54 protein-coding genes (2 of these 54 running past the window's edge) are annotated in these 57309 nt (G+C 58.2%); 29 read left to right on the top strand and 25 right to left on the bottom strand.

The window, feature by feature from the left end; genetic code table 11:
- Together RLO149_RS19055 and RLO149_RS19050 are read left to right on the top strand one after the other, a co-directional pair.
- Window positions 1-519, top strand: the 3' portion of a protein-coding gene (locus RLO149_RS19055; RefSeq protein ID WP_013963712.1) for an LON peptidase substrate-binding domain-containing protein. The gene continues 126 nt to the left of window position 1, outside the view; only the last 519 of its 645 coding nucleotides appear in the window; its start codon lies beyond the left edge, outside the window; its stop codon occupies window positions 517-519.
- On the top strand, window positions 516-701 hold the full coding sequence (locus RLO149_RS19050) for a Trm112 family protein (RefSeq protein WP_013963711.1): 186 nt from the start codon (window positions 516-518) through the stop codon (window positions 699-701). Before RLO149_RS19055 ends, RLO149_RS19050 begins: the two co-directional genes overlap by 4 nt.
- A gap of 99 nt (window positions 702-800) precedes the next feature.
- On the opposite strand, the gene RLO149_RS19045 is transcribed toward RLO149_RS19050, so the two are convergent.
- Window positions 801-2063: an FAD-dependent monooxygenase gene (locus RLO149_RS19045; protein WP_013963710.1), complete on the bottom strand. Its 1263-nt coding sequence runs from the start codon at window positions 2061-2063 to the stop codon at window positions 801-803.
- Window positions 2064-2115: 52 nt separating this feature from the next.
- Between RLO149_RS19045 and RLO149_RS19040 the strand changes: the two genes are divergently transcribed.
- The 4 genes from RLO149_RS19040 to RLO149_RS19025 all read left to right on the top strand — a co-directional run bounded on the left by RLO149_RS19040 (window position 2116) and on the right by RLO149_RS19025 (window position 8245).
- A complete protein-coding gene (locus RLO149_RS19040; protein WP_044025755.1) occupies window positions 2116-3444 on the top strand; it encodes an amidase in 1329 nt (442 codons plus the stop codon).
- Window positions 3445-3552: 108 nt separating this feature from the next.
- The gene (locus RLO149_RS19035) at window positions 3553-4731 is read left to right on the top strand and encodes an aminotransferase class I/II-fold pyridoxal phosphate-dependent enzyme (RefSeq protein ID WP_044025754.1); all 1179 of its coding nucleotides are present in this window, start codon (window positions 3553-3555) and stop codon (window positions 4729-4731) included.
- A gap of 23 nt (window positions 4732-4754) precedes the next feature.
- On the top strand, window positions 4755-7547 hold the full coding sequence (locus tag RLO149_RS19030) for a DNA translocase FtsK (protein ID WP_013963707.1): 2793 nt from the start codon (window positions 4755-4757) through the stop codon (window positions 7545-7547).
- A 104-nt stretch (window positions 7548-7651) separates the two neighbouring features.
- A complete protein-coding gene (locus tag RLO149_RS19025; RefSeq protein ID WP_044025753.1) occupies window positions 7652-8245 on the top strand; it encodes a LolA family protein in 594 nt (197 codons plus the stop codon).
- A gap of 2 nt (window positions 8246-8247) precedes the next feature.
- Here RLO149_RS19025 and RLO149_RS19020 read toward each other — a convergent pair whose 3' ends face one another.
- Together RLO149_RS19020 and RLO149_RS19015 are read right to left on the bottom strand one after the other, a co-directional pair.
- The gene (locus RLO149_RS19020) at window positions 8248-8835 is read right to left on the bottom strand and encodes a transglycosylase SLT domain-containing protein (protein WP_013963705.1); all 588 of its coding nucleotides are present in this window, start codon (window positions 8833-8835) and stop codon (window positions 8248-8250) included.
- Window positions 8836-8906: 71 nt separating this feature from the next.
- Complete coding sequence (locus tag RLO149_RS19015) at window positions 8907-9788, bottom strand: AEC family transporter (RefSeq protein WP_013963704.1); 882 nt, start codon at window positions 9786-9788, stop codon at window positions 8907-8909.
- A gap of 84 nt (window positions 9789-9872) precedes the next feature.
- On the opposite strand from RLO149_RS19015, the gene hspQ reads away from it, so the two are divergent.
- Entirely contained in the window at window positions 9873-10199 is a 327-nt protein-coding gene (hspQ, locus tag RLO149_RS19010; protein ID WP_013963703.1) for a heat shock protein HspQ, read from the top strand.
- Between the two features lie 8 nt (window positions 10200-10207).
- Here hspQ and ggt read toward each other — a convergent pair whose 3' ends face one another.
- The 3 genes from ggt to RLO149_RS18995 all read right to left on the bottom strand — a co-directional run bounded on the left by ggt (window position 10208) and on the right by RLO149_RS18995 (window position 12860).
- On the bottom strand, window positions 10208-11785 hold the full coding sequence (ggt, locus tag RLO149_RS19005) for a gamma-glutamyltransferase (protein ID WP_013963702.1): 1578 nt from the start codon (window positions 11783-11785) through the stop codon (window positions 10208-10210).
- A 263-nt stretch (window positions 11786-12048) separates the two neighbouring features.
- Entirely contained in the window at window positions 12049-12495 is a 447-nt protein-coding gene (locus RLO149_RS19000) for an ATP-binding protein (RefSeq protein ID WP_013963701.1), read from the bottom strand.
- A gap of 23 nt (window positions 12496-12518) precedes the next feature.
- Complete coding sequence (locus tag RLO149_RS18995; protein WP_013963700.1) at window positions 12519-12860, bottom strand: STAS domain-containing protein; 342 nt, start codon at window positions 12858-12860, stop codon at window positions 12519-12521.
- 81 nt (window positions 12861-12941) lie between these two features.
- Here RLO149_RS18995 and RLO149_RS18990 point away from each other — a divergent pair, with 81 nt between their 5' ends.
- From RLO149_RS18990 to RLO149_RS18955, 8 genes are all read left to right on the top strand, one after another.
- Window positions 12942-14114, top strand: a complete 1173-nt coding sequence (locus RLO149_RS18990) for a thiolase family protein (RefSeq protein ID WP_044025443.1) — start codon at window positions 12942-12944, stop codon at window positions 14112-14114.
- A 49-nt stretch (window positions 14115-14163) separates the two neighbouring features.
- Complete coding sequence (locus RLO149_RS18985; RefSeq protein WP_013963698.1) at window positions 14164-14619, top strand: GAF domain-containing protein; 456 nt, start codon at window positions 14164-14166, stop codon at window positions 14617-14619.
- A gap of 119 nt (window positions 14620-14738) precedes the next feature.
- Complete coding sequence (locus RLO149_RS18980) at window positions 14739-15311, top strand: helix-turn-helix domain-containing protein (RefSeq protein WP_013963697.1); 573 nt, start codon at window positions 14739-14741, stop codon at window positions 15309-15311.
- Window positions 15311-15931: a LysE family translocator gene (locus tag RLO149_RS18975; RefSeq protein WP_013963696.1), complete on the top strand. Its 621-nt coding sequence runs from the start codon at window positions 15311-15313 to the stop codon at window positions 15929-15931. Before RLO149_RS18980 ends, RLO149_RS18975 begins: the two co-directional genes overlap by 1 nt.
- A 134-nt stretch (window positions 15932-16065) precedes the next feature.
- Window positions 16066-18516 (top strand): GcvT family protein, encoded by a 2451-nt coding sequence (locus tag RLO149_RS18970; protein ID WP_013963695.1) that lies wholly within the window; start codon window positions 16066-16068, stop codon window positions 18514-18516.
- Window positions 18513-19403, top strand: a complete 891-nt coding sequence (locus RLO149_RS18965; RefSeq protein ID WP_013963694.1) for a homocysteine S-methyltransferase family protein — start codon at window positions 18513-18515, stop codon at window positions 19401-19403. Before RLO149_RS18970 ends, RLO149_RS18965 begins: the two co-directional genes overlap by 4 nt.
- 29 nt (window positions 19404-19432) lie before the next feature.
- Window positions 19433-21880, top strand: coding sequence for a GcvT family protein (locus RLO149_RS18960; protein WP_013963693.1), 2448 nt, complete (start codon window positions 19433-19435; stop codon window positions 21878-21880).
- 30 nt (window positions 21881-21910) lie between these two features.
- Window positions 21911-22558, top strand: coding sequence for an RluA family pseudouridine synthase (locus tag RLO149_RS18955; RefSeq protein ID WP_013963692.1), 648 nt, complete (start codon window positions 21911-21913; stop codon window positions 22556-22558).
- 104 nt (window positions 22559-22662) lie between these two features.
- Here the strand turns inward: RLO149_RS18955 and RLO149_RS18950 are convergent, their stop codons facing one another.
- Complete coding sequence (locus tag RLO149_RS18950; RefSeq protein WP_013963691.1) at window positions 22663-24090, bottom strand: aldehyde dehydrogenase family protein; 1428 nt, start codon at window positions 24088-24090, stop codon at window positions 22663-22665.
- 154 nt (window positions 24091-24244) lie between these two features.
- Here RLO149_RS18950 and RLO149_RS18945 point away from each other — a divergent pair, with 154 nt between their 5' ends.
- On the top strand, window positions 24245-24898 hold the full coding sequence (locus tag RLO149_RS18945) for a peroxiredoxin (protein WP_013963690.1): 654 nt from the start codon (window positions 24245-24247) through the stop codon (window positions 24896-24898).
- Between the two features lie 43 nt (window positions 24899-24941).
- Here RLO149_RS18945 and RLO149_RS18940 read toward each other — a convergent pair whose 3' ends face one another.
- Complete coding sequence (locus RLO149_RS18940) at window positions 24942-25919, bottom strand: glycosyltransferase family 2 protein (RefSeq protein WP_013963689.1); 978 nt, start codon at window positions 25917-25919, stop codon at window positions 24942-24944.
- Between the two features lie 74 nt (window positions 25920-25993).
- Here RLO149_RS18940 and RLO149_RS22975 point away from each other — a divergent pair, with 74 nt between their 5' ends.
- Together RLO149_RS22975 and RLO149_RS22970 are read left to right on the top strand one after the other, a co-directional pair.
- A complete protein-coding gene (locus tag RLO149_RS22975; protein ID WP_052304818.1) occupies window positions 25994-26266 on the top strand; it encodes a glycosyltransferase family 2 protein in 273 nt (90 codons plus the stop codon).
- A gap of 60 nt (window positions 26267-26326) precedes the next feature.
- Window positions 26327-26878, top strand: coding sequence for a glycosyltransferase family 2 protein (locus tag RLO149_RS22970; RefSeq protein ID WP_052304817.1), 552 nt, complete (start codon window positions 26327-26329; stop codon window positions 26876-26878).
- 57 nt (window positions 26879-26935) lie between these two features.
- Here RLO149_RS22970 and pnp read toward each other — a convergent pair whose 3' ends face one another.
- The 11 genes from pnp to rbfA form a co-directional block, all read right to left on the bottom strand.
- Entirely contained in the window at window positions 26936-29071 is a 2136-nt protein-coding gene (pnp, locus tag RLO149_RS18930; RefSeq protein WP_013963688.1) for a polyribonucleotide nucleotidyltransferase, read from the bottom strand.
- Between the two features lie 201 nt (window positions 29072-29272).
- Window positions 29273-29941: an HD domain-containing protein gene (locus RLO149_RS18920; RefSeq protein ID WP_013963687.1), complete on the bottom strand. Its 669-nt coding sequence runs from the start codon at window positions 29939-29941 to the stop codon at window positions 29273-29275.
- A gap of 170 nt (window positions 29942-30111) precedes the next feature.
- Window positions 30112-31665, bottom strand: a complete 1554-nt coding sequence (locus RLO149_RS18915) for an alanine/glycine:cation symporter family protein (protein WP_013963686.1) — start codon at window positions 31663-31665, stop codon at window positions 30112-30114.
- Between the two features lie 10 nt (window positions 31666-31675).
- On the bottom strand, window positions 31676-32113 hold the full coding sequence (locus RLO149_RS18910; protein WP_013963685.1) for a universal stress protein: 438 nt from the start codon (window positions 32111-32113) through the stop codon (window positions 31676-31678).
- 274 nt (window positions 32114-32387) lie between these two features.
- A complete protein-coding gene (locus tag RLO149_RS18905) occupies window positions 32388-32978 on the bottom strand; it encodes a LysE family translocator (RefSeq protein ID WP_013963684.1) in 591 nt (196 codons plus the stop codon).
- A 200-nt stretch (window positions 32979-33178) separates the two neighbouring features.
- Window positions 33179-33448 carry a 30S ribosomal protein S15 gene (gene rpsO, locus RLO149_RS18895; protein ID WP_013963682.1) on the bottom strand — a complete coding sequence of 90 codons (270 nt, stop codon included), beginning with the start codon at window positions 33446-33448 and terminating at the stop codon, window positions 33179-33181.
- A gap of 689 nt (window positions 33449-34137) precedes the next feature.
- Window positions 34138-34719, bottom strand: coding sequence for a DUF1643 domain-containing protein (locus RLO149_RS18890; protein ID WP_052304816.1), 582 nt, complete (start codon window positions 34717-34719; stop codon window positions 34138-34140).
- Between the two features lie 176 nt (window positions 34720-34895).
- The gene (locus RLO149_RS18885) at window positions 34896-35375 is read right to left on the bottom strand and encodes a hypothetical protein (RefSeq protein WP_013963679.1); all 480 of its coding nucleotides are present in this window, start codon (window positions 35373-35375) and stop codon (window positions 34896-34898) included.
- Between the two features lie 186 nt (window positions 35376-35561).
- The gene (truB, locus tag RLO149_RS18880; RefSeq protein WP_013963678.1) at window positions 35562-36473 is read right to left on the bottom strand and encodes a tRNA pseudouridine(55) synthase TruB; all 912 of its coding nucleotides are present in this window, start codon (window positions 36471-36473) and stop codon (window positions 35562-35564) included.
- Window positions 36474-36578: 105 nt separating this feature from the next.
- Window positions 36579-37319 carry a phosphodiester glycosidase family protein gene (locus tag RLO149_RS18875; protein WP_013963677.1) on the bottom strand — a complete coding sequence of 247 codons (741 nt, stop codon included), beginning with the start codon at window positions 37317-37319 and terminating at the stop codon, window positions 36579-36581.
- Window positions 37316-37738 (bottom strand): 30S ribosome-binding factor RbfA, encoded by a 423-nt coding sequence (gene rbfA / locus RLO149_RS18870; protein WP_044025440.1) that lies wholly within the window; start codon window positions 37736-37738, stop codon window positions 37316-37318. The genes RLO149_RS18875 and rbfA overlap by 4 nt, the downstream gene beginning before the upstream one ends.
- 88 nt (window positions 37739-37826) lie before the next feature.
- On the opposite strand from rbfA, the gene dapB reads away from it, so the two are divergent.
- A complete protein-coding gene (gene dapB, locus RLO149_RS18865) occupies window positions 37827-38645 on the top strand; it encodes a 4-hydroxy-tetrahydrodipicolinate reductase (RefSeq protein WP_013963675.1) in 819 nt (272 codons plus the stop codon).
- Between the two features lie 89 nt (window positions 38646-38734).
- Window positions 38735-39091: a hypothetical protein gene (locus tag RLO149_RS18860; protein ID WP_013963674.1), complete on the top strand. Its 357-nt coding sequence runs from the start codon at window positions 38735-38737 to the stop codon at window positions 39089-39091.
- 65 nt (window positions 39092-39156) lie between these two features.
- On the opposite strand, the gene RLO149_RS18855 is transcribed toward RLO149_RS18860, so the two are convergent.
- A complete protein-coding gene (locus tag RLO149_RS18855; RefSeq protein ID WP_013963673.1) occupies window positions 39157-39351 on the bottom strand; it encodes a DUF1674 domain-containing protein in 195 nt (64 codons plus the stop codon).
- 85 nt (window positions 39352-39436) lie between these two features.
- Between RLO149_RS18855 and RLO149_RS18850 the strand changes: the two genes are divergently transcribed.
- The 7 genes from RLO149_RS18850 (at window position 39437) to RLO149_RS18820 (ending at window position 48001) form a co-directional block, all read left to right on the top strand.
- Window positions 39437-40708 (top strand): RsmB/NOP family class I SAM-dependent RNA methyltransferase, encoded by a 1272-nt coding sequence (locus RLO149_RS18850; protein ID WP_013963672.1) that lies wholly within the window; start codon window positions 39437-39439, stop codon window positions 40706-40708.
- A gap of 107 nt (window positions 40709-40815) precedes the next feature.
- The gene (locus tag RLO149_RS18845; RefSeq protein ID WP_013963671.1) at window positions 40816-42561 is read left to right on the top strand and encodes a heparinase II/III family protein; all 1746 of its coding nucleotides are present in this window, start codon (window positions 40816-40818) and stop codon (window positions 42559-42561) included.
- A gap of 19 nt (window positions 42562-42580) precedes the next feature.
- The gene (gene purH, locus RLO149_RS18840) at window positions 42581-44167 is read left to right on the top strand and encodes a bifunctional phosphoribosylaminoimidazolecarboxamide formyltransferase/IMP cyclohydrolase (RefSeq protein WP_013963670.1); all 1587 of its coding nucleotides are present in this window, start codon (window positions 42581-42583) and stop codon (window positions 44165-44167) included.
- A 14-nt stretch (window positions 44168-44181) separates the two neighbouring features.
- Entirely contained in the window at window positions 44182-44667 is a 486-nt protein-coding gene (gene lspA, locus RLO149_RS18835; RefSeq protein ID WP_013963669.1) for a signal peptidase II, read from the top strand.
- Between the two features lie 65 nt (window positions 44668-44732).
- Window positions 44733-45233, top strand: a complete 501-nt coding sequence (locus RLO149_RS18830; protein ID WP_013963668.1) for a DUF3035 domain-containing protein — start codon at window positions 44733-44735, stop codon at window positions 45231-45233.
- Between the two features lie 117 nt (window positions 45234-45350).
- A complete protein-coding gene (locus tag RLO149_RS18825; RefSeq protein ID WP_013963667.1) occupies window positions 45351-46685 on the top strand; it encodes a M16 family metallopeptidase in 1335 nt (444 codons plus the stop codon).
- A complete protein-coding gene (locus RLO149_RS18820) occupies window positions 46685-48001 on the top strand; it encodes a M16 family metallopeptidase (RefSeq protein ID WP_044025751.1) in 1317 nt (438 codons plus the stop codon). Before RLO149_RS18825 ends, RLO149_RS18820 begins: the two co-directional genes overlap by 1 nt.
- Window positions 48002-48043: 42 nt before the next feature.
- Here RLO149_RS18820 and RLO149_RS18815 read toward each other — a convergent pair whose 3' ends face one another.
- Complete coding sequence (locus RLO149_RS18815; protein WP_013963665.1) at window positions 48044-50386, bottom strand: aldehyde dehydrogenase family protein; 2343 nt, start codon at window positions 50384-50386, stop codon at window positions 48044-48046.
- Between the two features lie 27 nt (window positions 50387-50413).
- Complete coding sequence (deoC, locus tag RLO149_RS18810) at window positions 50414-51418, bottom strand: deoxyribose-phosphate aldolase (RefSeq protein WP_013963664.1); 1005 nt, start codon at window positions 51416-51418, stop codon at window positions 50414-50416.
- A 131-nt stretch (window positions 51419-51549) separates the two neighbouring features.
- On the opposite strand from deoC, the gene mutL reads away from it, so the two are divergent.
- Together mutL and RLO149_RS18800 are read left to right on the top strand one after the other, a co-directional pair.
- Window positions 51550-53382 carry a DNA mismatch repair endonuclease MutL gene (gene mutL / locus RLO149_RS18805; RefSeq protein ID WP_013963663.1) on the top strand — a complete coding sequence of 611 codons (1833 nt, stop codon included), beginning with the start codon at window positions 51550-51552 and terminating at the stop codon, window positions 53380-53382.
- Window positions 53379-54614, top strand: coding sequence for a DNA recombination protein RmuC (locus RLO149_RS18800; protein WP_013963662.1), 1236 nt, complete (start codon window positions 53379-53381; stop codon window positions 54612-54614). Before mutL ends, RLO149_RS18800 begins: the two co-directional genes overlap by 4 nt.
- A 90-nt stretch (window positions 54615-54704) precedes the next feature.
- Here RLO149_RS18800 and uxuA read toward each other — a convergent pair whose 3' ends face one another.
- The 3 genes in view from uxuA to RLO149_RS18785 are tightly spaced (at most 1 nt apart) and all read right to left on the bottom strand, a layout consistent with a single transcriptional unit that may run on beyond the window.
- Window positions 54705-55892: a mannonate dehydratase gene (uxuA, locus tag RLO149_RS18795; RefSeq protein WP_013963661.1), complete on the bottom strand. Its 1188-nt coding sequence runs from the start codon at window positions 55890-55892 to the stop codon at window positions 54705-54707.
- Window positions 55889-56941: a Gfo/Idh/MocA family protein gene (locus RLO149_RS18790; RefSeq protein WP_013963660.1), complete on the bottom strand. Its 1053-nt coding sequence runs from the start codon at window positions 56939-56941 to the stop codon at window positions 55889-55891. The genes uxuA and RLO149_RS18790 overlap by 4 nt, the downstream gene beginning before the upstream one ends.
- Window position 56942: 1 nt before the next feature.
- Window positions 56943-57309 carry the 3' end of a Gfo/Idh/MocA family protein gene (locus RLO149_RS18785; protein ID WP_013963659.1) on the bottom strand. 635 nt of this gene lie beyond the right edge of the window, so 367 of the gene's 1002 nt are visible here — the last part of the coding sequence; its start codon lies off the right edge, out of view; it ends in the stop codon at window positions 56943-56945.

Raw genomic sequence — 57309 nt, 5'->3', positions numbered from 1 at the left:
GCGCTGAAAACGCGTGAACGGTTGATCGGAATGATACAGCCCAATGAGGTGCCGGGCCGTGCCGGAACCGGGTTGCACACCATCGGATGTGCCGGGCGGATCATGCAGTTTTCCGAGACCGAAGATGGCCGCTATCTGATCACACTTGGTGGTGTTTCCCGGTTCCGCGTCGTCAAAGAGATTGAAGGGTTCACGCCCTACCGACGCTGCGATGTCGTCTGGGACGGGTTTGACCGGGACCTTGGCCCGGATGAAACCGATACAGCGTTCCAGCGCAAAGGCTTTTTAAAGCTGCTGGAGCGGTATTTTGATGCGCGTGAGCTGTCGGCGGACTGGGAAACCCTGAAAGAAGCGGATGACGAATTGCTGGTCAATTCACTGTCGATGATGCTTGATTTTGATCCCGAGGACAAACAAGCGCTGCTTGAAGCCCCATCTTTGACCACCCGCCGCGAGACGCTGGTCACGCTGATGGAGTACCAATTGCGCGGTGGGCAAGAGAGCGAGATGATGCAGTGAGCGAGACCGAAGTGGTGTTTGACCGCCGCATGCTCGAAGCCCTGATCTGCCCGCGCAGCCACGCGACGCTGAAATATGATCAGGAGCGCCAGGAATTGATTTCGGAAGCTGCGAATCTCGCCTACCCTATTCGCAACGGCATTCCGGTGATGCTCACGGATGAGGCGCGGGTGCTGGACTAAAGCGTCATGCGAAAAACCTGAACCACGTAACGCTGCCTGAAATCAAAGATTTCAACCCGTTACGTGATGCTTGATGTTCCAGATATTTCGTCAGACGCTCTAGAGCCTTTGGCCTTTCAGCAGCTTGGGTAACTCTCCGGTCAGACCGGCGGCTTCGCGGATGAAACTCCGACGCAATGCGGGCATATTGCCGACAATCCCCATGCCAATGTCACGGACGGCTCGTAACACAGGGTTGTCGTTTGAAAACAGCCGGTTGAATGTGTCCGTGGCCAGCGCCAAAGTGGTATTATCAAACCGACGCCATTCCTGATAGCGCGACAGCACGCCCTCGGTGCCGATGTCTTCGCCGCGCCGTTTTGCGTCCGTCAGAACCTCGGCCAGTGCGGCGATATCGCGAACCCCGGCGTTCAGTCCCTGACCTGCAATCGGGTGGACGCCATGGGCTGCGTCGCCGAGCAGAACGACCCGGCGCGCGATCAGCGTGTTCGCCAGCGACAGCGACAAAGGGTACGTGTAGCGCGCGCCGACGCGTGAAATATCGCCCAGAAAACTGCCGAACCTTGGTTTGAGGACGTCGATATAGGCATCGTCGGGCATCTCATTGATCCGCGCGGCGTTCTCGGCAGTTTCGCTCCAGACGATGGATGAACGGTTGCCCGTCAGGGGCAGGATCGCCAGCGGCCCCGGCGGCATAAAGAATTGATGTGCGACGCCATGATGCGGCAATGCGTGTTCAACCGCGCAGACCAAGGCCGTCTGGCCGTAGTCCCAGCCCGTGCGTTTGATCCCGGCGCGCGTGGCTGTGCCGGACCCGCGCCCATCACAACCCACAAGCAGCCTGCCCGTCAGGACGCGCCCGCTTGCCAGTGCCACCGATATGCCTGTTGCCTCTGCCGATTGCGAAACCACTGTTTCACCGTGCAGCGTCTGAATGTTTTCATGCGCGTCCGAAGCGCTCAGCAAGGCGGGCCTGAGGTGTCTGTCCTCGACCATATAGCCCATGGGACCTTCTTCGATCTCGGCGTGGTCGAAATGCATGAAAAACGGTGAAGGCCCTTCGCCAGCACGGCCATCGGTCACTTTAATGTCCAGCATCGCCTGCGCGTGAGGTTCCAGCGCATCCCATACGCCAATTGCCTGCAACAGCCGTGTCGAGGTCAGCGCCATCGCATAAGAGCGGCCATCAAAACCGGGGGTCTTGCGGCTGATCAGGGGTACCGAATCGATCATCGTCACGCTGTGTCCGGCCTGAGCCAACGCCAAAGCCAGAGCCGGCCCATTGAGCCCGCCCCCTACGATCAAAATGTCACTGTCAAAGGTCATAGGTCTGAATATGGTCGGGGCGGGGGGATTGTCCATGCGCGGTTGCGTCGCTACCGTCGCACAAATCGAAAGCTTCGGGGGGAATGGCATGCAGGCTTGGCTCAAAATGACGGCGGCTGATCTGGGCAGGGGGATCGCCACGGGGGAAATCGACCCGGTCGATCTCACACAAACCTATCTGGATGCGATCAGCGCACATCCGTTACGGGATAGAATTTACGCCCGTGTGACAGCAGAGCGTGCCTTGAACGAAGCGGCAGCCGCCCGGGATCGCGCGCGCAGTGGTCAGCGTCGTTCGCTGCTGGATGGTGTGCCGATCAGTTGGAAGGATCTGTTCGATACGGCGGGTGTTGCAACTGAGTCGGGATCGCTGCTTTTGAAGGATCGCGTGCCTGATCAGGATGCACAGGTGCTGCAAAACGCCACCGCCGCCGGGCTTGTTTGTCTCGGCAAGACACATATGAGCGAATTGGCGTTTTCTGGTCTGGGCTATAACCCCAGCACGGCGACGCCGCCTTGCGTCAATGATGAGGGCGCGGTGCCGGGCGGGTCTTCTTCCGGTGCGGCGGCCTCTGTGGCGTTCGATCTGGCGGCTGTTGGTGTTGGCTCTGATACCGGCGGTTCGGTGCGTATTCCGGCGGCTTGGAACGACCTTGTGGGTCTCAAGACGACGTCGGGGCGGCTGAGCCTTGAAGGGGTCGTGCCTCTCGCTGCGCGCTTTGATACGGTCGGCCAGCTGTGCCGTTCTGTCGAGGATGCAGCGCTGATGCTGGCGGTGCTGCAAGGGGGCAGGGCGGCGGATCTATCCGGGGCATCCCTTGTCGGCAGGCGTTTGGCGGTGCTGAACACCATCGCGATGGAAGATGTACGCAGCGGTCCCGCAGAAGCGTTTTCCACCGCTGTTTCCAAGCTGGAACAGGCGGGGGCGCAGATAGAGGAGATCCATATCGACGCGGTAAACGATGCGATGGCCCTGACCACATGCCTATATACCGCCGAGGCCTATGGGCTGTGGCGCGACGTGATCGAGGCGAACCCGGACGCGATGTATCAGGAAATTCTCAAGCGCTTTCGTCTTGGCCAGAACCATTCCGGGCCGGATTATGTCGCTGCTTGGGCAGCACTTGAGGCGGCCCGCGTTTCTTACCATCAAGCGACGGCCGGGTTTGATGCGGTCATTTTGCCGACGGCACCCATTTTGCCGCCGAATCTGAACAGGTTGAACACGGATCACGACTATTACGTCACAGAAAACCTGATGTCGCTGCGCAATACGCGCATTGGCAATCTGATGGGGCTTTGCGCGTTGAGCCTGCCAACGGATACGCCCAGTTGCGGGCTTATGCTGATGGCACCGCCGCACCGTGAGGAATCCCTTTTGCGTCTGGGAACGGCGGCGGAACGGGCTTTGGCCTAAAAGACACAAACTGCGATAAAGCTGCGCGTTTTTGTGGACGCAAGGCGTCAGCTTGGCTACCTTAGGGACAACGGGACGATAACGATCCCGACTGAGGCAGTTTTGATGATGTATCCAGAGCGGTTTTCGAACCTTCCGGCACATGCTTGGCCGCGCCTGCGCGCTCTTTTAGACGTGCATGAGGGCGGCGGCGTGCCTGTTCACATGACCATTGGTGAGCCGAAACATGTTTTTCCTCAATGGGTTATGGAAGTCATCAACGAACATTCAGCCGGGTTCAACAGCTATCCGCCCAATGATGGCGCGCCTGAACTGCGTCAGGCCATCGCGAGCTTTGTGCATCGTCGCTACGGCGTGCCCGTCGATGCGGACACGCAGGTCATGGCCCTCAACGGCACGCGGGAAGGGTTGTATAACGCGGTTATGGCCCTGTGTCCGGAGACGAAAAACGGACAACGCCCCGCAATTTTGATGCCAAACCCGTTCTATCAGGTCTATATGATCGCCGCCCTGTCTGTCGGCGCGGACCCTGTGATGGTGCCTGCGACGGTCGAAAACGGTCATCTGCCTGATTTTTCGTCCCTGTCTGAGGAAACCCTAAACCGTACGACAGCGGCCTACATCTGCTCACCGGCCAACCCACAAGGGGCGGTCGCGAGTGCGGAATATTGGCGTGATCTGATCGTACTGGCCGAAAAATACGACTTCAAAGTCTTTGCAGACGAATGTTATTCTGAGATTTATCGCGGCGCGCCGCCCATCGGGGCGTTGCAGATCGCACAAGACATCGGCGCAGACCCGGACCGCGTTGTGATTTTCCACTCCTTGTCCAAACGCTCCAACCTGCCGGGGCTTCGCTCCGGGTTTGTTGCAAGTGGCGCAAAAAACATCACGGAAATCAAGCAGCTGCGAAACTATGCGGGGGCGCCTTTGCCCTTGCCTTTGCAGATGGCTGCCGCCGCGGTTTGGAATGACGAGGTGCATGTGAGCGAAAACCGCGCGCTTTACGTCGAAAAATACGAAATTGCAGACCGGATTTTGGGAAATGTGCCGGGCTATGCAAGCCCGGATGCCGGATTTTTCCTGTGGTTACCGGTCGAAAACGATGAACAGGCGGCGGTGAAGCTTTGGCGCGAAACCGGTGTGCGGGTTTTGCCGGGTGGCTATCTGGCGCAGGACTGGGAGGGGGTAAACCCCGGCCAGGGATATATTCGGGCTGCGATGGTGGCTCCAAAAGCGGAAACTGAGCGGGGCATCCAGATGATCCGCGATTGTTTGTATCCGTGAAAAATATGAAGGGTAAAAAGGGTATGGCATTTCAGACACGCGGGCGGGATCCACTTTTCGACAGCAACATGGCGGAGGCGATGGAAAAGCGCGGGAAAGAGCTTTTCGGTCTGGCGCTGATGATCCTCGGTGCGATGGCCTGCGCGATGATTGCATCCTACACGCCGGATGATCCCAATTGGATGGTATCAACCGACGCGACGGTCCAGAACTGGATGGGGCGGATCGGGGCCTCGATTGCGGCACCGTTGTTCATGATCGTGGGCTGGGGTGCCTGGGGCATCGGGATTGTGCTTTTGGCCTGGGGCGCGCGTTTTGCACTGCACACCGGGGCGGAGCGCGCCTTGGGTCGCCTGATTTTCGCCCCGATTGCGATTGCACTGGGGTCGATTTATGCGGCGACGCTGACACCGGATGGCAATTGGCTCGATACTCATAGCTTTGGGTTGGGCGGCCTGTTTGGTGATACGGTAATGGGCGCAATTCTGACGCTGCTGCCTGTTGGTTCGACCGTCACGGTGAAGCTGATGTCCTTGCTGATGGCCGTTGGTATCATTGTGTTTGGCGGCTTCGTTTTGGGCTTTACGCGCGCAGAGGTTGCGCGGATCGGGCGCTTTCTGCTGATGGGTCTTGTGATGCTTTACGCTGGATTGATGACCTTGCTGGGCCGTAGTGCGCAGGGCGCCGTCTCTACCGCGCAAGAAATTGCGGCGCGGCGCGCCGAACGCAGGGCGCAGGCGGAGGAAATGGCAGCGCTTACGCAAACCGAAGTTGCGCCGATGCCTGAGAACATGATGTTCGAGACACCTGAGCCTGAGCAGAAAAGCGGCTTGTTTGCCCGCATGCCCAGCCTTGTGCGTCGACCAGACGCAATGCCCGAACCGGAGTTGGTCACACAGCCCGACGCACCCGATGTCGAAGAAGGTCCGGGCGAGGACAGAATAAAGGCGCGCATCGCGGATGTGATCAAATCCCGCGTGCGCTCAAGCACCGCAGTGCATGTCCCGACGACGGCCCCGTTGACGCGCGGACGCGGGCGTGGCCCGGATCCGCTGGTGCTGGATACATCCCCGGCTGTGCGGCCTGAACCACCGCTCACTGCGCGGCATGCGCAGGCACCAGAGCCGGAAGTAGAAGACACGGCATCATTTGAGATGCCCGAAGCCCGCGTTGACGAAGTCATCGAAATTCCCCGTCCGGAACCGCGCCGCGTTGTGCAGCAGCCTGTGCGAAAACCGGTTCAACCCTCACGGCGTGCGCAAGCCGAAGCCCAGCCGACGCTGTCGTTCGATGACACCCACCCCGGTTTCGAACTGCCGCCGCTGAACCTGCTGGAAAACCCGATAGACATACCGCGCCTGCAGCTTAGCGATGAAGCGCTTGAGGAAAATGCGCGCATGCTGGAGTCCGTTCTCGATGACTATGGCGTTAAGGGCGAAATCGTCGCCGTGCGTCCCGGCCCGGTCGTGACCATGTATGAACTGGAGCCTGCTCCGGGTCTCAAGGCAAGCCGGGTGATTGGTCTGGCTGATGATATCGCGCGGTCGATGGCGGCCCTTTCTGCGCGGGTATCAACTGTGCCGGGCAGGTCCGTGATCGGGATCGAACTGCCCAATGACACGCGCGAAAAGGTTGTCTTGCGCGAAATCCTGTCTGCCCGGGATTTTGGCGACACGAACATGCGCCTGCCGCTTGCCTTGGGCAAGGATATCGGCGGCGATCCAATCGTGGCCAATCTCGCCAAAATGCCCCACCTTTTGATTGCCGGGACCACGGGGTCCGGTAAATCCGTTGCGATCAATACGATGATCCTGTCGTTGCTGTACAAGCTGTCGCCTCAGGAATGCCGGATGATCATGATTGATCCCAAAATGCTGGAACTGAGCGTTTATGACGGCATTCCACATCTGCTTTCACCGGTTGTGACCGACCCGAAAAAGGCGGTTGTCGCCTTGAAATGGGTGGTCGGTGAAATGGAAGAACGCTATCGCAAGATGTCGAAAATGGGCGTGCGTAACATTGAGGGTTACAATGGCCGTGTGCGCGAGGCGCTCAGCAAGGGCGAGATGTTCAGCCGCACCGTCCAGACCGGGTTTGACGATGATACCGGCGAGCCGATCTTTGAGACGGAAGAAAACACGCCCGTGACGCTGCCCTATATCGTCGTGATCGTTGATGAGATGGCAGACCTGATGATGGTGGCCGGCAAGGAAATCGAAGCCTGCATTCAGCGTCTGGCGCAGATGGCGCGGGCCTCTGGCATCCACCTTATCATGGCGACGCAACGCCCCTCGGTGGACGTGATCACGGGCACGATCAAGGCGAACTTCCCGACGCGGATTTCCTTTCAGGTCACGTCGAAAATCGACAGCCGGACAATCCTTGGAGAGATGGGCGCGGAACAACTTCTGGGCATGGGTGACATGCTTTACATGGCGGGCGGGGCAAAGATCATCCGCTGCCACGGTCCTTTTGTGTCTGACGAAGAGGTCGAGGAAATCGTCAATCACCTCAAGGCATTCGGTGAACCTGACTACGTCAATGGCGTGGTAGAGGGGCCGTCCGAGGATGCAGAAAGCAGTATCGACGCGGTGCTGGGTCTGGGCGGAAACACCGATGGTGAAGACGCGCTTTATGACACGGCCGTGCAGGTGGTCCTGAAGGATCGCAAATGCTCAACCAGCTACATCCAGCGCAAACTGGCCATCGGCTATAACAAAGCCGCCCGTCTGGTCGAGCAGATGGAGGATCAGGGTCTCGTTTCGCCTGCAAACCACGTCGGCAAACGGGAGATTCTCGTGCCAGAGCAGGGATAACGGGCAAAAAAACGCTTCGTTTGACGCGGTGATATCGCATAACAGGCCGATGCCTCCTATGTCACAAGTGAGTTTGAACATCGGAGGATACTTCCTTGAGCCTTATATCGCGCATTCTGTTGGTTGCTTGCTTGTCCTTGGTCCCTGCGGCCTCAGGTGCGGCGGAGCAGTTGAAGCTGGCTGAAATATCCGCCTATCTCAACAGTCTCGAAACGCTGAAGGGCGATTTTCGCCAAATCAACGATGACGGTTCCGTCAGCACCGGGCAGCTTTATATGCGGCGGCCCGGACGCATGCGGTTTGAATACGACCCGCCCGAACAGGCGCTGGTGATTGCGGCAGCCTCTGCCGTCGTCATCATCGATAGGAAATCGAACCAACCGTCAGAAACATATCCGCTGAGCCGCACGCCGCTGTCGCTGCTGCTCGGCCGGGATATTGATTTGACGCGGGCCGCTATGGTGCGCAATGCGCGGTTTGACGGGACATGGACCATCGTGACCGCCGAGGACCCCGACAACCTCGAAAACGGCTATCTTGAGATGTATTTCACCGATCAGCCCACGCGTTTGGAACAATGGGTCATCCACGATGCTTCAGGCGGGCGGACCAGAGTCGTTCTGGGTGAGTTCGAGACGGGCATAAACCTGCCCAACTCTCTTTTTGATCCGGACCGTGAGAAAAGCCGCGACCGCTGAGGTCAGCGGCGCAGGTTACAGGTGGCCAGTTGCGCCTGATAAAGATCGGCGCGCGCGTCCACCTTGTTGGCCACATTCAAGAGCCAGGATTTGCGGTTGTACGACCCACGCGCATAACCTGTGTGCCCCTCGTGATAGGCAAGGTACTGGTTGCGCGCATCATGTAAGGCGATGCCGTTACGCTGCTGGCTGATGTTCATATACCAGCCCATGAAATCGGAGGCGTCGCGAATACGGTCACGGCGGGCCAGACGTTTGCCGGTCGCGCGTTGGTAGTCTGACCATGTGCCATCCAGCGCTTGCGAATAGCCATATGCGCTGGAAACGCGGCCCATCGGGATGACCCCCAAGGCGTATTTATGTGGCGTCTTTGCATTGCCGATAAACCGGCTTTCCTGATGCATTGTTGCCATTTGTACATGCACCGGAACACCCCATTTTTGCTGGGTCCTCTGGAAAGCACGCATATATTCAGGGCGCTGTTGGGCAATGCTGCACGCATCGTTCAGATTACGCGGAGCCGTAGAGGACACCCCCCCGCAGGAGGCGACCAACAGTAAAATTGCCATAGCGCGAAGAGTTCTGCTCATCTGCCTCTCGCTTTTATTTTTTGTTTTTTATTGCAGTAGCGCAAATCTTCGCCAAGGGGAAATCACGTTTTTTACAACAGAAAGCCCAGCAACAGAGGCAAGGCAGCAACAGACATCAGAGTTGAAGCCACAACGAGGCCCGCGACCTCTTCGGCGTCTGCGCCGTATTTTTCCGCCAACATGTAAGACGTCACCGCAACCGGCGTTGCGACCTGCAGAACCAGCACGCCCAAGGCAACGCGATCAAGGGCAAACGCATCACCGACATACCACGCGACGCCTGTGCATATCACCAGTTTAACCGCGCTTAAAGCCGTTGCGCGCAACACCCCGCCCGGTTTCAACCGCGCGATGGCGACCCCAAGTGTGATGAGCATCAACGGAATCGCCATTTGCCCGATGAGGTCGAGCGTATTTGTCACAAAGGGCGGTGTCTGCCAGCCTTGCCATAAAAAGATTGCGCCCAAAATGGTGCCTGCGACCATGGGTTCGCGGATCACCTTGCCCAGCGATCCGGCACCCGCGACCAGCCAGACCCCGAAGGTGAAGGACCAGACCGCCATAATTCCGAAAACGATGATGGCATAGCCAAGGCCCGTTTCGCCATACGCGAAAAATGCCAGTGGCAAACCGATGTTGCCGGTATTGCCAAACATGAGGGGCGCCGCAAATGTCTGGCGGTTGAGTCTGAGCACAAAGACCAACACAAGGATTGCAATTGTGACAATGCCATAAGCCCCGATTGCGGCCAGTGACAGCGCTGTTAAATCCTCCGGAGCGATCTCCGTTTGCATCAAGGAGACGAAAACCAGACAGGGCACCGAGAGCGTCATGGCAAGCTGTGTGACAAACCTGATGCGGTATTCATTGCCCAGTTTAACCCAGACAAATCCGATTGCAGCCAACAAAAACACCGGCGCCACGATTTCGAGCACTGTCAGTGCGAGGTTCACAGACTGTTTCCTTTTTTTGCCGACCAAGTATTGGACAAACACCGCCCGAAGCGTCTACTAACGGAAGCGAGGGGCTGCAATGCTATGATTAAAACACGCGCAAAATATCATCTTGGCCAGATCGTCCGGCACAAAAAACACCCGTTTCGCGGGGTGATCTTTGACGTGGACCCTGAGTTTTCAAACACCGAGGAATGGTATGAAGCCATTCCCGAAGACAGCCGCCCTGTGAAAGAACAGCCGTATTATCATCTGCTGGCCGAAAATGAGCAGAGCTATTACGTCGCCTATGTCTCGGAGCAGAACCTGATTGCGGATTATTCAGGTGAGCCGGTGGATCACCCTGATATCCCCGACTTGTTCGGCCCCCTGCAGGATGGCACCTACCCGCTGCATTTTCAGCTGAACTGAGTGCTCGATCAGTAGCCCAAAGCGCAGCCATCTTTGCGTGGATCACTCGCGCCCTCAAAAACGCCATTGTCATGCATCAGGATCGCCTGCGCCCCGCCAATTGCCGTCTGGGGGATGCTCACCGAGTGCCCCAGATCGGTCAGTTCTTGGCGCACTGCGTCGCTATAGCCGCGTTCGACCTGCATATTGCCCATGTCGGAAAAGGCGCGCGGGGCATCAATCGCTGATTGCGGGTCCATGCCAAAATCGGTGAGGTTGCTGACAAATCGCGCATGTCCGTTCGGCTGGTAAGCCCCGCCCATGACGCCGAACGGCATGATCACCTTGCCGTTCTTGCGCAGCATGGCAGGGATAATGGTGTGCATCGGACGTTTGCCACCCTTGAGCTCATTCGGATGCCCCTGTTCGAGTGTAAAGCCTGCCCCGCGGTTCTGTAGCAGAATCCCGAATTTATCAGAGGCGATCCCCGAGCCAAAATCTTTGAAGATTGAATAAATCAGCGACACGGCCATGCCATCGCGGTCGACAGTGGAAATATAAACAGTGTCCTTGTGGACCATCTCGGTCAAAGGAGCGGCCGCTGGCATCGCTTTGCCCGGATCAATCATCGCGGCCAGTTTTTTGGCCAGCGACATATCCAGCATATGCGCCAACCGCGTGGTGTGATCGGCATCGGCAAGGAAACGGTTGCGGGCGTCATAGGCCAGTTTCGCTGCTTCCGCTTCGATGTGCGCGCGTTCGGTGCCAAAAGGCGCCATCGACGCAAGGTCAAACTGCGCGAGGATGTTGAGCATCAGGATCGCGGTGGCCCCTTGACCGTTGGGGGGATGTTCGACGATTTCGATGTCCTTGTAGGAGCCGAAGATTGGCGTGGTCTCGTCACAGGCTGCGGCGGCAAAATCATCCAATGTGTGGACGCCCCCTGCGGCTTGAAGGGTGGTGACCATGTCTTCGGCAATTTCGCCGGCGTAAAAGGCCGACGCGCCTTGTTCAGCGATGCGGCGCAAGACCTCCGCCTGACCGGGTGCGCGGAAGATATCACCGGTTTTCAGGGGTTTCCCGGCGATCAGGTACTTCTCTCTCGCGCTGCCTTGCAGGTTATGGCCGTAGTTTTCCCAGTCAAAGGCCACGCGCGGTGCGACCGGAATTCCGTCCTGTGCATATTTAATGGATGGTGCCAGCAGCCTATCCAGACCAAGGGTGCCGACCGTTTCAGCTAAATGGGCAAAAGCGGCGACAGCCGTTGGAATTGTAACGGCATGGGCCGAAAAGGGCGGAACGGTGGTTTCACCTGCCACGCGCAAATCATGCGCATCCAAAGCTGCGGGTGCCCGGCCTGATCCGTTCAAAGCGCGCACATTCTGGCGGTCACGATCAGACCACAGAACAAAGCAATCACCGCCGATGCCCGTCATGGCCGGTTCGCACAGGCCCAGCAAGACAGCCCCCGCGATGGCGGCGTCCATCGCGTTTCCGCCTTGTTGCAGAACATCGATTGCGGTTTTTGCCGCGAGCGGGTGAGAGGTTGCACACATGCCGTTGCTGGCAAGAACCGGGGAACGACCGGGGTGGTGAAAATCGCGCATTTGAGGACCTTTAATCAGGGCTGTGTTGCGCGTAAATTAGCGACTTCGATTTGGAAGTCCACGACCCTTGGCTGGATATGTCAATCTGTGCAAAGGGAAGTCCCCGACGCTGCGTACTGGGTGGGGGCTGTTACACGCAGCGTCGAGGGAAGCTTATGTTAGCTACAGGTGTTGGTGTGACGTGCAATCAAGGCAAGAATATGCTCGTAACGGGGCCGTTTGAGGAAAGTACCGAGAAAAACGACCTGCCGTCTTTGCACCTGTTAAGCTGTACCAACTGCAAGGCGCATATCCAGATGGTTCTCGCTTCCAACGCGTTCGTAACGGACGTCCTTTGCGAGATGCGTGATCAGGAACCAACCAAAGCCGCCTTCAGGCATGTCTTCCAGTTCCAAATCCAAAGTGCCCAGTTCGCCCAAGGGCATTTTGCCATCGGGCATTGCATAGCCCTTATCCTTGATCTTCAGGATCAGGCCATCTTTCCGGTGCGCGCATTCTATTGCGATCGGGCCGGAAGGTTGCGACGGTGGATAGGCATGTTCAACAATATTGTTCAAAACCTCTGCCAGGACCAGTTCGATGGTACCGGATTCTTCCACATCCAGTTCCAAAGGACGCAAGGCGTCAAGAAACTGGCTTAGAGCTTCTCTCGCCGCGTATTGCCCGCTCTCTACGCAGACTCTAAATGGACGGAGTTGTTCCGCTTCCATTTAATCGCTCCTTACTGGCACTTCTATTGAGGCCTTAATTCGGCGAGGGCACCTTCCAATGTCGGAAAGACGCTAAAGACCGAGTCCATTCGCGTTAAGGTAAAGACACGCTCGACAGTCGGCGTCAGACCGGCAAGCGCCATCTTGCGGTTGGCGCCCATATGTTTCATTGCCGCCACGATGGCGCCCAATCCGCTCGAGTCGATAAACTCAACACGGCTCAGGTCCAGAACGACGACGTCTGGACCGTCATCTGTTTCCACACGCATTGCATCCTTGAACTCAATCGCGACAGCCGCGTCTATGCGCGCACCTTGTACGGAAACGATCCGCAATTGCTGGTCTGTTTTGCTTGCAAGTTCCATTATATACCCTGACATAATCGTGCATAAGTGCTTACCGGGTAAGTCTTACGATTTGATTTAGGTATTCGGAGAATGCGAATCATGGAAGACGTTGTGATCGTGGGAGCGGCGCGCACCCCAATGGGTGGGTTTCAAGGCGCCTTGTCGTCTTTGAGCGCTGCGCAGCTTGGCGGGGTCGCGTTGAAATCAGCGATGCAGGTTGCTGGGGTCGCGACAGTGGACGAGGTGTTGATGGGGTGCGTTTTACCCGCGGGTCAGGGTCAGGCGCCCGCCCGGCAAGCGGGTTTTGCCGCGGGTCTGGACGACACAGTGCCTGCGACCACGCTCAACAAGATGTGCGGGTCAGGCATGAAAGCGGCGATGATCGCCTTTGATCAGATCGCCCTCGGACAGGCCAGTCTGATCGCGGCAGGTGGCATGGAGAGCATGAGCAACGCCCCTTATTTATTGAATAAAATGCGTTCTGGCGCGCGCCTTGGTCATAGTGAAGTGATCGATCACATGTTCCTTGACGGGTTGGAAGACGCCTATGACAAAGGGCGTTTGATGGGGACATTTGCCGAAGACTGTGCAGAGACGTTTCAGTTTACGCGGCAGGCACAGGACACATATGCACTGGCATCACTTTCCCGCGCGATAGAAGCTCAGAAATCCGGCGCGTTCGACGCCGAAATCACACCGGTTGACGTGGTGTCGCGCAAGGGCACGATCACGGTCGTCGCGGATGAGCAACCGGGGGCGGCAAGGCCGGAGAAAATCCCGCAGCTCAAGCCTGCGTTTCGGGACGGTGGCACGGTAACTGCGGCGAATGCGTCGTCCATTTCGGATGGGGCAGCGGCGCTGGTTTTGGCCTCAAATCCTTATGCCGTATCAAATAGTCTGACAGTTCGGTGTCGCGTCGCTGGCCATGCGACACATGCCCAAGCGCCCGGGCTATTCACAACCGCACCGGTTCCAGCCGCCCGGAAGCTGTTGCAAAAGATAGGCTGGGACAAGGACAGCGTTGATCTGTGGGAGGTGAACGAAGCTTTCGCGGTTGTGCCGCTCGCCTTCATGCATGAAATGGGCCTTGATCATGGCGTCGTAAACGTAAACGGCGGTGCCTGTGCGCTGGGGCATCCGATTGGCGCGTCGGGCGCGCGTATCATGGTGACCTTGCTGAATGCGATGGAAAAGCGCGATGTCAAACGGGGTGTCGCTGCGATCTGTATTGGTGGGGGCGAGGCGACAGCCATCGCGCTTGAGCGCGACTGAACCGCTTGTTGTCTTGAAGAAACAGGTTTCATACCCGGAGTGCAGACGCGTGAAGGTCGATTACCCAACCCTCGCCAAAACCATCGCTGCCCTGACCGAGGGAGAGACGGATGTTGTCGCCCTGATGGCGACGGTCGCCTGCGAAGTCCATCACTGCGACGATCGTTTTGACTGGACCGGTTTTTACCGCGTGACGGGGCCGCAAATACTCAAAATCGGTCCCTATCAAGGGGGGCATGGTTGTCTGGTCATCCCGTTTTCGCGCGGCGTTTGCGGGGCTGCCGCAAGGACGCGCGAGATAAAGCGTGTTGGAGACGTCGATGCCTTTCCGGGTCACATCGCTTGCGCCTCAAGCACACGATCCGAACTGGTGTTGCCGGTTGAGGACGCGCGTGGCGCGTTGCTGGGGGTATTTGATATCGACAGCGACCAGCCCGCTGCATTCCATCAGCGCGATGCGGATGAGATCGACCGTATTCTGAAGGCTGTTTTCGGTCGGTTATAACGTCCGGCGTCAAGAGATGTTCAATCGGGCGGAAAAAACGCACTCTGCGGCGTGAAAAATATCTGGATTTTTTCATTCAACTCAGGCACCGTGAAATTCGAAGGAGAATTTTCACGCCCATGCACCACAGCCTACCAGACGAACCACAGACTTTGGGGGCCGATCTGCGGGCCCTGCGCAAAGCGCGCGGGCTGACGCTGGCGGATCTGGCGGAGCGTTTGGGGCGTTCTGTCGGATGGCTCAGTCAGGTGGAGCGGGACAAATCCGACCCGTCGATTTCCGACCTGCGCGCGATTGCCAAGGTGCTTGAGGTCTCAATCTCGATGCTGTTTCGCCACGCACCGGCGACCGCGACCGAGGCGGGCTATATCGTGCGTGCCGCCGCGCGCCGCCCGATGGGCTCGAAAACCGAAGGGTTGGTCGAAGAGCTATTATCGCCTGACCTCACGGATGATTTCGAGATGGTGCATTCCACCTTTGAACCGGGCAGCCGCGTCAAGGAGATGGTCACCCGCCCCACTCAAGAAGTCGCCTATCTGCTCTCCGGCACCTTGCAGATCGAGATCAACGAAACCGTCCACACGATCCATCCCGGTGACAGCTTTCGCATTCGCGGCGAAGCGTTCCGCTGGTCAAACCCCTACGCAGAGCCGGCAGTGGCGATCTGGGTTATCGCCCCACCGGTTTATTGATGGGGTTTGAGGCATGGACCATATTCGCGCTATTCTGGATTGTCTTTGTCACAACGCCGGGTCCCAATGCGGTGAATTGCATCCAAAACGGCATACACCTCGGGTTTGGCCCTGCGATGATCGGGGTGCTGGCGATCCTGACACAGGCGACGCTGTTTCTGATCCTCTCCGCCTTTGGCATCACGGCACTGATTGCGGCATCACCCGCCGGATTTTTCGCGGCCAAGATGATCGGTGCGGCATTTTTGATTTACCTTGGGGTGCGCGGCTGGATGCAGGCCCGCACCCCGGTGAGAGTCAGCGCAAAACCAGCGAAATCCATCTACTTTCAAGCGCTCGCCATCGCCACCATCAACCCCAAAAGCGTTGCGGGCTATCTCGCGGCCTTTTCACAATTCGTGCAACCGGATGTGCCGATTTGGGAGCAGATGACCGTCATCGTGCCAACCGCCCTGACGCTGACCGCGCTGAGCTACACCGGCTTTTATGCCCTTGGCGCAGGGCTTGGGCGTGCAGCGCTGGACGCGGTTTTCAACGTTTGGCTGCGGCGCATTCTGGCGTCCTGTTTCGTGATCTACGGTCTGTTGCTCGGCTTTTCAAATGCGCCGGGGCGCACGTGACATGACAACAAACGTCACCACGACAAACCTGCGTATGGCACTTGCCGGTTTATGTCGCGAAACACATCGCTTTGCCGTCGGCAAAGGGGGCTACCACAAGAGTACGGACTTTGTCCCACAAGAGGAGAAGTGAAATGGCTGAATTTCCAACAACAGCGCGTGTCGTGATTATTGGCGGGGGCGTGGTGGGCACCTCGACTTTGTATCATCTGGCCAAAGCAGGGTGGAAAGACTGCGTTCTGCTTGAAAAGAACGAGTTGACCGCCGGGTCGACGTGGCATGCGGCGGGCAATGTGCCGAATTTTGCAGGGTCGTGGGCGGTGATGAACATGCAGCGCTATTCGGCGGCCATGTACCGGACGCTGGGTGACGACGTGGATTACCCGATGAACTACCATGTCACCGGGGCTGTGCGTCTGGCGCACTCGAAAGAGCGGATGCAGGAGTTTGAGAAAGTCGCGGGCATGGGGCGCGCGCAGGGCCTGCAGATGGACATCTGCACGCCTGAGGAATTGCAGCAGTATAACCCCTTCATGGAAACGCATGATCTTGCGGGGGGCATGTGGGATCCGTTGGATGGTGATATTGACCCGGCGCAACTGACGCAGGCGCTGGCCAAAGGCGCGCGGCAGGCGGGCGGGCGGATTGAACGGTTCTGCCCGGTCATTGGGATGGACCGGGATGGCGACGAATGGATCGTGAAAACCGAGAAAGGCGATATTCGTTGCGAAAAGGTCGTCAACTGCGCCGGGTATTACGCGCAGCGCGTCGGTGAGATGTTCAAACCCTTCGGCGGGCGCACTGTGCCGATGGTGGTCATGAGCCATCAGTACTTCCTGACCGAACCGATCCCCGAGCTGGAAGCCTGGACCAAGGAGAACGGCAAGAAGGTCGCGATGATCCGCGATGTGGATACGTCCTATTACCTACGGCAGGAAAAGACGGGTCTGAACCTCGGCCCCTATGAGCGTAATTGCAAGGCGCATTGGGTCACGCCGGAGGATCCCATGCCGGAGGATTTCTCGTTCCAGCTTTACCCGGATGATCTGGAACGGCTGGAGTATTACATCGAAGACGCCATGGAACGGATGCCACTTTTGGGCACATCCGGTGTGGGGCGCAACATCAACGGGCCTATCCCTTATGCGCCCGATGGTTTGCCGATGATCGGCCCAATGCCGGGGGTCAAGAATGCCTTTGAAGGGCACAGCTTTACTTTCGGGATCGCGCAGGGTGGCGGGGCCGGCAAAGTGTTGTCGGAATGGATCATGCATGGCGAGACCGAACTTGACATGTGGGCCGTCGATCCGCGCCGCTACACCGATTATGCGGATCACGACTATTGCCTGAGCAAGGCGCTTGAAACCTATGGCCATGAATACGCCATGCATTTCCCGCGCCACGAATGGCCTGCGGGGCGGGACAAGAAACTGTCACCGGTGGATGCGAAAATCCGTGCGCTTGGCGGTCAGATGGGGGCCTATAACGGGTGGGAGCGGGCGAATTGGTTTGCCAAACCCGGCGATGATACCTCAGAGGACTCGACCCACACATGGGATCGCAACGGGCCGTGGGCCGCACGTATCAAGGAAGAGGTCGAGGCGGTGCGCGATGGCGTTGGCGTGCTGGACCTGCCGGGCTTTTCGCGCTTCAAGGTGGCAGGGTCCGGGGCGGATGAATGGCTGCGTGGTCTGACGACGGGATCCTTGCCCAAGATCGGCCGCGTTGGTCTGCTCTATTTTGCGGACAGCCGTGGGCGTATCCTGACAGAAATGTCAGTGACGCGCGAGGCGGAGGATCGCTTTGTTCTGGTGACGGCCGCATCGGCCCAATGGCATGACCGCGACTGGCTTGAAGGTCAGATGCCGGACAACTGCGCCTTTACGCTTGAAGACTGGACCGACCGGATGTCGACCCTGATCGTGACCGGCCCCGGTTCGCGCGCCCTTCTGGGCAAGCTGTGCGACGCCGATCTGACCCTGCCGTGGCTCAGCTTTCAGGAGACCGAGGTTGCGGGCGGTTGGGCGGCCTTGCTGCGCGTTTCCTTTGCGGGGGAGCTTGGCTGGGAAGTGCACGCCGAAAACGCGGATATCCCGGCGATGTATGACGCCATCCTTGATGCGGGGGCTGTGCCTTTCGGGATGTATGCACTGAATTCGATGCGGATCGAAAAGGGATATCGCGCATGGAAAGGTGATTTGTCGTCGGATTATTCGCTGCTGGAAGGCGGGCTGGAACGGTTCATCCGCTTTGACAAGCCGCAGGATTTTCCCGGCAAATCTGCGTTGCTGAACGAAAAGCAACAGGGCGTGAAAAAGCAATTCGTCACGCTGGTGGTGGATGCCGATGCACAGGATGCGCCCTATATGGCGCCGCTGTTTCACGGGGATGAGGTCGTGGGCGAGACGACCTCGGGCGATTGGGGCTACCGTGTGAACAAGTCCATCGCGCTTGGCATGCTGCGCAAGGACCTGACCGAACCGGGCACCGAGATCGAGGTTGAAATCTATGGCCAACGCCGCCGCGCGACGGTGCAGGCAGATCAGCCGCTCTGGGATCCGCAAAACGAGAGGATCCGTGTATGACGCAGATTACCCTCTTGGATGGTGGCATGGGGCAGGAATTGGTGCACCGCGCCGGGGACAAGCCCACGCCGCTTTGGTCAACGCAGGTGATGGTGGATCACCCCGGTCTGGTTGAGGCGGTGCACGCTGATTACTTTGCCGCCGGTGCGACGGTCGCCACGACGAATTCATATGCGATCCACCATGATCGGTTGGAAGGCACCGGTATGGAGGACGCTTTTGAGGATCTGTATCAGCGCGCCCTGAGCGAAGCGTCCGCCGCGCGCGCGAAACATGGATCGGGTCGTATCGCTGGAGCGCTCGGGCCGCTGGTGGCGAGCTATCGTCCTGATCTTCACCCGTCTCGTGAGATCGCTGTGCCATTGTTTGCCGAGGCTGCGGCGCTGCTCGCGCCTGTGTGCGATGTGCTGATCCTTGAGACGGTCGCCTCGGTTGCCCATGCGCGCGATGCCCTTGAAGGGGCGCGCAGCACAAACCTGCCCGTTTGGCTGTCACTGACAGTTTCGGACGGTGACGGGATGCAGTTGCGTTCGGGTGAACCGCTTGAGGACGCGTTGGAGGTTGCCGCAAATGCGGATGCGGTACTCGTTAATTGCTCAGCCCCCGAAGCGGTCACCAAGGCAATGCCCATCCTCGCGCAAAGCGGAAAACCATTTGGCGGCTATGCGAACGGCTTCGTGCAAATCAGCCAAGACTTCCTGAAAGAAAAACCGACCGTGGACACGCTCGAAACGCGCCGCGATATGGGGCCGCGCGCCTATGCGGGGTATGTCATGGAGTGGGTCGCCGCCGGGGCCACCATCGTCGGTGGCTGCTGCGAGGTCGGCCCAAAACACATCGCGGAACTTAAAAAGCGGCTGCTGGCAGCCGAACACACCCTCGCCTGAGGGCAGGTTTTTCTGAACGGAGACCTCTTATGGCACTTCCTCCTTCGCACGCACGGGTCGTCATTATCGGCGGTGGCGTCATCGGCTGTTCTGTCGCTTATCACCTGACCAAACAGGGCTGGAAAGACGTTGTCTTGTTGGAACGCAAACAGCTGACGTCCGGGACGACTTGGCACGCGGCTGGATTGATTGCGCAACTGCGCGCCACGGCGAATATGACGAAACTGGCGAAATACAGTCAGGAACTATACGGCAACCTCGAAGCGGAAACGGGCGTTGCGACGGGATTCAAACGCTGTGGGTCGATTACCGTTGCCCTGACCGAAGAACGCCGCGAAGAGATCTACCGTCAGGCGGCCATGGCGCGCGCCTTTGGCGTCGATGTCGAGGAAATCTCTGCGCAGGAGGTCAAGGCGCGGTATGAACATCTGAACATCAAGGATGTGACCGGTGCGGTTTATCTCGACAAGGACGGGCAGGGCGATCCGGCCAATATCGCGCTGGCGCTGGCCAAGGGCGCGCGGCAAGGCGGTGCCAAGGTGCTGGAGCGCACATGCGTCACTGGCATCACCCGCGCCGGGCGACGCGTTACTGGCGTGGATTGGGCGCAGGGTACGGAGACGGGTCATATCACGGCGGATATGGTGGTCAATTGCGGGGGCATGTGGGGGCATGAAGTGGGCCGCATGGCGGGTGTCAACGTACCGCTGCATGCCTGCGAGCACTTTTACATTGTCACCGAGGCCATCGCCGGTTTGACCCAGCTTCCGGTGCTGCGCGTGCCCGATGAATGCGCCTATTACAAAGAAGATGCGGGCAAAATGCTGCTGGGCGCGTTTGAACCAAACGCCAAGCCTTGGGCGATGAAGGGTATTCCTGCTGATTTTGAATTCGACCAGCTGCCCGAAGATTTCGACCATTTTGAGCCGATCCTTGAGGCGGCGGTGGAGCGCATGCCAATGCTGGCGGAAGCGGGCATTCATACGTTTTTCAACGGCCCCGAAAGTTTCACGCCGGACGACGCCTATCACCTCGGCCTTGCGCCTGAGATGGATAATTTCTGGGTTGCCGCTGGATTTAACTCGATTGGTATCCAATCCGCTGGCGGGGCGGGGATGGCGCTTGCGCATTGGATGGAGGCTGGCGAAAAACCGTTTGATCTGGGGGATGTTGACATCAGCCGCATGCAGCCATTCCAAGGCAACAAGACCTATCTGTTCGAGCGATCAAAAGAAACGCTGGGGCTGCTTTACGCAGATCACTTCCCGTTCCGGCAAAAGGCGACGGCGCGCGGGGTGCGGCGCACGCCGTTCCACGAACATCTGATCCGGCATGGTGCCGTGATGGGGGAATTGGCCGGTTGGGAGCGTGCCAACTGGTTCGCGGTCAATAACCAGAAACCGGAATATGAATATACATGGAAGCGGCAGAATTTCTTTGCCAATATCGCAGAAGAAGTCGCGGCGGTCCGCACGAATGTCGGCATGTATGACATGTCGTCCTTTGGTAAAATCCGCGTGGAAGGTCGCGATGCGGTGGCCTTCATGAACCATGTTGGCGGCGGGCAGTATGATGTGCCGGTCGGCAAGATTGTTTATACGCAATTCCTCAATCATCAAGGCGGGATCGAGGCGGATGTCACCGTCACGCGCCTGTCGGAAACGGCATTTCTGGTCGTCACTCCGGCGGCAACCCGTTTGGCGGATCAAACGTGGATGATGCGCCATCGCGGGGATTTCAACGTTGTGATCACGGACGTCACGGCGGGCGAGGGCGTGTTGGCCATCATGGGGCCGAACGCGCGCAAACTGTTGCAACAGGTCTCGCCGGCGGATTTTTCAAACGAGGTGAACCCTTTCGGGACCGCGCAGGAGATCGAGCTGGGCATGGGGCTGGCCCGTGTCCACCGTGTGACCTATGTGGGCGAGCTGGGCTGGGAGGTCTATGTCTCGTCGGATATGGCCGCGCATGCCTTTGAAGTGCTGCATGAGGCAGGGCAGGACCTCGGGGTCAAGCTGTGCGGCATGCATATGATGGATTGCGCGCGGATGGAAAAAGGGTTCCGCCATTTCGGGCATGACATCACCTGCGAGGATCACGTGCTGGAGGCGGGGCTTGGTTTTGCGGTCAAAACGGACAAGCCTGATTTCATTGGTCGCGATGCGGTCTTGCGCAAGAAGGACACCGGGCTTGAAAGCCGCTTGGTGCAATTCAGACTGAAAGACCCCGAACCACTGCTCTATCACAATGAACCCGTCCTGCGAAACGGTGAGATCGTCGGGTTTCTCAGTTCCGGTGCCTATGGTCATCATCTGGGGGGTGCAATGGGGCTGGGGTATGTCCCCTGTGCCGGGGAGACCGCAGCCGAGGTGCTCGCCTCTGACTATGAGGTGGATGTGGCAGGCGTGCGCGTGGCGGCCGAAGTCTCGCTGAAGCCGATGTACGATCCGAAATCCGAACGGGTCAAGGCGGGTTGAAAAGCCGGGGGCGATCTGCGAGCAGGGCGTATGGATGAGACATACGCGCCCCCGCAAACCCCTTTGACGGTCCTGCATGAAGACGCCGAAGTGCTACTGGTGGATAAACCGGCGGGGCTTTTGTCTGTGCCCGGCAAGGGGCCGCATCTGGCCGATTGTCTGTTGGCGCGCGTGCAGGCGATGTTTGCCGACGCGCTGCTGGTGCACCGGCTGGACCGCGACACCTCAGGTGTGATGATCTTTGCCCTGACGCCGCACGCGCAACGCCATCTGGGGTTGCAGTTTGAAAAGCGCATGACCCGCAAGACCTATGTCGCGCGGATCTGGGGTGTGCCGTTGGAAAAAACGGGCACCGTTGATCTGCCGCTGATCGTGGATTGGCCGAACCGGCCCCGGCAGATGGTCTGCCACGAGACAGGTAAATCCGCGCAAACCGAATGGCGGGTTCTGAAAGACGACGGGCAAACCGCGCGCGTGCGCCTGCATCCGTACACGGGGCGCAGCCACCAGTTGCGGGTGCATATGCTCGCCCTTGGCCATCCGATTTTGGGCGATCCGTTTTACGCGACGGGGCCTGCGCGCGATTACCCGCGCCTGATGCTGCACTCCGAAGAGTTGCGGTTTAAACATCCGCAGGGCGGGAGATCGATGAAGGTGCGCGCAACCGCGCCATTTTAACGCGCCGGGCTTTCGGGCGCAGTCTCAGGGTCCTTTGGTGGCAGGAATGCAAAAAAGGCCACCGATGCGGTGGCCTTTGACGAGAGTATCTTTGGCAGGGGGGCTTATTCAGCAGCCCAGCCAGAGACGGCTTTGACTTCGAGGAATTCCTCAAGGCCATAGATGCCACCTTCGCGCCCGTTGCCGGACTGTTTATAGCCGCCAAAGGGTGATCCTTGGGCAAAGCCCTGACCGTTTGTTTCCACCATGCCAGAGCGCAAGCGACGCGCCACGCGGCGGCGTTTGTCGGTATCCTCAGTCTGGATGTAGTTGGTCAGCCCGTAAGGCGTGTCATTGGCGATGGCGATGGCTTCTTCTTCGCTTTCAAACGGGATGATCGACAGCACCGGGCCAAAGATCTCTTCGCGCGCGACGGTCATCTCATTGGTGACATCCGCGAATACCGTCGGTTTAACAAAGTAGCCCCGGTTCAGCCCGTCAGGACGCCCCAGCCCGCCCGCAACGAGGCGCGCCTCACCGATGCCGACCTCGATCAGTTTCTGGATTTTGTCGAACTGCGCCTCGGATACGACGGGGCCGATGTGTTTGCCCTCTTCGGAGGCCGGTCCGACGTGGGTGTTTTTGGCCACATCCGCGGCCATCTCGACCGCTTCGTCGTAACGCGATTTGTGCACCAGCATACGTGTTGGTGCGTTGCAGGACTGGCCCGAGTTTCTGAAGCACCGTACCGCGCCGGATTTCGCAGCATCCGGGCGTGCGTCCTCAAAGATGATGTTCGCACCTTTGCCACCAAGCTCAAGGCTTACGCGCTTGAGCGAATCCGCCGCCGCCTTGGAGATCGCGATCCCGGCGCGGGTCGAGCCGGTAAAGCTGACCATATCGACTTCGGGGTGCGCGGAAAGCTGGCTGCCCACTCCGGCCCCATCGCCGTTCACCATGTTGAAAACGCCCGCTGGAAAGCCTGCCTCATGGACGAACTCGGAAAACAGCAAACCGGAAAGAGGCGCGATTTCGGATGGTTTGAGGATCATCGTGCAGCCGGTCGCCATCGCAGGCACCGCCTTGAGTACGATCTGGTTCATCGGCCAGTTCCATGGCGTAATCAGTGCGCAAACCCCGATCGGTTCGAGCAGCGTCTTTTCGCTGCTTGTGAAATCACGCTCAAAGCTGAAGTTTTCGAAGGCTTTCAGGAAACCTTCAAGGTGCCAGCTGCCCGCGCCTACCTGTTGTGCACGGCTGAGCGCCATGGGCGCGCCCATTTCCATCGACATGGCTTGCGCCATTTCTTCAGCGCGGTCGTTATAAACCTCAAGCAGCCGCTTGAGCAGTGCTTGGCGTTCTGATTTTGAGGTTTGCGACCACCCATCAAATGCCGCACGCGCCGCCGCAACAGCCGCATCGGTATCGCTTTGTCCGCCCAGTGAGATCACGGCGCATTGTTCCTCCGTAGAGGGATCAATAACGGCAAAGTCGTTTTGTTTTGCCGGGGCAACCCACTGGCCATTGATATAGAATTCGCGCTTTTCAAGCATGAGGTTTATTCCTTTAAGAGGGTATCTGATACACCTTGTCCGGCGCGCACTGTGTCACTGTCGCGTGTGAACGGCAAGAGAGGGGGTGTCACCCGGAACGTTTCGTATTATGTGCGCATCACACGTAAAAGACAGCATTGCACCGGAGGTATTTATGGGCTTGCGCATCAACGACACAGTTCCCGATTTTACGGCAGAAACGGACCACGGCACGATCCGCTTTCATGATTGGATTGGTGACAACTGGGCTATTCTGTTTTCACACCCCAAGGATTTCACACCTGTGTGCACCACGGAGTTCGGCGCCGTAGCGCAGCTGGCGGATGAATGGGAAAAACGTGGCACCAAGGTGATCGGCGTTTCGGTCGATGGCGTTGAGGATCACAAGAAGTGGAAAGGCGACATTGAAAAGGTTGCGGGGGCTACCGCCGGTTTCCCGATCATCGCTGACGAAGGTCTGGCCGTGTCCAAAGCCTTTGATATGTTGCCGTCCGAGGCCTATCTGCCCGATGGCCGCACCCCCGCTGACAGCGCCACGGTGCGGTCGGTCTTTATCATCGGGCCGGACAAGCAGCTTAAACTGTCGATGACATACCCGATGACCGTTGGTCGCAATTTCGCAGAAGTGCTGCGTGCTCTGGATGGTTTGCAAATGTCGACCGGCAAAGGTGTCGCGACCCCTGCCAACTGGGTTCCCGGTGAGGATGTGATCATTCCACCATCGGTTTCGGATGAAGACGCAAAGGCGAAATTCGGCGCGTTTGAAACCGTGCTGCCCTATCTGCGCAAGACAAAAGCGCCAGACTGAGAAATCCGCCCGTGCCCGCGACATGCAGGGTGCGGGCCTGCCGCTAATCGCCCGTGACGGTTTTATAAAGATCAGAACGGCGCCCAAGCAGCGCGTCGAAACGACCGGCCACCCAGCCCGACGTGCGTACAACGTCCAGCAAGGTGCGCCCGCCTGTAAACGGCAGGGCGATCACAAGACCGCAGATGATGACGATCTTGATCGGCACGCTGACCAGCACATTGTATTTTGCCGAGGGTTGCCCTTCGAGCTTGCGGGAGTAATTGGTCGAGGATTGATCCCGACCCCGTTTGAACTGATAACTTACGGCGAGCCGCTCAAGCGGGATTTCTTCATAAACGGCAGCGTCAGCAGCCCATGCGGTGGGCAATCCGGCGGCCTTCACCTCAGCACAGAGCTTGGAGTCCGTCCCGCCGGTAAAACGCATTTTCTCGTCAAACCAGATACCGTGCTTTTCGAAAACCGAGGTTTCGGCCAGCCAGTTGTTGGTGACGATGGTCACACCCGGCGTGCCGGTCAGATCGGCGCGGCGGGCGGCGCGCGTTTCCTTGCGCAGGTATCTGCGGGCGATACATTTATCCATGAGTGCGTCAATGAAGGACAGCTTGCGCGGTGTCTGCTTGACGCGCAATGGCCCGCCGATCAAAAGCGCCTCGCTTTGGCGGTAAGCGGCGATAAGCTTGAGCAGCCAGTCTTCTGCCACGATCTCATCATCGTCCACAAAGGCCAGCAAATCTGATCCGGCAGCGATCGCTTCTTTTGCCGCCCGGTTGCGCCCGAACGGAATACCTGGCTCGGTTTCAAGCACATAGGCCAACCCCATGCCGTTGGGCAGTGGCTTAGCCGCTTCAATCACCCCGACACTCTTGGGTTCACTGTCGTTTTCCACAACCAGACAAGTGATTTCGCAATCAACGGGCAAGGCCATTTTGCCCCAGCTTTCAATAAGCGCAGCAAGCATGGCAGGGCGCTGCCGGGTGAGGGTTGAAACCGTAATGCGAAGGGTGCGCGATGTGGACATAAATACCGATTACTGTCTATACCGGGCCAGCGCAACCAGCGCTGGAAGCGTCATGCGTCAAGCGGAGTGTTCAGTTGAACAAAAAAGCGTCCGTTATTATCCCGACCTATCATAGCTGGCAGGATCTGCAGCTTTGCCTTGACCTGTTGGCCGCGCAAACAACACCTGCGTCCGATTTTGAAATCATTGTCGCCAATAATGCAGTCTCTGATGATGTGCCGGATGACTTTCGTTTACCGCCCAATGCCCGCGTGATTCAGGAGCCGAAACCGGGGTCATATGCCGCGCGCAATGCAGGTATACGCGCCGCGGGCACAAACCTTTTGTTTTTTGCCGATGCTGATTGAAGGCCGCGGCCGGACTATATAGCGCATGGCCTAAAGGTCCTTGAGGCCCATCCGAACGTCATGCGGTTTGCTGGTGCTGTCAAGCTTGCGGCGGCAGGTCAGGTGTGGACGGTTGCAGAGCGTGTGGATCGCATGATGTCTCTCAAGCAAGAGCATTATGCTACTCAGGGTCGGGCTGCGACCGCAAATGTTTTTGCGCGTCGCGCTGCGTTTGAGATGGTTGGTCTGTTCGATGATACCGCCTTATCCGGTGGGGATATGGAGTGGGCAAGGCGTTGTATGGCGCAAGGTGTCGAGCAGCTTTACGTGTCCGAAGTTATCGTTGGCCACCCTGCACGCGCATCAATGGAAGCACATGTGATCAAGCGGCGGCGTATTCTTGGCGCTCAGATTCGTAACGCGGATCCAAAGAAACGGTGGAAGTACTACATTCCCCGGTTCAAGCGTTTTCTGCTGCCCTCGTTCGGGGCCATGCGCATTGCTTTCCGAGAGCCCGACATTTCAGTTTCGGAACGGTTTCAGATGTGGTTGTTTCTGAACAAACTCCGGCGGGTTTCTGCCAAAGAGCAGATGCGTCTAACCTGGTTTAAAGGCAAGTACGAACGCCGGTAGACAAACAAAAAACCCCGACGTTGCCGCCGGGGTTTGGTTTTCTGAGAATAATGCGGATCAGTCAGCTGCCGCTTCTTCTTTTTTGACTTCTTCGCCGGTTTCCTGATCGACGACTTTCATCGACAGGCGGACTTTGCCGCGATCATCAAAGCCCAGCAGCTTGACCTTTACTTCCTGACCTTCTTTCAGAACGTCGGAAGGGTGGTTCAGGCGGCGGTTCTCGATCTGGGAGACGTGCACAAGACCGTCCCGCTTGCCAAAGAAGTTCACGAAAGCACCAAAATCGACGATCTTGACGACTGTCCCGGTGTAAACCATGCCTTCTTCGGGTTCGGCCACGATGGAGTGGATCATGTCGTAGGCTTTCTTGATCGCTTCGCCGTTCGGGCTGGCGATCTTGATGATGCCTTCGTCGTTGATGTCCACTTTGGCACCGGAAACTTCCACGATCTCGCGGATGACTTTACCGCCAGAACCGATCACTTCGCGGATTTTATCCGTTGGGATCTGCATGGTTTCGATGCGTGGCGCGTGGATCGAGAAATCCTGCGCGCCGGTGATGGCTTTTGCCATCTCGCCCAGAATGTGGATACGACCCGCTTTGGCCTGCTCCAGTGCTTTCTCCATGATCTCGGGCGTGATGCCTGCGATCTTGATGTCCATCTGCAACGATGTGATCCCGGCTTCTGTACCGGCCACTTTGAAATCCATGTCGCCAAGGTGGTCTTCGTCACCCAAGATATCCGACAGGATCGCGTAGGAACCGTCCTCTTCGAGGATCAGACCCATGGCAACACCGGCAACCGGTGCCTTGAGCGGAACGCCCGCGTCCATCATGGACAAGGAACCACCGCAGACCGATGCCATCGAAGATGAACCGTTTGATTCGGTGATCTCGGAGACGACACGCACGGTATATGGGAAGTCGGTCGCCGCTGGCAGAACCGCCTGCAACGCACGCCACGCCAATTTACCGTGACCGATTTCACGACGTCCGGGAGGGCCCACGCGACCTGCTTCACCGACCGAGTAGGGCGGGAAGTTATAATGCAGCAGGAAGTTCGATTTGAAGTTCCCGTGCAGCGCGTCGATGAATTGCTCGTCATCGCCAGTGCCCAGTGTGGTCACGACAAGACCTTGCGTCTCACCACGGGTGAACAACGCCGAACCGTGGGTCCGGGGCAAAAGACCCGTTTCAGACACGATATCGCGGATTTCGTCGGTTTTACGACCGTCAATCCGTGTGCCAGTTTTCACCACGTCACCGCGCAGGATGGAGCCTTCAAGACCCTTCATCGCGGAGCCGAGGTTTGGATCTTCTTTCTGCTCGTCTGTCAGCGCGGCCATGATGGTGTCACGGGCAGCGGAAACAGCCGATGTGCGTTCCTGCTTGTCAGAAATCGCAAAGGCGGCGCGCATCTCTGTCTCACCAGCAGCTTTAACGGCTGCGGAAAGCTCAGAATAATCGGCAGGGGCGAAGTCAAACGGCTCTTTCGCTGTGTCTTCGGCCAGATCAATGATCAGGTCGAGCACTGGCTGAATCGCGTCATGGGCGAATTTCACCGCGCCGAGCATTTCTGCTTCGGACAGCTCATAGGCTTCGGATTCGACCATCATCACCGCGTCTTTTGTCCCGGCAACGACCAGATCGAGGCGCTGTTCAGGGTTCAGGCGAAGGTCCTGCATGTCGTCGACAGTCGGGTTGAGAACGTATTCGCCACCCTCGTAACCGACGCGGCAACCCGCGATGGGGCCCATGAACGGTGCGCCAGAAATCGTCAGCGCCGCAGAGGCCGCAATCATCGCGACCATATCGGGGTCATTCACCAGATCGTGGGACAGAACGGTGCACATCACCAGAACTTCGTTTTTGAAGCCGGGGACGAACAGTGGCCGCAAGGGGCGGTCAATCAAACGCGCGGTCAGCGTTTCTTTTTCAGTCGGGCGCGCTTCGCGCTTGAAGAAACCACCGGGGACTTTACCCGCAGCGTAGTATTTTTCCTGATAGTGCACGGTCAGCGGAAAGAAATCCTGACCGGGTTTTTGTTTCTTGGCAAAGGTGACGTTTGCCATGACGCTGGTTTCGCCCAGCGTTGCAATCACCGACCCATCTGCCTGACGGGCCACTTTTCCTGTTTCCAGTGTGAGCGTCTCTTCGCCCCACTCAATTGATTTTTTCGTCTCGTTAAACATCTACGTTTCCTGTTTCGGCCCATTGGCCATTTCATAGAGGGCGAATTCCCCCTGACCCCGGTATCTTCTTTTGGCGGCGCTGAGGTCCGGGCGCCGGCTTTCAGATGGCGCGGTGGTACACGAGATACGGGCATTTGGAAAGGGATGGATCAAGAAGCGAATATTGGCTGTGCATTCTGTCGCTGACCCTTTGGTGAACACTCAGGACGCAGATATTTCAGGAGAAACTTCATTGAGCAGGCCGGTTAAAAAGTCTCGCGTGACTTTATGCCGCTCTGCTCCCAACTTGCGTCCAGTCTCCGTTTGGAACGTCTCAGACAGGTGTAGTAGTTTGGTGTAGAAATGATCGACAGAATAGGTGGCATCATCCAGATCCCGGTTTGATGCGTCAGGGTTTTCCAGATCATAAATTGCTCGACCAAGACGTCCTGAGACGTAGAAACAGCGAGCGATCCCTATATGCCCGATTGCATCAAGCCGATCTGCGTCTTGCAATATTTTTGCTTCTAAGCTGACCGGCTTTATTCCCGCTGAATAGCTATGCGCTTCGATCGCATGGGCTACTCTTTGGATTCTGCTTTGATCCCAATCAAGATCCGTCAGAATCTTAGTTGCTTCCTCAGCCGCCATACGAGATGCGGATGATCTGAGCGGTGAAGTTTTTGGCACGTCTACGTAGTCATGAAGCAGCGTCGCTGCTGTCAGGATGGCGGCGTCACCACCTTCTCGTTCCCTCAGCAGCTGCACGTTTCGCCAGACTCTGAGGATGTGGGAAAGATCATGTGACCCGTCATCGGACACCTCAATTACCAACGGCAGTAATTTCTCTGCGATGGTCTCGTTTGGTGCAAATCTGGAAGAAAGGTTCATTTCGTGCAGCTAACAAAGAGTAAAAACAACTACAATGATTGTTAGAGTTCAAAAAAATTAGTCCAGTTGTGCTTGGAGCGCTGGGTTAATTGTTCTGCGTGGCACACAAAGATGTCGAAACACACTCAGATGTACAGCCGGGCGCGCCGCGAAGGGCGCGCCCGGCGTCTTTAGTGGCTGAACTTCTTGATTTCGCCTGATTTGAGGCGGGCGCTGTAGCTGGCCAGTTCCGCGCGAACCAGCTTCATCAGGAAGTAGAGCGCGAAGATGTTCACAACGGCCATGGCAAAGATCGCAGCATCCGAGAAATCGATCACAGGGCCAAGGCTGGCCGCAGCGCCGATCACGATGAAGATGCAGAAGATGACCTTGAACGTCAGCTCAGATGTTTTGCCTTCACCAAAGAGATAGGTCCATGCTTTTAACCCGTAGTAGGACCACGAGATCATTGTGGAGAAAGCAAAGAGTACCACGGCGATGGCCAGAATGAAGGGGAACCAACTGATGCCGGACGCGAAGGCTGCGGAGGTCAGCGCCACACCCGTGTTGCCATCGACAGTCGCAATCGCGGAGCCTGCTTCATTAAGCATGTAGTTGCCGGTTGCCTCATCAACGATCAGCTGTTGCGAGATGATGATCACCAATGCCGTCATCGTGCAGATCACAACCGTGTCGATCAGCGGTTCCAGCAGGGATACAAACCCTTCGGTGATCGGTTCCTTGGTTTTCACCGCGGAGTGCGCAATCGCGGCGGAACCCACGCCCGCCTCGTTTGAAAACGCAGCCCGTTTGAACCCTTGGATCAAGGCGCCGACGAAACCGCCTGCAACCCCAAGCCCGGTAAAGGCCCCGACAAAGATCTGGCTAAAGGCCCAACCAATCATATCGTAGTTCACGATCAGAATGATAAGCGCCGCACCGACATAAAGGATGCCCATGAAGGGAACGACCTTTTCGGTAACCTTCGCGATGGATTTGATCCCGCCGACGATTACAGCGAAAACCACACCGGCAAAGATGATACCGGTGATCCAGCCGGGATAGTCTCCGGTGATTTGGGTGATCTGAGCATGCGCTTGGTTGGCCTGAAACATGTTGCCTCCACCAAGTGCGCCAAGAATACAGAACACTGAGAAGAGGACAGCCAGAATTTTGCCGCCAGGAAGACCAAGTTCGTCAAAGCCCTTGGACATGTAATACATCGGGCCACCGGAAACGGTGCCATCGGGGTATTCATTGCGGTATTTGACGCCAAGCGTACATTCGGTGAATTTCGAGGCCATGCCAAGCAGACCCGCAAGGATCATCCAGAACGTCGCGCCGGGCCCACCGATGCCGACCGCGACCGCCACACCGGCAATATTGCCGAGCCCGACCGTGCCGGAAAGCGCTGTTGCAAGCGCCTGAAAGTGGCTGACTTCGCCTGCGTCATTCGGGTCAGAGTAGTCGCCTTTGACCAGAGAGATCGCATGTCCAAAAAACCGAAGCTGGACGAAACCGAAATAGATCGTGAAGACAGTTGCCGCGACCACCAGCCACAGAACAATCCACGGGAAGCTCGTGCCCGGAAAAGGTGCAAATATCAGGCTGACAAAGGGCCCTGTAAACGTCGCGAACATCTCGTTCACGCGCGCATCAAGAGAACTGGCCTCTTGCGCCATGGCCGGATTGGCCATCATCGCGAGTGTGGCAGAAGCTGCCAAATAGTTTAGTTTTTTATGCATTGTGTTTTCCTTATGCGACCACTGTGACTGGTACGGTGGCTTGCATCACCAGATTAGCAGTGGAGCTGCCGAATATGCGTTGTGACAGCCCGGTTTCCGTCGAGCGACCAACGATGATTTGATCGGCAGACTTACTGGATGCGATGGATTCAAGCGTGTCTGAAACATTGCCATGTCGCACCATGCCTTCGGCCGTGATGCCTTTTTCTTTCAGACTGTCCAATGCGGGTTGCACGACGCGCGACATCGCGGTTGAAATTTCTTCCTCGCGGCGTTTGTGGCGTTGGGCGTTTTCTTCGGCGGTTTGGAAGGAATAGGGCGACCATTCGATGACATAGACCACCAGAAGCGTACAGTTTCCGATGAGTTTTGCCATACTTTCGCCATATGCCAGTGCACGCTCGCCTGAGCTGTGGCCATCAAGGCCCACTAGCAGTTTTGTTGTCATTGTGAAGTATCTCCTGTCAGCCCGCCCATAATCTGGGTCTGTGGCCGGGAGAGGAGAGTCCTGTTGGTCAGGCCGGTCGCAAACTGTAAGCGGGTGTATTGCACGACCTCTCACCCGTGATGATAGAAGAATTTAAGGAAACTTTAACCTTCATTTTTCTGAAACACAGTGTTTTTGACTAAAGTTGCCAGATAATGCAGCGATTATGACTAATCCTGCGAAGGAAGTAGGCGGCATCGCGAAATCTTTGATGGTGTGCGGCACCTGTTACGGTTCAGAACTGAGCCGCCGCGGCCAAGCCGACAACCGCCATCATCGATACAGCCATGGCGACATTAATGGATCTTTGTGTCCGCTCGGGGAGGTTCATTCTGCGCAGGGTGATCCCAAGGTAGAGCCACGCGAAATGGATCGGTATCCAAATGGCATTCATGATGAGGAATTTCAGGGTGATTTCCAGCAAGAGGTTGCCCGACATAAACCCGAAACCGGAAAATAGGGCCGTGTTGACCGCATAAGCTTTGGGGTTGATCGCCTGCAGCGCAATTCCGCCCATAACGCCCGGCGGTTTTTGTCGTTCGATGAACGCGATCTTACTGCCCGCGAATCCGATGCGCAGCGCCAGATAGGTCAGATAAGCGATAGAGGCGAAAAACAAGACCGTGCGCAAGCGGGGATCGGCGAACAGAAAGGCGGTCAACCCGCTTACGACGGCCAGACAAACCAGATTGGTGCCGATGAAGAGCCCGACAAGATAGCGCGTTCCGGCCTGCGCGCCGAATGACGCGCCGACACCGGCTGCGGACAAAACGCCGGGTCCCGGGGTAATGATCAGAAAAAAGACAGCGGCGGCAAAGGTATACATGCCAAGACCCTAGCGTAAGCTGACGTGGTTGTGCAGGTGGCTTATCCATTAAAAAAACCGCGCCATATGACGCGGTTTCTTTCGTTTATGCGCTCGGAGCTAATCGGCGCGACCAACGGGTCTAGTTCGATGTGCCGGCTTGATTTGCAGATGCGTTCCAACCGAAACACGCTGTCCACGGTTGGCTTTGAAGCGATCGCTTAGCGACGCAGTCCAAGACGCTTGATCAGGTCCTGATACCGTGCCTCGTCTTTGGCCTTTGTGTAGTCCAGAAGTTTGCGGCGTGTTGCCACCATCTTCAGCAGACCGCGGCGGCCATGATTGTCTTTTTTATGCGTTTTGAAATGCTCGGTCAGTGTAGCAATGCGCGAACTCAGGATCGCAACCTGTACTTCGGGCGAACCTGTGTCGCCTTCTTTGGTTGCAAAATCTTTCATGACGCGGGCTTTTTCTTCGGCTGTAATCGACATCGGGGTCTCCTAATTTTAAGGTTTCAATAAGGCGCAGGCCGGGATGTCGTCCAGCACAGGCCCGTGGAGGGTCGCCGGAAAAAACGGGATTCCTTTCGGCGATGGGCGCGTATAGGCGGGTTTTTGACAGAAGGCAATTATTGAATCTCTGCAGTTACCGCTTTGCCTGCATTGCGATGGTATCAAATCTGTCCAAGGCCAACGATTGACCCGGAATTCAGTGGGATTGGCGTGACGTCTGACGTGCCCAGATCCGTATCGCCTCAGACTTCGGCCACAGAGCGTTCCGCACCGCTGCGTCGCAAGGATCATCTACAACGGCCACTTCCGGCCCAGTGGCGCCGATAATGATATCGGCCAAGAGCAGCATAAGGTCCGGGTGTCGTGCTCGTGTGGTTCGTCTTGCTTATCTTGATCGCCGTCAAGCGCATCGACATTCGGGCCGTCTCAGGGCTGAAAGATACAGATGGAGGCCGCGCTGATACCTACTACGCCCATCAAACCGGCTAACCACAGCATACGCGACCTCTGTTTGCACAAAACACGTCAACAAATCACTCAGAGGTGTCTTAATTCGAAATTGTAACTGGCGGGTTAACCAAGACGCGCCGCACAACACTTTGGTTTGTGGATGCCTCATCTATGAATCGCACTGCTCGCAAGACCCATCGGTGGATGCTTGGCTTGGATCAGTCCGGTGCGTTCAGGAAACTCGGGAAAGAAATCCTTTGGGTATCATCGCGAATATAAAGCGGATGCTGGGCCGAGCCGTCCTTGTTGAGCTTGAGACAATTCAGAGGCTTGCCTGTCTCTCTCAGCGCACGAACCGTCCGCATAACGATATCCAGATAGCGTTTGTGCAGCTTCCCGTACGCCATCAATATCTCATCGACCTGCGCGGCCTCTGTCAAAACATGCGGCAGGTTGTCCGGACTACAGGCAAGGCTGGGATCATGTGGCACGTCTTTGGGGTTTGTCGCGCGCCAATCCAGAATGTTGGTTTTCACATAGCCTGTGTACCCCCACCGCTTGGCAAAACGTACCTCTTTGTTGCAGGTTGGGTCTGACACGTCCGCGCTGGCCACAGAGGGGTTTTGGCCAACAAACATGATCGTCCGCGGCTGCTTGCCTTGAGGGGTCCAGTCGCGGGTAAGTACATGGCGGTATCGGCCACAAGCGGAGAAAGTCGCGCCCCCCGTGACGCCGTCGCCGAGGCGCAGGTGCACCTTGCCACCGGGGTCATGAAGGGCAGCGGTGGTGTCATTACTCATCTGCTCAACTCGCTGGTTTTCTATTTAACTTACCGTGATGCATTTCACCTGCAAGCGGAAGGTCACAAAGGAGACGGGCAAACAGGCCTGAAGCCTTGAAGCCCGTCCGCCCGGCGTAACACCACAAAACGCAAAGACCGCCCCGATAATCGGGACGGTCTTGCTCAGGGTTTGGATTAGCTGAGCGCGCGCTTGGGCAGTTCCATGACCACACCCTTGCTTTCCAGTATTGCTGCGGCGACCAGAGCATAGACAATGTGGCCCCAGAGCGCGACCCAGGTGATGCCGGTAAAGCCCAGAAATGGTTTCATTCCAGCCACCAGATGCGCCATGCCGTATAGTGCGAAGGCCCATAAGGCGACACCGTAGACGGCAGCTGTTATGCTCCAATGCAGCTTGGGCAAGAGGGCGATCTGAACCGGGCGGGCGATGGCGAAATATCCAACGGCGTAAAAGATCAGGCCGGTTATGCTGTGCAAGAGGTAAGCGGCCCCGGCAGGGTTCGTACCGAACACGGATTTGATCGTTGCCCCGGCCAGACCCACAGGTGCCAGCTTGGCGTGACCGAAAAGGGGGCTTAGGGCTTGGCCAAAGACATCAAAAGCAATCGTTGCAAAGGCGCCGGCGGTGAGGAGTGTAAGAGCAGTGCGTTTCATATCGTGTGGTCCTTTTGGGGTCATTCCTGTTTCGATTGACCTCAATATGGGGATATTCTGCGTAATTTGAACGTCGTTCACGAACCGCTGATGCACTGGCCGGTTTTTGTAATAATCAGTGTAACAATGGCCTCGGATTGATGACGCGCGCGCGAGATTTGCGACGAATTGAAACAAACGGCCCTGTCAGTCTGGGGCGTTGATCACGCGTACCGGGTGCAATTCGCCGGATTTATACCGCCCGATGGCGATTGCGCGGTTCTCAAACGACGCCCAGCAGGTTTCGCCGTATTCAATGCCGCTTGCCATAACCATGCCGGGGTTGCCGTTGCGCAGGCGCACAGCCCCCTCCGCAGTGGCCTTGACCTCGGGCATATCATCAAGCGCGGTTTCCAGAGGCTGGACATGCGCGTCAAGCTCAGGGGTTCTGGCGAGGGATTCGATCGTCTCAAGATCCGCTGCGTTTTCAGCATCAAACGGACCCGACCAGACCCGGCGCAAGGACCGCACATGCGCCAGACATCCCAGAGCAGCCCCAAGATCGCGCGCGATGGAACGCACATAGCCGCCCTTGCCGCAGACCATCTCAAGAAGCACATGATCCGCGTCAGGGCAGTCGATCAGCAGCAGGCTTTCTACATAAAGTGGCCGCGCGGCGAGGGTCATCTCCTCGCCATCGCGCGCACGTTTGTACGCGCGTTCGCCATCCACCTTCACGGCAGAGAATTGCGGCGGGACCTGTTCGATATCCCCGATGAAAGCGCTCAGCGCTTCCTTGATCTCAGCCTCTGTCGGGCGCAGGTCACTGCGCGCGATCACTTCGCCCTCTGCGTCATCGGTGTTGGTCGCCTGACCCAGACGGATTTCAAACTCATAGGCTTTCAGCGCGTCCGTCACATAGGGCACGGTTTTCGTCGCCTCCCCCAAGGCCACGGCCAGAACGCCAGTTGCATCAGGGTCGAGCGTACCTGCATGGCCTGCCTTTTTGGCATCAAGCGCCCAGCGGACCTTGTTGACCACTGCCGTTGATGTGAGCCCTGCGGGTTTATCCACGATCAGCCAGCCGGAAATGTCGCGTCCCTTGCGCCTGCGCCCCATAGTGTACTCCTTTGATCTGTGCCGCGCTCTTATCGTCAGAAAAACGCGCTGCCCACCCCTGAAGTGACAGATGCGACGCTGCGGCGGTACAAACAGAGGGCCATTCTAGTCGGCAGGTTCGACGACCCCTATGATTGGCCCGAGGGCAAAGCCAAAATCACGTCTGCCCAGATCGGGTGCATAAAGTCGCGATACCTTACCGTCGAAATACAAGGCGTTCGGAACGTCGATATAATCGCGAAACAGTGTTCCAAAACTGTGAAAGTTCACGGGCTGATCCGATATGGCAAAGACCACACGCTGCCCATCGGCTGACGTGCCGACACCATTGCGAATATTGAGCGATGTTCCGTCCGCCAGAAACCTCGGGTGGAGCGCGCCGTTTATCACCAGCATCGGACCCGATTGGGTCGCATGTTTGCAGGCCGGCGCCTCGTCGATGTAGGTGAGAGTTTCAAACACATCCGTGCGGCCCTCACGCACACATAAGACGCCGTTCGGCAAGAGCCCGAAATTGCCGGGGCCAGCGTTGGGAATGACCCGCATGATCTCTTCGCCGTTTTCGACGTAGTGCCCCACCGGAGAGCGATCATCGTGATACATGCCTGCATTCATGGCAAAGACCAGCTTTTCGCCACGCTCTGACAGCGCCCGGTCCACGGAAGTGAACTGGCCGAAAATTTCGCCCGCATCATCGCGCAGGAACAGGTCAAGCTGCTGTGTGACGGCGTCGATTTCACAGATGGTATATTGCGCGCCGTCGTGTGTGATCTCTTCGCAAACCGCAGCCCCCAAGGCGCTGGCAGTTGCGCAGAAAAACAAGGCCATGCACCCAAAGCGGGTCATTCGGTGTCGCTTTCTCCCGCCGGCACGGTGCTGGTGTCGCGCTTGACTTCGGCGCGGTTGAGCATTTCGCGGGTTTCATCCATCCGATCAAAGGTCTCATCCAGTTGAAACCGCAGGTCAGGCGCGAATTTCAACGTCAGCTTTTTGGCCACCAATCGCCGTAACTCGCCCTTGTTGCGGGCCAGAAGGGCGATGACTTCATCCCGGCCCTGACCGCCGAGGGGCAAGACATAAGCGGTCGCGATCTTGAGGTCCGGGGAGACGCGCACCTCGCCCACGGTCACCGACAAGCGGTTCAGGTCAGTGTCATGCACGTCGCCGCGTGCCAGAACATCCGACAGTGCACGCCTTATTGTCTCTCCGACACGGAGTTGGCGTTGTGACGGGCCGGGGCCGGTGTGAAATTTGTTCTTTCCCATGAATTTCATTTACGCCGTTGTGGGCCCTTTGCCAAGCGGTGCCGCGCAGGCTAAGACGCCCCTTGAGCGACAGATGCAGGAGGGCGCAATGACGACACCCATGAAGATTGCCATCACCGGTGTGTCCGGGCGTATGGGCCGGATGCTGTTGGAAACCATCGACGCCTCCGATGCCGTGACCGTGTCCGCCGCATTGGAACGACCGGGTCATGACTGGATCGGTCGCGATCTGGGTCTGGCGCTGGGCGGTGCAGAACGGGGTGTTCTGGTAAGCGATGACATCGACAGCGCGTTGGCGGACAGTGAGGCGGTGATTGATTTCACCAGCCCCGCCGCGACGATCCGTTTTGCGCAGGCCGCAGCGCGGGTGGGCGCCATTCATGTTATCGGCACCACCGGTATGACAGAACAGGAGATCGCACAGCTTGATGCGCAGTCGGCGGGTGCGGTGATCGTTCGCGCGGGAAACATGAGCCTTGGTGTGAACCTGCTTGTGCAGCTTACAAAACGCGTGGCGGCGGCGCTGGACGATGATTTTGACATTGAGATCATCGAATCCCACCACAATCAGAAAGTCGACGCCCCCTCGGGCACCGCGCTGATGCTGGGGGAGGCGGCAGCAGAGGGGCGTGGTGTGTCGCTTGATGCGGTGTCAGATCGCGGGCGCGATGGTCTGACTGGCGCGCGCCAAAAGGGTGACATCGGTTTTGTTTCTGTCCGCGGGGGCGACATCGTCGGGGAGCACGACGTTCTGTTCGCGGCACTTGGCGAACGAATCACCCTGCGTCATGTGGCCTCTGACCGATCTGTCTTTGCGCGCGGCGCGCTCAAGGCGGCGTTGTGGGCGCGGGGCCGCGCGCCCGGAGCCTATGACATGCTGGATGTGCTGGGGCTGAAAGATGGCTGATGCCTGCCGGATTTTTTCTATACGAAAAATGATCTGATCTTTAGTGAGCTGCGTAATCATAGAAAGCAAATCAAGCGGAGTAAGAAACAATGCGCATTGCTCTATCATCCCTCACGATCGCGGCAACACTGATCGCGGCACCCGCCTTTGCAGAGTTTTCCAAGGTCGATGACCAATCCGAATTTATGGAGCTGATCAGTGGCAAAGAATTGCGCCGCCCCTTTGTCAATCTGGAAGTCACGCCCGATGGTTCAATCAGCGGATACGGCGCGGCCTGGCCGGTGACAGGAAACTGGACGTGGAGAGACGGCTATTTTTGCCGGGATATCTTCTGGGGCGGTGACCCGCTGGGCTATAACTGCCAGGAAGTCCAGGCAACTGAAGACCGCATTCGCTTTACATCCGACCGGGGTGCCGGCGATTCGGCTGAATTCCGTCTGAGGTGACAGTGTTTCCGTGACCGCAGGTTCGTCCAGCGATCTGAGACGTCAGCAAAAAACAGGGCATCGCGTCAGAAATCGACGGCGATGCCTTTTCTTTCCCAATCCCCGTAACGCACGGGTTCAGGCCCCTCTCTGCCGCCAAGTTCCGGGGGCAGGTTGATGTCTTGTGCCTTTTTGCGCCGGGCTTCGGCCTCGGCGAGTGCGCGTTGCGCGGCGGGTGGCAGATCGCTCATGTCTTGCGTGTCATCACTGTCTTGGGTCATTTCGCTCTGTCCTCTGGCTTGCGTCTTGATATACGTCGCGCTGCGGGGCAGGCAAGGCACCCGTGTGGCAAGGAGCACCCAATAGATGGCAGACACAGGCCTCCCGGCGCGCAGAAGCGCTGTTTACCTGCTGGATCAGATCCTTGGTGAAGGCCGCCTGATGTCGGAACTTCTGACAGCGGGCACGCTCGATAAGCTGGAACCCGAAGACCGCGCGCGCGCAGCCCGGCTGGCACAGGACACCCTCAGAGGGTTGGAGCGCGCAGATCGTATTCTGCAAAAACACCTGTCCAAATATCCGCCTTTGACGGTGCGCAACGCGTTGCGTGTCGGTGCCTTTGAGCTGTGCACCGGAACTGCCGCGCATGGGGTGGTGAACGCGATGGTGGAATTGGTGTCGCGCCACAAACACTACAGTCACCTTAAAGGGCTGACGAATGCTGTTCTGCGCAAAGTCGCCGCCGATGGCCCGACCGCATGGGATGCCTTACGCCCACCACGTCTGCCGAAATGGTTGCGTGGCCCGTTGGTCGAGGCTTGGGGCGCTGATGCGATGGCGCGCATGGACATCGCGCATTTTGCGGGTGCGCCGCTGGACCTGACCGCGAAATCCGACGCCCCCGCTGTTGCCGCGCTGACAGGTGGTACATTGTTGCCGACCGGGTCGGTGCGGATCGCAAATGCGGGTCAGGTCTCGGCCATGCCGGGTTTTTCTGACGGAACATGGTGGGTGCAGGATGCTGCCGCCGCCTTGCCCGTGCGCATTCTTGCGCCCCAGCCCGGCGAAACCGTGCTTGATTTATGCGCAGCCCCCGGTGGCAAGACGATGCAACTGGCGGCCGCGGGTGCGATGGTCACGGCGGTGGATGATTCGTCCGTGCGCATGGGTCGGGTAGAGGAAAACCTCGCGCGGACGGGTCTCAAGGCCAAGACGCTGGTGCAGGACGCGCAGATCACGACTGGCACATTTGACGCGGTCCTGCTCGATGCGCCCTGTTCTGCGACGGGTACGATCCGCCGCCATCCCGATCTGCCACATGCCAAGGACGGGTCGGAATTTGGCGACCTGATTGCCATGCAAGCCGACCTCATTGATCATGCTTGGGGTTGCGTGAAACCCGGCGGACGCTTGGTGTTTTGCACTTGTTCCTTGCTGCCTGATGAAGGCGAAGTGCAGATTGATGACGCGCTGGAGCGGCATGCGGACATGCGTACGGATGCAGATGCACTGGAAATTCCCGGTGTCGATCCCGCGTGGCGCACCTCCGAGGGGGGGCTGCGGCTGCGGCCTGATTACTGGTCTGATCTGGGCGGTATGGATGGGTTTTACATCGCGGTGCTGCGCAAGGGCGGATAGCCTTGCGCTCACACTGGGCAATCACCTGACAAAGAGCGGTGACTCGCAGCGGGCACCGCGCTATCATATCGCAAAGCGTCGTCAGAGCGCGCCAGGCAGAGATCACAATGTCACAGAGCAAGAGCTTTGCAGCCAAAAAGGTGCATTTTTTAAACCGGTGGCATGCCGCCCGCGCCGGGCGTATGCGTTCACGCGCGGTCGGGTTCGTGTCGACGCCCGAGCCGCGCACTATCGGCAGTTACGCGCGTGGCCGCCAGCTGCTGGCCGGGAATTTGCTGTTTGCGGGGCATCTTCTCGAACAAAAAGACGCGGACATCTGGGATCTCCCGCCGCCCAATGAGGAATTCACGTTAGAGCTGAGCGGATTTCAATGGCTTGACGACCTTGCTGCTGTTGGCGATGCGGCGGCCCGTGGGGTGGCGCAGGGCTGGCTGTGGGGATGGATCGAACGGTATGGGCGGGGGCGCGGCCCCGGCTGGACGCCCGATCTGACCGGGCGTCGCCTGATCCGCTGGATCAACCATGCGATATTCCTGCTGCGCGGCAGCGACGGTCCGGACAGCGACACGTTTTACCGCAGTTTGAACCAGCAGACGCATTTCCTGTCGCGGCGATGGCAGGGTGCCGCCAGTGGCCTGCCCCGGTTCGAGGCGCTCACCGGCCTGATCTATGCGGCCTTGTCGCTGGAGGGGATGCAGGCCATGGCGATGCCTGCTCTCAAAGGTCTGGCGCGCGAATGTCGTACGCAGATTGACGCGCAAGGGGGGCTTCCTTCGCGCAACCCCGAGGACCTGCTGGAGGTTTTCACGCTGCTGACGTGGACTGCGGCAACGCTGAAAGAGTCCGGTTACACGCCATCCAAGGAGCATCTGGAAGCGATTGCACGGATTGCCCCAACGCTGCGCACCCTGCGTCATGCCGATGGCGGTCTGGCGCGGTTTCACGGCGGTGGGCGTGGGGCCGAGGGCTGGCTTGACCACGCCCTTGCGCAGGCGCGGATCAAGACACAGCAACCTGATGGGCTGTCGATGGGGTTTGCGCGTCTTTCGGCGGGGCGTACCAGCGTCATCATTGATGCGAGTGTCCCACCGGTCGGGCGCGCCTCGTTCAACGCGCATGCGTCAACACTGGCGTTTGAAGTCACCTCCGGGCGTCGCCCTCTGATCGTCAATTGCGGCTCGGGGCGCACTTTCGGCCCGGACTGGCGGCGGGCGGGGCGCGCCACGCCCTCCCATTCGACACTGGCGCTGGGGGGTTATTCAAGTGCGCGCCTTGGGTCTGTTGACCCTGCAACGGGTGGCGAGCCCTTGATTGAAGCGCCAACCCATGTGCCGATCGAGATCACGGATGCATCGGACGGCATCCGGTTTCAGGGCGGGCACAACGGGTTCGTGCCCACCCATGGCCTGACCCATGCGCGTACCCTTGAGATGACCTTTGACGGGCGGGGAATCGCGGGCGAAGATATGCTGCTGGCCATGGGAGACGCCGAAAAACGTCGATTTGATCTGGCGCTTGATGCGACCAAACTGGCGGGTATCGGCTTTGAAATCCGGTTCCATCTGCATCCGGACGTCGATGCCACGATTGATATGGGGGGCGCTGCCATTTCCATCGCCTTGAAAAGCGGTGAAATTTGGGTTTTCCGCCACGATGGCAGTCAAAAACTCAAACTTGAACCATCGGTCTATCTTGAGGTTGGCCGTTTAAAGCCACGGGCGGCAAATCAGATTGTGCTTGTCGGTCGGGCTATGTCATATGCGACCCGTGTCAGGTGGTCTTTGTCAAAGGCGCAGGAAACTGCGATCGGGGTACGGGACCTGAGCCGGGACACACGGAATTACAACGACTAGACCGCTCAAAGGATCAGATATGACCGACCTTGCTCCGCTGCGCCGCGCGCTCCTTTCCGTATCAGACAAAACCGGGTTGGTGACGCTGGGGAAGGCGCTCGCCGCGCGCGGTGTCGAGCTTCTGTCGACCGGCGGCACGGCCAAGGCTCTGCGGGAGGCCGGGCTTGAGGTCAAAGATGTGGCCGAGGTCACGGGTTTTCCGGAAATGATGGATGGGCGCGTGAAAACGCTGCATCCTGCCGTGCATGGCGGATTGCTGGCGCTGCGCGACAATGACGACCATGTGGCGGCGATGCAGGAACATGGGATCGCGGGCATCGACCTGGTTGTTGTGAACCTGTATCCTTTTGAGCAGACGGTTGCCAAAGGCGCGCAATACGACGAAGTCATTGAGAATATTGATATCGGTGGCCCGGCAATGATCCGCTCTGCCGCCAAGAACCACGGATTCGTGAGCGTGGTGGTGGATGTGCAGGACTACGATGTCCTGATCGAGCAACTCGAGGCGCATGACGGGCACACGACATATGCCCTGCGCCAGCGCCTTGCCCAGACCGCATATGCGCGGACCGCTGCCTATGACACGGCGGTCAGCACCTGGATGGCTTCACAGGTAGGTGAAACGCCACGACGGCGCAGTTTTGGCGGTACGCTGGCTCAGACCCTGCGGTATGGCGAGAACCCACATCAGGATGCGGCGTTTTATCTGGATGGATCGAACAGCCCCGGGGTGGCCACCGCGCGCCAGCTTCAGGGCAAAGAGCTGTCATACAACAACATCAATGACACCGATGCGGCCTTTGAGCTTGTCAGTGAATTTGACCCTGCTGAGGGTCCTGCCTGTGCGATCATCAAACATGCAAACCCCTGTGGTGTGGCGCGCGCCGAAACGCTGACCGAAGCCTACAAGCGCGCCTTTGATTGTGACAGGACCTCTGCATTCGGGGGCATCATTGCCCTGAACCAACCGCTGGACGGGGCCACCGCCGAAGAGATTTCGTCGATTTTTACCGAAGTCGTCATCGCGCCCGGTGCGGACGCAGAGGCACAAGAGGTTTTTGCCAAAAAGAAAAACCTGCGCCTGCTCACGACGGACGGGCTGGCGGACCCTTCGGCGGCAGGCTTGGCCGTCCGGCAGGTGTCGGGGGGGTATCTGGTGCAGGACAAGGATATCGGTCGCATTTTGGCGGAGGATCTGAAAATCGTCACCAAGCGCACGCCAAGTGATCAGGAAATGGCTGATTTGATGTTTGCCTGGACCGTCGCCAAACACGTCAAATCCAATGCCATCATCTATGTCAAAGACGGCGCGACCGTCGGCGTCGGTGCCGGGCAGATGAGCCGGGTCGACAGTACGAGAATCGCCGCCCGCAAGGCGCAGGACATGGCCGAGGCGATGGGCCTGCCTGCGCCACTGACACAAGGGGCGGTCGTTGCATCTGATGCGTTTTTCCCCTTTGCCGACGGGTTGATCACTGCAGCTGAGGCGGGGGCAACCGCGCTTATTCAGCCCGGCGGGTCGATGCGCGATGATGAGGTTATTGCCGCCGCAGATGAGGCGGGTCTCGCGATGGTCTTTACCGGCATGCGACATTTCCGGCACTGAACAAGGGGACCACCATGCGCTTGCTGTATTGGGCTGCTGTGATTGCGTTCGTCGTGGATCAGGTCAGCAAATACATCGTGATCCACATGATGGAGCTGTGGCGCATTCGTGCGGTGGATGTCTTTCCGCCTTTTCTGAATTTTCGCTATGGCGAGAATAGGGGCATTAACTTTGGCCTGTTTGACGGGGGATCAGACGCTGCGCGGTGGGCTCTGATCATTATGGCGCTTGTGATCTGCATGGGCGTTTTCATCTGGTCGCGCAGATCGCACTTGGGTGGCTGGGCTGCGGTTGCGGCGGGTCTGTTGATCGGCGGCGCGCTTGCGAATGTGCTGGATCGGTTGATCTATGGTTATGTGCTCGATTTTCTGAATATGTCGTGTTGCGATATCGAAAATCCGTTCGTGTTCAATCTGGCGGATGTCTTTATTTTCATGGGTGCGATTGGTTTGGTATTCCTCGCGCCAGACCCCAAGGCGGATGCCAAAAAAGGCGGTTAAAAAAGGTCAGTGACAATGCCTGCTGCTCTGGCGTATTTAGATGTAACCGCAAGGAGACACGTTTCATGCGCATGAAAGTGCCATTTCTTTTGATCGCCATGACCCTTGGCGCCTGCTCCAATCAGGGGCTGCAAACTCTGACGTCCAACTCGCGGGGGCCTGACGAGTTCATCGTTGAGCCGAAAGCGGAACTGACGTTGCCGCCCGACTTCGCCAGTCTGCCGCAGCCGACGCCGGGGCAGGCAAACCGGACTGATACGGACCCTCTGGCGGAGATGGTCGTCGCGCTGGGGGGCAGGCCGGGGGATGCATCCGCGCCGGTGCCATCCTCGGATGGTGCATTGGTCACAGCGGCAAGTCGGTTCGGAGTGTACCCCGACATCCGCCAGTCGCTCGCGACCGAAGACGCGGAATTTCGCAGAGGGCAGTCGCGGTTCACGCAATTCAAGCTTTTTCCGGAGAACTTGTACAACCAAGTCTACAGCGGTCAGGCGCTGGACCCGCGTGAGACAGCTGAGGCATGGCGTCGCGCTGGCGCCCGTACGCCCAGTTTCCCACCTCAGTAATAACCTGAAATTAACAGGACGTCGCTCACTTTCGTGACAGCGTGCCTTGAACCATGGCTTTTGCAACGTACCTAACTGCGCAGACCTATGTGTTTTTACTTTGCGAAAGGATAGCACATGTTGCGATTTACCGCCTTTGCGGCGCTTTTGAGCCTGATACCCGTCACCGTGAGTGCCGGCGAAGAGGCGGTAACGACCTTTGAACTAGAGAATGGCATGCAGGTGGTTGTCGTCGAAGATCACCGTGCCCCTGTGGTTCAGCACATGCTCTGGTATCGCGCCGGATCAGCGGATGAGCCGAAAGGGTCGTCAGGTGTTGCACATTTCCTTGAGCATTTGCTGTTCAAAGCGACCGATACGTTGGCTGAGGGCGAACTCTCGGCCACGGTCGCGCGAAACGGCGGCCGCGACAATGCGTTTACCTCCTATGACTACACCGCCTATTTCCAGCGCGTTGCGTCAGACCGGCTTGGGTTGATGATGAAAATGGAAGCGGACAGGATGAAAAACATTCGCCTGACCGAAGAAAACATCACGACCGAGCGCAACGTGATCATCGAGGAGCGCAATCAGCGCACCGAAAACAACCCCGGTGCTCTTTTTGGCGAGCAATTGAACGCGGCACAGTTCCTCAACCACCGCTACGGCGTGCCAATCATTGGCTGGATGCACGAGATGGAAACGCTGGATATGGAGGACGCGCTTGGATTTTACGAGATTTACTACTCGCCCAACAACGCGGTTCTGGTCGTGTCCGGTGATGTGACGCCCGAACAGGTGCGCGCCCTGGCCGAAGAACACTATGGTGTTATTCCGCGCAACCCCGACCTGCCCACCCGGCTGCGCACTGAAGAGCCACCGCAAACAGCGGAGCGGCGCTTGATCTACCGGGATGCGCGTGTTGCGCAACCTTACGTGCGCCGCTCGTATCTTGCGCCGGAACGCGACCCCGGCGCGCAGGAGACAGCGGCCGCACTTGTGTTTCTGAGTGAGATTCTCGGCGGTGGAACAACGTCTTTCCTCGCGGAAGAGTTGCAATTCAACAATCAGGTCACAACATATGCCGCCAGTTTTTATCGCCCGGTATCGCTGGATGATACGACGTTCAATCTGATTGTTGTGCCAAGGCCCGATGTCACCTTGCAGGAAGCTGAGGATGCGATGGATGCCGCCCTCGTGAAATTCATGGAAACCGGCGTCGACCCTGAACAGCTTGAGAGGATCAAGTTTCAAATCCGCGCGGATCAGGTCTATGCCCGCGACGATGTGGACCGGATCGCCAACCGATACGGGCAGGCACTGACCTCCGGGCTTACGGTTGAGGATGTGCAGGCGTGGCCTGATGTCCTGCAAGCTGTCACCGAAGAAGACATCATGGCCGCCGCACGCGAGGTTTTTGACCGCCGCGCGTCGGTGACAGGCTGGATCATGCGCGAAGAGGTTACACAATGATGCGATTGATGATGACAATTGCTGCGGTTCTGTGTCTGGCGCTCCCGGCGTCTGCGACCGTGGACATTAAGGAAGTCAACACGCCCGGCGGGCTGACGGCTTGGCTTGTGAAAGACCAGTCAATCCCTTTCATGGCGCTCGAAATCCGGTTCCGGGGCGGTGGTTCGCTGGATGTCGCAGGTAAACGCGGTGCGACCAACCTCATGACCGGGCTGTTGGAAGAGGGTGCCGCAGACATGGACGCGCGCGCATTTGCGCGTTCCGTCGAAGGGTTGGCAGCCTCGATCAGCTTTGGTCTGGATGATGATGCGCTGTCTGTTTCCGCGCGTTTTCTGACCGAGAACCGGGATGAAGCCGTCGCATTGTTGCGTGCAGCTTTGTTGGAACCCCGATTCGATGAGGACGCGATTGAACGGGTGCGCGAACAAGTGATCAGCGGTATCGAATCCAATGAGAAGGACCCGGATGCGCTGGCCAGCCGCGCCATGGACCAGATGATGTTTGGCGATCACCCATATGCCACGAATCTATCGGGGACCGTGTCGTCGGTTGAAGCGCTCACGCGCGATGATTTGGTGCAGGCGCACCGAAATCTGCTGACACGTGACCGCATTTACATCGGTGCGGTCGGCGACATCACCGAAGAGGAACTCGCCACTTTGCTCGACGGAGTGCTTGGTGCATTGCCAGAACAAGGCGCGCCCATGCCACCGCGTGCCGATGTTGAAATTTCCGGCGGGATCACCGTTGTGCCCTTTGAAACACCCCAATCCGTCGCACGCTTTGCGCAAAAAGGGATCAAGCTGGATCACCCCGACTATTTCACCGCCGTTGTTCTGAACCATGTGCTGGGCGGCGGGTCGTTCGAAAGCCGTCTGATGGATGAGGTGCGCGCAAAACGCGGGCTCACCTACGGGGTATATTCCTATCTTGCGGGCAAGGATCTGGCGGAGGTTTACATCGGCTCTGTCAGTTCGGCCAATGACCGCATTGCAGAGGCCATCGAGGTTATCCGCGATGAATGGGAAAAGGCAGCCACCGAAGGTGTAACGGCTGAAGAAGTCGAAAACGCCAAGACGTTCCTGACCGGGGCGTATCCACTACGCTTTGATGGCAACGGCCCGATCGCAAATATCATGGTGGGCATGCAAATGCTTGGTCTGCCGATCGACTATATCGCGACGCGCAATGAGCAGATCGAAGCGGTCACCGTTGAGGGCGTTAAACGTGTTGCGGGCGAGTTGCTCGAACCGGAAAACCTGCATTTCGTCGTGGTCGGTCAGCCTGTCGGGCTCGAAAGCACGCCCGGCAACTAGAGCGTTAACAAGTCTGCCCCGACAAGTGCGGGGCAGACGGTCTTATTCCCCGTAAGGAATCCAGACGTTTTTGACCTCTGTCGCGGCCTCCAGAAAGGCCCGGCCTTCACCGTCTGGGCCATACCAGTCTCGGGCCTGCCCATTGTTGACCCATGTGCGTTTGAGATTGCTGGCGGCGGCTTTTTCAACCGTTTCCGACAAGCCAGCCGCACCGAAACACCACGCCGTATCAACATCCATATGCCCCGCGAGCGGTGCGGCAATATCGGCATGATCACCGGTGAGAATATTGACGACACCGGCAGGAACATCCGAGGTTTCCAGCACCTGAACAAAATCCATTGCCGCAAGCGGGAAGGGTTCAGATGCCGCCAGAATGACCCGGTTCCCCATCGCAATGGCGGGCGCCATGCAAGACACAAGCCCAAGCAGCGGGGCTTCATCCGGGCAGATCGCACCGATGATACCTACGGGTTCCTTCATCCCCAAGGCGACGCCGCGTAGGGGCACACCGTGTATCTGACCGTCGAATTTGTCCGCCCATGCCGCATAGGTAAAGAGCCGTTGTACCGTCGCCTCGACCTCAGCGGCACCGTTCGTTCCACCTTGAAGTGCGTTCAGCCGGGCGGCGAACTCCCCGGCGCGCGCCGACAGGTTCTCGGCGATGTAATACAGGATCTGCGCGCGCAGGTGCCCGGTTGTTTTTGACCAGGCCACAGCGCCATGCGCGGCCTCCACGGCATTGCGTACATCCTTGCGGTTGGCCAGCGACACATGACCCGCCAGCCCGCCCGATTTGTTAAAAACGGGCGTTGAATACCCGCCATCAGGGCGTGCCTGTTTCCCCCCGATGTAGAGCTTGGCGGTGCGATCTATCGCGTCGGTGGGTGATGCCTTGCCAGCAACGCGGGCGATTTTCCTCAGCGGTTTTGGTTTGCTCTTCGGCTTTGTGTAAGCTGCCAAACCTTCCCATCCACCTTCGCGTCCAAAACCGCTTTCGCGCACGCCGCCGAACCCGGCTGCGGCGTCCATCATGTTCGTACCATTGATCCAGACGATCCCGGCGGCAAGTTTGGGTGCGAAGTCCAATGCAAGGTTGATGTTCTCGCTCCAGACCGTCGCGGCGAGGCCGTAGCGTGTGTTGTTCGCGAGCTGCACCGCCTCTGCCGGGGTGCGGAACGTGGTTGAGACGAGAACGGGGCCAAAAATCTCTTCTTGCATCAACGTATCGGCAGGGTTGAGCCCGGTGATCAATGTGGGCGGGTAAAACGACCCTGTTTCCGGGATCGTGACCGCCGCCACATGGGTGTCGCCGGATCGGTTCGCTGATACGAGGCCGGAGATGCGACTGACCTGAACGGGATCAACAATCGCGCCCACATCGATGTTCTTGTCCATCGGATCGCCCACGCGCAGCTTGTCCATCCGCGCGCGCAGTTTTCTGTAAAACACATCCGCGACCGGTTCGTGGACCAGCAGCCTTGAACCGGCACAGCATACCTGACCCTGATTGAACCAGATCGCATCCACCAGCCCTTCGACGGCGCTGTCGATATCGGCATCATCAAAAACGATGTAGGGTGATTTGCCCCCCAGTTCCAAGGTGAGCGCCTTGCCACTGCCTGCCGTTTGTTCGCGAATGCGGCGGCCGACTTCGGTGGAGCCGGTGAAGGCGATCTTGTCGACTGGGGCTGCAACAACTCTTTCGCCAACCGCGCCGTCGCCGGTCACGATATTCACGACCCCCTTGGGCAGCCCGGCTTGCGTGCAAATCTCAGCAAACAACAACGCGGTCAGAGAGGTGTATTCCGCTGGTTTCAACACCACCGTGTTGCCCATCGCGAGCGCGGGTGCGATTTTCCACGCAAGCATCAAAAGTGGGAAATTCCACGGGATGATCTGACCACAAACGCCAATCGGCGCGCGGTCTGCCAACTCGGTCGGCATGAGCTGCGCCATGCCTGCGTGGAAATAGAAATGGCGTTGCGCAAGTGGGATGTCGATGTCGCGCGCCTCGCGAATGGGCTTGCCATTGTCGAGGGTTTCGAGCACCGCAAACAGCCTGCTGTGTTTTTGTAAAAGGCGCGCCAAAGCATAGAGAAAGCGCGCACGCCCATGCCCGCCCAGTTTTTCCCAGCGTGGTTGCGCCCGTCGTGCGACAGAAACTGCGCGGTCCACATCGTCCTGTGTTGCTTGGCTGAGCCGCGCGAGCGTCTCACCAGTGGCGGGGTTTCGCGTTTCGAACCCGTCGCTGGGGGGCGTAAATGCACCGTCGATGAAGTGTCCGAAATGCCCGCCCTGTTCGGCGATCCAGGCCAGTGCGTCCGCAGCACTTTCAGGTGCCACGCCATATTCCATCGAAGCGAAGATATCAGATACGGTCATTGGAGGCTCCTGGCGCGGCGTGTTGGTTTAACTGGTGGCATGACGATACCCGGCTGAATACTGGCCGGTCACATGGTGTTCTAACTGCCGTTCGATGTCGTTGAGAAGTGAGGACGCGCCAAATCGAAAGAGGTTCGGCGCAAGCCATGCAGTGCCAAGCTCTTCCTTGATAAGCGCCAGATAGGTGATCGCGTCCTTGGCCTTGGAAATGCCCCCGGCCGGTTTGTAGCCGACGCGATAACCGCTGCGTTCGTAATAGTCCCGGATGGCGCGGATCATGACCAATGTGACAGGCAGCGTGGCGTTGACGCTTTCCTTGCCGGTCGAGGTTTTGATGAAATCCGCCCCGGCCATCATGCAAACCATTGAGGCGCGCGCCACGTTGCGCAGGCTTCCCAATTCACCGGTTGCGAGGATGGCCTTTATATGCGCGCTTCCGCAGGCCGCCCGAAATGCGCGCATTTCGTCATAAAGTGCCTGCCAGTTGCCGGTCAGCACGTGGCGGCGTGAAATCACGATGTCGATTTCTGCCGCACCCGCTGCCACGCTCTCCTCTATTTCCGCGATGCGCAGATGCAGCGGGGAAAGCCCTGCGGGAAACCCCGTGCTGACTGCCGCCACCGGAATTCTGGACCCCTCAAGCGCGCGCAACGCCGCTGGGATCATTTCGTGATAGACACAGACCGCACCGGTTTTGATGTCATCCACGCCAAGTGCGCTCAGCAAGCTGTCTGATACCGGGTGCATCGCCTTGGCGCACAAACGTTCGACGCGCCGTTCCGTATCATCGCCAGACAGCGTTGTGAGATCGATGCACGTGATCGCGCGCAGCAACCATGCCGCCTGATGCGTCTTTTTGACAGACCTGCGTGCGGGTAATGTTGCCGCGCGGCGTTCAATGGCAGAGGTATTGGCCTGCAGGCTCATCACCCAATCCATGTCCAGATCCATCCCCGGATTGCGCGGCTCAACGACCTGCGGCAAGGATTGCTGCACGCTCTGCGATTGGGGGGCGGTATCGGTTGTTTCCATGATGCACATCCTGTGTCCGGGAGAGTCGGAAAGTCGCATGACGCAAGTATCTTGGCAAGCGGCCTGACATGTCTGTGGTTCCGCGTGTTACGGGTTTCAGAATCGTGCCAAGGCATGCTAAGTGTAGTGTCATGAGCGTAGCGAACCCCAATATAAGCGCGAGCCGCCCCGTTATCCGCCAGTTGGACGAGGGGGCCGTGAACCGCATTGCGGCAGGTGAGGTGGTGGAACGCCCCGCCTCTGCCATCAAGGAACTCGTCGAAAATGCACTCGATGCGGGCGCGCGCAAGATCGCGATTGATTATGGGGATGGTGGCAAGACGCTGATCCGGGTTCAGGACGACGGCTGCGGGATGACGGCCAATGATTTGCCCTTGGCCTTGTCGCGTCATGCCACGTCCAAGATTGACGGCAGTGATTTGCTGAACATCCAGACATTCGGGTTTCGTGGGGAGGCGTTGCCTTCTTTGGCGGCGGTCGGTCGCCTGACGATTGTCACGCGCGCCGATGGCGATGACGGGGTCGAGGCGACTGTTGCAGGCGGGACTGAAAAACCCCTCAAGCCAGCGGCCTGCAACCCGGGGACGACGGTCACGATCCGCGATCTGTTTTACGCGACGCCTGCGCGGTTAAAATTCCTGCGCAGTGATCGCGCCGAGGCGCAGGCGATTTCTGATGTGGTCAAACGCCTCGCCATGGCGGAGCCGTTCGTGCAGTTTGTGCTGCGCGATGTCTCCGGCGATGGACCGGGCCGCGAAGTATTTCGCGCCGACGCGCAGCAGGGCGATCTGTTTGGAGCGTTGCATGGGCGGCTCGCGCGCGTTCTGGGCCGTGAGTTTGCCGAGAATTCTTTGGCAATTGATGCGGAACGTGAGGGTTTGCATCTCACTGGCTTTGCAGCCCTGCCGACCTATTCGCGTGGCTCGGCTGTGGCGCAGTATCTTTTCGTGAACGGGCGTCCGGTCAAGGACAAGCTGCTGGTTGGGGCGCTCCGGGGTGCCTATTCCGATTTCCTGAGCCGGGACCGCCACCCAGCGGCGGCGCTGTTTCTGGATTGTGATCCCAAACTGGTCGATGTGAATGTCCACCCGGCCAAATCAGAGGTGCGGTTTCGCGATCCCGGTATCGCGCGCGGCCTGATCGTGTCGGCGCTGCGCCACGCGCTGGCCGAGGCAGGCCATCGTGCATCAACGACCGTCAGCACAGCGACCCTTGGGGCGATGCAGCCAGAACCCATTGGCGCGCGCGTCTACCAAATGGATCATGCCTCAAGGCCGATGTCTGCGCCGCCGCTGCAAACACCGGCTTTTCAGGAGGTTGCCGCGCCTTGGGGGCGTGTGGCAGAAACGGACCCTGACGGGGAAACTGCGGATGAACCTGTTGATTATCCTCTCGGTGCCGCTCGCGGTCAGGTGCATGAAAACTACATCATTGCGCAGACCGCGACGGGCATGGTCATCGTCGATCAGCATGCCGCGCACGAACGTCTCGTCTATGAAAAACTGAAACGCCAGATGGCGGAAAATGGGGTCGCTTCACAAGCCTTGCTGATCCCTGAGATTGTTGAACTGTCCGCCGCTGATTGCGCGTCTTTGATGCATGTTGCTGATGATCTTGCCCAGTTGGGTCTGGTTGTGGAGCCTTTCGGCGGGGATGCGATCGCGGTGCGTGAGACACCTGCCATTCTCGGGTTGGTGGATGCACGCGCGCTGATACTGGATATTCTGGACGAGCTTGCGGATCAGAACACGTCTGACAACATACGTCAGCGTATAGATGCGATCCTGAGCCGTGTGGCCTGTCATGGCTCAATCCGCTCGGGGCGCTGGATGAAAACCGAGGAAATGAATGCGCTGTTGCGCGACATGGAAGCGACGCCGCATTCCGGGCAATGCAATCACGGGCGACCCACTTACGTTGAGTTGAAGCTGTCCGACATCGAACGCTTGTTTGGCCGCACATGATTGAGGTTGCAGGACAAACGATTAACCTTACAGACCCCATTGTTCTGGCGGCGATGGGCAGCGGTGCTTTGGTTCTGCTGATCCTCGTGTTGCTTCTGATGGCAGTGCGGGCCGCAGGTCGCTCGGCGAAATCGACGGAGCCTTTGATGCAGCAATTGGGCGTATTGGGGCAGCATGTCCAGCATCTTTCGGCGGGTCAGGAACAGCTGCGCGGTGGGTTGCAGACGGTGTCGGATACGCAGGCCAATGCGCAGACACAGGTGATACAAACGGTTGAGGCACGCCTTGCCGCCGTGCAGCAGCAGATGCAGGACCGGTTGGCGGACAACGCGATGCGCTCGCAGCGCGCAATGACCGATATGCAGGAACGCATGAAAGAAACGCTGCACGGGTCCAGCAAGCAGACGACCACATCGCTGACCCAGTTGCAGGAACGGCTGGCCTCCATCGACAAGGCGCAGGACAATATCACGAAACTATCCGGTGACGTATTGTCCTTGCAGGACATCCTCAGCAACAAACAAACGCGCGGTGCCTTTGGTGAAATTCAGCTGCACGATATTGTTTCAAAGGCGTTGCCGAACGACAGCTATGCCTTGCAGCATACCTTGAGCAATGGAAAACGCGCGGATTGTCTGATCCACCTGCCTAACCCACCGGGCCCGATTGTGATCGACAGCAAATTCCCGCTGGAGGCTTATGAACAACTGCGCGCTGCCAAGACGGAGTGGGACCTCAAAGACGCGGTTGCGAAAATGAAAACGGCCGTCACGAAACACATCAATGATATCTCTGACAAATACATCATTGAGGGCGAAACGGCGGATGGCGCGCTGATGTTTCTACCGTCCGAAGCTGTCTATGCTGAGCTTCATTCAAATTTCCCCGAGCTTGTGCGCAAGGGGTTCGACGCAAGGGTCTGGATTGTTTCACCCACCACATGCATGGCGACGCTGAACACGATGCGGGCCATTCTGAAAGATGCCAGAATGCGCGAACAGGCCGGTGCGATCCGCAAAACGCTCAAGATGCTGCACCGGGATGTGGAACTGGTGGTGGAACGGGTCGGCAAGCTGGATACGCATTTCAGACAGGCGCAGCGTGACGTGCATGAAATTAGCACAGCGGCAGAACGCGCAGGCAAGCGCGCGGTCAAACTGGACAACTTCGACTTTGAGGAATTGCCGCAGGAGGATGACACGATCCTCCCGCTCACCCGTACCGAAGCTTAAAGGGTCATGCCAAAAACCTGAATCACGTAAGGCTGCCTGAAACCAAAGATTTCAACGCGTTACGTGATATTTGATGTTTCGTCAGACGCTCTAGGCCGAGTCAAACGCCGCCATGATCCCGCGCAACTCCGCAAGGCCCCGCATGCGCCCGATCAGCGGATAGCCGGGCATGCTGCCGCCCCCCAGATCGCTGAGCAATTCCTGCCCATGGTCGGGGCGCATGGGGATTTCCCAATCTGACCGGCCTGCGTCCTTGCGACGTTTTTCTTCGGCCAGCAGCGCTTTGATGGTGGCGACCATATCGGTGTCACCCTCCAGATGCGCGGCCTCAAAGAAATCTGGTCGCGCCCGGTCCGATCCGGGTAGGCGTTTGGTATTGCGCAGATGCACGAAATGGATTTTGTCGCCAAGGCGGCTGACAAACTCAACCGGGTCGAAACCTTCCGCCACGCCGAGCGATCCGGTGCACAGTGTCGCGCCATTTGCCGGGCTGGGTACGGCATTCAGGATATGTGCATAGTCATCGGTGGACGACATGATGCGCGGCAGGCCAAGCAGTGAAAAGGGCGGATCATCCGGATGACAGCACAGGCGCAGGCCAAGCTCTTCGGCGACGGGACATACCTCGGACAGGAAATCAATGAGGTTCTGGCGCAGTTGCGCGGGCGAAATGTCCTGATAGGTCGCCAGATGCGCCCGCACGTCATCCGTTGTCCACTTGTCGTTGGACCCGGGCAGGCCCGCGACGATGTTGTTCTGCAGCGCGACGCGCTGCGTGTCAGTCAGCTCGGCAAATCGCTGTGCCGCCATTTCTTGCAGCTCTTGCGAATAATCCGAGGCTGCGCCGTCCCGTTGCAGAATGTGCAGATCGAACACGGCAAAATCCAGAAAGCGAAATAGCATCGCCGTCCCGCCGTGGGGTTGCTTTGCGCGCAGTTCCGTCCGGGTCCAATCGAGGATCGGCATGAAATTATAGCAAATGGTGCTGATGCCAGCCGTTGCCAGATTGCGCAGGCTTTCCTTATAGGCCAGTAGATGATCTGCCATCTGCGGGCTTTGCGTCTTGATGCTTTCCGACACAGGCAGGCTTTCGACAACCGCCCAGTCAAAGCCCTGTTGGTGCAGCATATCCTGCCGTTGCCGGATCGCTTCGGGCGACCAAAGCGCACCGGGCAGGACATCATGCAGGGCGCTCACGATCCCTTGCACGCCGACCTGATGTAGATCGGGCAGGGCGATCTTGTCTGCGGGTCCGAACCAGCGCCAACATTGTTTCATGGTATCCATCCGTTGAATAAGGGGTGAGCCGATGGCAGCGGCAACGAAACGCGCGCGCCGCTCCTCGCAGAATGATATATCGCTGTCACCAGTTCAATGGAAGCCGCCCCATCCGCCAGTGGAACCGAATTCGAAGGCCGCCCGGCCAGATCAGCTGCGACCGCGCTTAAAAAACCTTCAAAACCCGGTGGTTTGATAGGTGCGCTTGCCAATGCGTTTTCGATTGTGGGCTGGTCTTTGGGATTTCTGGCAATGAACGACCAATCTGACGTGCCGGGCGCATAAGGGGTTGTGCCCGATGTCGCCGTCAGCTTTTCAAACACGAACCTCAACCTCGTTTCATCCCTTGCAGCCCCAAGGGTGATGTTGCTTGTCGCTATTGCCCCATTCACCATTTCAAAGGTTATTGCCGCGCAGTCTTCTGTTTCGATCGGATTGACGCGGGTGGTCGTCACCGCCGAAACGGATCGCACCGGCCCCATGAAATGCGTCAGTAGGTCATGAGCGTGGATGGCATGGCCCAAAACCGCACCGCCCTGTTCGCCCGCCCATGTACCGCGCCATGGCACGGCATAATAGTCGCCATCACGGGCCCAATGCGTTTCCATCGAAGCCACCAGCGGCTGACCCAAAAGACCTGCGTGTTGCAGGTGGCGCAACTGCGTAAAGGCCGGACCGTAGCGGTATTGGAAAACCGGATATACCGTCCGGTTGTGTTGTCTGGTGGACTGGGCGATCTGTTCTACCCCGGCGAGGCTGGTCGCCAGCGGTTTCTCACAGATGACATTTTTGCCCGCAGCCAGTGCCTTCAGCGTGACGGGCAGATGCAGGTGAGGGGGCAGGCAAATGTCGATAAGGTCAATGTCGGGCATCGCAAAAACGCCATCCCAATCGGGTGTAATCAGGAAATCATGCGTGCCACGCAACACCTCGGCGCGGGTTTGATCCTTGTCCACAAGGGCAGCAACCCGGAACAGATGCGGCAGTGCCTGATAGGCGGCAAGATGTTGCGCCCCGATTCCGGCGCCAAGAATGGCAACATTCAACATGTTACGCCCCTTCGGCCAGCGCTTGCGCTTGCAAGGCAAGCTCCATCACTTTGAAGCAATGCGCTTGTGTCATCGCCGATTCAGTGCGGTTTTCGATGTCATTCAACAAATGGTCGGAATAGGGCAAACCGGCATCTGACGCGTCGATCTTTTCGCATCTGTCCCCGGTAACTAGGATCAGGTGATCGGTGCCGTCCCTGCCCCCGACATCCACATATTTGCGCAACTCGATATAGCCTTCGGTGCCCAGAATGGTCAGACGCCCGTCGCCCCATGTGGGTAGCGCATCGGGCGTGTACCAATCCACCCTGATGGATCCCGTGCCCTGATCGCTTTTCAGGGTGATCTCACCGAAATCCTGAAGCCCG

This window comes from Roseobacter litoralis Och 149 (genome assembly GCF_000154785.2).
Taxonomy (GTDB): domain Bacteria; phylum Pseudomonadota; class Alphaproteobacteria; order Rhodobacterales; family Rhodobacteraceae; genus Roseobacter; species Roseobacter litoralis.
The sequence above is the reverse complement of the archived record's forward strand: the minus strand, read 5'-3'. Positions and strand labels throughout refer to the sequence as shown.

Coding starts and splice junctions, on each gene's coding strand:
- RLO149_RS19045 (WP_013963710.1), bottom strand. CDS start 2,063: ATGGACAATCCCCCCGCCCCGACCATATTCAGACCTATGACCTTTGAC.
- RLO149_RS19040 (WP_044025755.1), top strand. CDS start 2,116: ATGCAGGCTTGGCTCAAAATGACGGCGGCTGATCTGGGCAGGGGGATC.
- RLO149_RS19035 (WP_044025754.1), top strand. CDS start 3,553: ATGTATCCAGAGCGGTTTTCGAACCTTCCGGCACATGCTTGGCCGCGC.
- RLO149_RS19030 (WP_013963707.1), top strand. CDS start 4,755: ATGGCATTTCAGACACGCGGGCGGGATCCACTTTTCGACAGCAACATG.
- RLO149_RS19020 (WP_013963705.1), bottom strand. CDS start 8,835: ATGAGCAGAACTCTTCGCGCTATGGCAATTTTACTGTTGGTCGCCTCC.
- hspQ (WP_013963703.1), top strand. CDS start 9,873: ATGATTAAAACACGCGCAAAATATCATCTTGGCCAGATCGTCCGGCAC.
- ggt (WP_013963702.1), bottom strand. CDS start 11,785: ATGCGCGATTTTCACCACCCCGGTCGTTCCCCGGTTCTTGCCAGCAAC.
- RLO149_RS19000 (WP_013963701.1), bottom strand. CDS start 12,495: ATGGAAGCGGAACAACTCCGTCCATTTAGAGTCTGCGTAGAGAGCGGG.
- RLO149_RS18995 (WP_013963700.1), bottom strand. CDS start 12,860: ATGGAACTTGCAAGCAAAACAGACCAGCAATTGCGGATCGTTTCCGTA.
- RLO149_RS18990 (WP_044025443.1), top strand. CDS start 12,942: ATGGAAGACGTTGTGATCGTGGGAGCGGCGCGCACCCCAATGGGTGGG.
- RLO149_RS18980 (WP_013963697.1), top strand. CDS start 14,739: ATGCACCACAGCCTACCAGACGAACCACAGACTTTGGGGGCCGATCTG.
- RLO149_RS18975 (WP_013963696.1), top strand. CDS start 15,311: ATGGGGTTTGAGGCATGGACCATATTCGCGCTATTCTGGATTGTCTTT.
- RLO149_RS18970 (WP_013963695.1), top strand. CDS start 16,066: ATGGCTGAATTTCCAACAACAGCGCGTGTCGTGATTATTGGCGGGGGC.
- RLO149_RS18965 (WP_013963694.1), top strand. CDS start 18,513: ATGACGCAGATTACCCTCTTGGATGGTGGCATGGGGCAGGAATTGGTG.
- RLO149_RS18960 (WP_013963693.1), top strand. CDS start 19,433: ATGGCACTTCCTCCTTCGCACGCACGGGTCGTCATTATCGGCGGTGGC.
- RLO149_RS18955 (WP_013963692.1), top strand. CDS start 21,911: ATGGATGAGACATACGCGCCCCCGCAAACCCCTTTGACGGTCCTGCAT.
- RLO149_RS18950 (WP_013963691.1), bottom strand. CDS start 24,090: ATGCTTGAAAAGCGCGAATTCTATATCAATGGCCAGTGGGTTGCCCCG.
- RLO149_RS18945 (WP_013963690.1), top strand. CDS start 24,245: ATGGGCTTGCGCATCAACGACACAGTTCCCGATTTTACGGCAGAAACG.
- RLO149_RS18940 (WP_013963689.1), bottom strand. CDS start 25,919: ATGTCCACATCGCGCACCCTTCGCATTACGGTTTCAACCCTCACCCGG.
- RLO149_RS22970 (WP_052304817.1), top strand. CDS start 26,327: ATGCGGTTTGCTGGTGCTGTCAAGCTTGCGGCGGCAGGTCAGGTGTGG.
- pnp (WP_013963688.1), bottom strand. CDS start 29,071: ATGTTTAACGAGACGAAAAAATCAATTGAGTGGGGCGAAGAGACGCTC.
- RLO149_RS18920 (WP_013963687.1), bottom strand. CDS start 29,941: ATGAACCTTTCTTCCAGATTTGCACCAAACGAGACCATCGCAGAGAAA.
- RLO149_RS18915 (WP_013963686.1), bottom strand. CDS start 31,665: ATGCATAAAAAACTAAACTATTTGGCAGCTTCTGCCACACTCGCGATG.
- RLO149_RS18910 (WP_013963685.1), bottom strand. CDS start 32,113: ATGACAACAAAACTGCTAGTGGGCCTTGATGGCCACAGCTCAGGCGAG.
- RLO149_RS18905 (WP_013963684.1), bottom strand. CDS start 32,978: ATGTATACCTTTGCCGCCGCTGTCTTTTTTCTGATCATTACCCCGGGA.
- rpsO (WP_013963682.1), bottom strand. CDS start 33,448: ATGTCGATTACAGCCGAAGAAAAAGCCCGCGTCATGAAAGATTTTGCA.
- RLO149_RS18890 (WP_052304816.1), bottom strand. CDS start 34,719: ATGAGTAATGACACCACCGCTGCCCTTCATGACCCCGGTGGCAAGGTG.
- RLO149_RS18885 (WP_013963679.1), bottom strand. CDS start 35,375: ATGAAACGCACTGCTCTTACACTCCTCACCGCCGGCGCCTTTGCAACG.
- truB (WP_013963678.1), bottom strand. CDS start 36,473: ATGGGGCGCAGGCGCAAGGGACGCGACATTTCCGGCTGGCTGATCGTG.
- RLO149_RS18875 (WP_013963677.1), bottom strand. CDS start 37,319: ATGACCCGCTTTGGGTGCATGGCCTTGTTTTTCTGCGCAACTGCCAGC.
- rbfA (WP_044025440.1), bottom strand. CDS start 37,738: ATGGGAAAGAACAAATTTCACACCGGCCCCGGCCCGTCACAACGCCAA.
- dapB (WP_013963675.1), top strand. CDS start 37,827: ATGACGACACCCATGAAGATTGCCATCACCGGTGTGTCCGGGCGTATG.
- RLO149_RS18860 (WP_013963674.1), top strand. CDS start 38,735: ATGCGCATTGCTCTATCATCCCTCACGATCGCGGCAACACTGATCGCG.
- RLO149_RS18855 (WP_013963673.1), bottom strand. CDS start 39,351: ATGACCCAAGACAGTGATGACACGCAAGACATGAGCGATCTGCCACCC.
- RLO149_RS18850 (WP_013963672.1), top strand. CDS start 39,437: ATGGCAGACACAGGCCTCCCGGCGCGCAGAAGCGCTGTTTACCTGCTG.
- RLO149_RS18845 (WP_013963671.1), top strand. CDS start 40,816: ATGTCACAGAGCAAGAGCTTTGCAGCCAAAAAGGTGCATTTTTTAAAC.
- purH (WP_013963670.1), top strand. CDS start 42,581: ATGACCGACCTTGCTCCGCTGCGCCGCGCGCTCCTTTCCGTATCAGAC.
- lspA (WP_013963669.1), top strand. CDS start 44,182: ATGCGCTTGCTGTATTGGGCTGCTGTGATTGCGTTCGTCGTGGATCAG.
- RLO149_RS18830 (WP_013963668.1), top strand. CDS start 44,733: ATGCGCATGAAAGTGCCATTTCTTTTGATCGCCATGACCCTTGGCGCC.
- RLO149_RS18825 (WP_013963667.1), top strand. CDS start 45,351: ATGTTGCGATTTACCGCCTTTGCGGCGCTTTTGAGCCTGATACCCGTC.
- RLO149_RS18820 (WP_044025751.1), top strand. CDS start 46,685: ATGCGATTGATGATGACAATTGCTGCGGTTCTGTGTCTGGCGCTCCCG.
- RLO149_RS18815 (WP_013963665.1), bottom strand. CDS start 50,386: ATGACCGTATCTGATATCTTCGCTTCGATGGAATATGGCGTGGCACCT.
- deoC (WP_013963664.1), bottom strand. CDS start 51,418: ATGGAAACAACCGATACCGCCCCCCAATCGCAGAGCGTGCAGCAATCC.
- mutL (WP_013963663.1), top strand. CDS start 51,550: ATGAGCGTAGCGAACCCCAATATAAGCGCGAGCCGCCCCGTTATCCGC.
- RLO149_RS18800 (WP_013963662.1), top strand. CDS start 53,379: ATGATTGAGGTTGCAGGACAAACGATTAACCTTACAGACCCCATTGTT.
- uxuA (WP_013963661.1), bottom strand. CDS start 55,892: ATGAAACAATGTTGGCGCTGGTTCGGACCCGCAGACAAGATCGCCCTG.
- RLO149_RS18790 (WP_013963660.1), bottom strand. CDS start 56,941: ATGTTGAATGTTGCCATTCTTGGCGCCGGAATCGGGGCGCAACATCTT.